Source organism: Sphaerospermopsis sp. FACHB-1194 (assembly GCF_014696235.1).
Classification (GTDB): domain Bacteria; phylum Cyanobacteriota; class Cyanobacteriia; order Cyanobacteriales; family Nostocaceae; genus Sphaerospermopsis; species Sphaerospermopsis kisseleviana.
This window is the reverse complement of record NZ_JACJPU010000036.1, coordinates 1-56,895: the sequence shown is the minus strand read 5'-3', so window position 1 is coordinate 56,895 and position 56,895 is coordinate 1. Positions and strand designations below refer to the sequence as shown.

Annotated in this window: 49 protein-coding genes, 3 tRNA genes and 2 pseudogenes; 29 read left to right on the top strand and 25 right to left on the bottom strand. The window is 38.7% G+C overall.

The features are described from left to right. Positions 1-772: pseudogene (locus tag H6F45_RS18860) on the bottom strand (sodium:calcium exchanger); the annotation flags it as partial. 305 nt (positions 773-1,077) lie between these two features. On the opposite strand from H6F45_RS18860, the pseudogene H6F45_RS18855 reads away from it, so the two are divergent. Further along, a pseudogene (locus H6F45_RS18855) lies at positions 1,078-1,257 on the top strand (type II toxin-antitoxin system HicA family toxin); the annotation flags it as partial. Next, positions 1,244-1,567 carry a type II toxin-antitoxin system HicB family antitoxin gene (locus H6F45_RS18850; protein WP_199301855.1) on the top strand — a complete coding sequence of 108 codons (324 nt, stop codon included), beginning with the start codon at positions 1,244-1,246 and terminating at the stop codon, positions 1,565-1,567. The pseudogene H6F45_RS18855 and the gene H6F45_RS18850, both read left to right, overlap by 14 nt. A gap of 320 nt (positions 1,568-1,887) precedes the next feature. Here the strand turns inward: H6F45_RS18850 and H6F45_RS18845 are convergent, their stop codons facing one another. The 3 genes from H6F45_RS18845 to H6F45_RS18835 form a co-directional block, all read right to left on the bottom strand. Next, complete coding sequence (locus H6F45_RS18845) at positions 1,888-2,328, bottom strand: hypothetical protein (RefSeq protein WP_096572444.1); 441 nt, start codon at positions 2,326-2,328, stop codon at positions 1,888-1,890. Positions 2,329-2,640: 312 nt separating this feature from the next. Continuing rightward, positions 2,641-3,066 carry an anti-sigma regulatory factor gene (locus tag H6F45_RS18840; RefSeq protein WP_096572443.1) on the bottom strand — a complete coding sequence of 142 codons (426 nt, stop codon included), beginning with the start codon at positions 3,064-3,066 and terminating at the stop codon, positions 2,641-2,643. Positions 3,067-3,069: 3 nt separating this feature from the next. Next, positions 3,070-4,743, bottom strand: coding sequence for a SpoIIE family protein phosphatase (locus tag H6F45_RS18835; protein WP_190348069.1), 1,674 nt, complete (start codon positions 4,741-4,743; stop codon positions 3,070-3,072). 397 nt (positions 4,744-5,140) lie between these two features. Between H6F45_RS18835 and H6F45_RS18830 the strand changes: the two genes are divergently transcribed. Then, a complete protein-coding gene (locus tag H6F45_RS18830; RefSeq protein ID WP_190348068.1) occupies positions 5,141-5,905 on the top strand; it encodes a WecB/TagA/CpsF family glycosyltransferase in 765 nt (254 codons plus the stop codon). Positions 5,906-6,210: 305 nt separating this feature from the next. Here H6F45_RS18830 and H6F45_RS18825 read toward each other — a convergent pair whose 3' ends face one another. Then, on the bottom strand, positions 6,211-6,972 hold the full coding sequence (locus H6F45_RS18825) for an armadillo-type fold-containing protein (protein WP_137669248.1): 762 nt from the start codon (positions 6,970-6,972) through the stop codon (positions 6,211-6,213). A 265-nt stretch (positions 6,973-7,237) separates the two neighbouring features. Here H6F45_RS18825 and H6F45_RS18820 point away from each other — a divergent pair, with 265 nt between their 5' ends. Next, the gene (locus H6F45_RS18820) at positions 7,238-8,134 is read left to right on the top strand and encodes an alpha/beta hydrolase (RefSeq protein WP_190348067.1); all 897 of its coding nucleotides are present in this window, start codon (positions 7,238-7,240) and stop codon (positions 8,132-8,134) included. Between the two features lie 150 nt (positions 8,135-8,284). Here the strand turns inward: H6F45_RS18820 and H6F45_RS18815 are convergent, their stop codons facing one another. After that, positions 8,285-8,818 carry a DUF4330 domain-containing protein gene (locus tag H6F45_RS18815; RefSeq protein ID WP_096572438.1) on the bottom strand — a complete coding sequence of 178 codons (534 nt, stop codon included), beginning with the start codon at positions 8,816-8,818 and terminating at the stop codon, positions 8,285-8,287. A 279-nt stretch (positions 8,819-9,097) separates the two neighbouring features. On the opposite strand from H6F45_RS18815, the gene H6F45_RS18810 reads away from it, so the two are divergent. Then, positions 9,098-9,937 (top strand): M48 family metallopeptidase, encoded by an 840-nt coding sequence (locus tag H6F45_RS18810; RefSeq protein ID WP_096572437.1) that lies wholly within the window; start codon positions 9,098-9,100, stop codon positions 9,935-9,937. A 152-nt stretch (positions 9,938-10,089) separates the two neighbouring features. Here H6F45_RS18810 and H6F45_RS18805 read toward each other — a convergent pair whose 3' ends face one another. Continuing rightward, on the bottom strand, positions 10,090-10,854 hold the full coding sequence (locus H6F45_RS18805) for a metallophosphoesterase family protein (RefSeq protein ID WP_096572436.1): 765 nt from the start codon (positions 10,852-10,854) through the stop codon (positions 10,090-10,092). A 319-nt stretch (positions 10,855-11,173) separates the two neighbouring features. On the opposite strand from H6F45_RS18805, the gene H6F45_RS18800 reads away from it, so the two are divergent. From H6F45_RS18800 to H6F45_RS18740, 13 genes are all read left to right on the top strand, one after another. Further along, on the top strand, positions 11,174-11,491 hold the full coding sequence (locus H6F45_RS18800) for a hypothetical protein (RefSeq protein ID WP_096572435.1): 318 nt from the start codon (positions 11,174-11,176) through the stop codon (positions 11,489-11,491). Between the two features lie 117 nt (positions 11,492-11,608). Next, the gene (locus H6F45_RS18795; RefSeq protein WP_190348074.1) at positions 11,609-13,336 is read left to right on the top strand and encodes a succinate dehydrogenase/fumarate reductase flavoprotein subunit; all 1,728 of its coding nucleotides are present in this window, start codon (positions 11,609-11,611) and stop codon (positions 13,334-13,336) included. Positions 13,337-13,831: 495 nt separating this feature from the next. Continuing rightward, complete coding sequence (locus H6F45_RS18790) at positions 13,832-14,053, top strand: DUF1902 domain-containing protein (protein ID WP_137668706.1); 222 nt, start codon at positions 13,832-13,834, stop codon at positions 14,051-14,053. 44 nt (positions 14,054-14,097) lie between these two features. Then, the gene (locus tag H6F45_RS18785; protein WP_190348066.1) at positions 14,098-14,949 is read left to right on the top strand and encodes a hypothetical protein; all 852 of its coding nucleotides are present in this window, start codon (positions 14,098-14,100) and stop codon (positions 14,947-14,949) included. Beyond that, positions 14,940-15,036, top strand: a tRNA-OTHER gene (locus H6F45_RS18780). Before H6F45_RS18785 ends, H6F45_RS18780 begins: the two co-directional genes overlap by 10 nt. Positions 15,037-15,090: 54 nt before the next feature. After that, entirely contained in the window at positions 15,091-15,489 is a 399-nt protein-coding gene (locus H6F45_RS18775) for a XisH family protein (protein WP_190348073.1), read from the top strand. Then, entirely contained in the window at positions 15,477-15,812 is a 336-nt protein-coding gene (locus tag H6F45_RS18770) for a XisI protein (protein ID WP_137668703.1), read from the top strand. Before H6F45_RS18775 ends, H6F45_RS18770 begins: the two co-directional genes overlap by 13 nt. 77 nt (positions 15,813-15,889) lie before the next feature. Further along, positions 15,890-17,371: a glycolate oxidase subunit GlcD gene (gene glcD, locus H6F45_RS18765; RefSeq protein ID WP_137668707.1), complete on the top strand. Its 1,482-nt coding sequence runs from the start codon at positions 15,890-15,892 to the stop codon at positions 17,369-17,371. A gap of 146 nt (positions 17,372-17,517) precedes the next feature. Then, positions 17,518-17,709, top strand: a complete 192-nt coding sequence (locus H6F45_RS18760) for an RNA-binding S4 domain-containing protein (RefSeq protein WP_096572432.1) — start codon at positions 17,518-17,520, stop codon at positions 17,707-17,709. 565 nt (positions 17,710-18,274) lie between these two features. Beyond that, a complete protein-coding gene (locus tag H6F45_RS18755) occupies positions 18,275-18,535 on the top strand; it encodes a hypothetical protein (RefSeq protein ID WP_096572431.1) in 261 nt (86 codons plus the stop codon). Between the two features lie 1,030 nt (positions 18,536-19,565). Further along, entirely contained in the window at positions 19,566-20,822 is a 1,257-nt protein-coding gene (locus H6F45_RS18750; RefSeq protein WP_190348065.1) for a glycoside hydrolase family 10 protein, read from the top strand. A 98-nt stretch (positions 20,823-20,920) separates the two neighbouring features. Further along, entirely contained in the window at positions 20,921-21,505 is a 585-nt protein-coding gene (locus tag H6F45_RS18745) for a hypothetical protein (RefSeq protein ID WP_096572429.1), read from the top strand. Between the two features lie 232 nt (positions 21,506-21,737). Then, positions 21,738-21,809 (top strand) — tRNA-Lys (locus H6F45_RS18740). 54 nt (positions 21,810-21,863) lie between these two features. On the opposite strand, the gene topA is transcribed toward H6F45_RS18740, so the two are convergent. Further along, entirely contained in the window at positions 21,864-24,029 is a 2,166-nt protein-coding gene (gene topA / locus H6F45_RS18735) for a type I DNA topoisomerase (RefSeq protein WP_190348064.1), read from the bottom strand. A 1,443-nt stretch (positions 24,030-25,472) separates the two neighbouring features. On the opposite strand from topA, the gene H6F45_RS18730 reads away from it, so the two are divergent. Continuing rightward, the gene (locus H6F45_RS18730) at positions 25,473-25,703 is read left to right on the top strand and encodes a hypothetical protein (protein ID WP_096572427.1); all 231 of its coding nucleotides are present in this window, start codon (positions 25,473-25,475) and stop codon (positions 25,701-25,703) included. 274 nt (positions 25,704-25,977) lie between these two features. On the opposite strand, the gene nagZ is transcribed toward H6F45_RS18730, so the two are convergent. Next, positions 25,978-27,057, bottom strand: coding sequence for a beta-N-acetylhexosaminidase (nagZ, locus tag H6F45_RS18725; RefSeq protein ID WP_137669409.1), 1,080 nt, complete (start codon positions 27,055-27,057; stop codon positions 25,978-25,980). On the opposite strand from nagZ, the gene H6F45_RS26660 reads away from it, so the two are divergent. The 5 genes from H6F45_RS26660 to H6F45_RS18700 all read left to right on the top strand — a co-directional run bounded on the left by H6F45_RS26660 (position 27,003) and on the right by H6F45_RS18700 (position 31,826). Next, positions 27,003-27,572: a hypothetical protein gene (locus H6F45_RS26660; RefSeq protein WP_242052676.1), complete on the top strand. Its 570-nt coding sequence runs from the start codon at positions 27,003-27,005 to the stop codon at positions 27,570-27,572. The genes nagZ and H6F45_RS26660 overlap by 55 nt on opposite strands. Before the next feature lie 63 nt (positions 27,573-27,635). Further along, positions 27,636-29,075, top strand: a complete 1,440-nt coding sequence (gene pds, locus H6F45_RS18715; protein ID WP_096572426.1) for a 15-cis-phytoene desaturase — start codon at positions 27,636-27,638, stop codon at positions 29,073-29,075. After that, positions 29,059-29,991, top strand: coding sequence for a 15-cis-phytoene synthase CrtB (crtB, locus tag H6F45_RS18710; RefSeq protein ID WP_096572425.1), 933 nt, complete (start codon positions 29,059-29,061; stop codon positions 29,989-29,991). The genes pds and crtB overlap by 17 nt, the downstream gene beginning before the upstream one ends. A 222-nt stretch (positions 29,992-30,213) precedes the next feature. After that, a tRNA-Ser gene (locus tag H6F45_RS18705) sits at positions 30,214-30,305 on the top strand. 195 nt (positions 30,306-30,500) lie between these two features. After that, positions 30,501-31,826, top strand: a complete 1,326-nt coding sequence (locus tag H6F45_RS18700; protein WP_096572424.1) for an ABC transporter substrate-binding protein — start codon at positions 30,501-30,503, stop codon at positions 31,824-31,826. A gap of 452 nt (positions 31,827-32,278) precedes the next feature. Here the strand turns inward: H6F45_RS18700 and H6F45_RS18695 are convergent, their stop codons facing one another. Continuing rightward, the gene (locus H6F45_RS18695; RefSeq protein WP_137667954.1) at positions 32,279-34,522 is read right to left on the bottom strand and encodes a pyridoxal-dependent decarboxylase; all 2,244 of its coding nucleotides are present in this window, start codon (positions 34,520-34,522) and stop codon (positions 32,279-32,281) included. Positions 34,523-34,898: 376 nt separating this feature from the next. Beyond that, positions 34,899-35,666 (bottom strand): hypothetical protein, encoded by a 768-nt coding sequence (locus H6F45_RS18690; protein WP_137667953.1) that lies wholly within the window; start codon positions 35,664-35,666, stop codon positions 34,899-34,901. A gap of 589 nt (positions 35,667-36,255) precedes the next feature. Between H6F45_RS18690 and sbcC the strand changes: the two genes are divergently transcribed. Further along, the gene (gene sbcC, locus H6F45_RS18685; RefSeq protein WP_190348063.1) at positions 36,256-39,279 is read left to right on the top strand and encodes an exonuclease subunit SbcC; all 3,024 of its coding nucleotides are present in this window, start codon (positions 36,256-36,258) and stop codon (positions 39,277-39,279) included. Positions 39,280-39,326: 47 nt separating this feature from the next. Here the strand turns inward: sbcC and H6F45_RS18680 are convergent, their stop codons facing one another. Beyond that, positions 39,327-39,818 (bottom strand): SH3 domain-containing protein, encoded by a 492-nt coding sequence (locus tag H6F45_RS18680; RefSeq protein WP_190348071.1) that lies wholly within the window; start codon positions 39,816-39,818, stop codon positions 39,327-39,329. Positions 39,819-39,979: 161 nt separating this feature from the next. Between H6F45_RS18680 and H6F45_RS18675 the strand changes: the two genes are divergently transcribed. Further along, complete coding sequence (locus H6F45_RS18675) at positions 39,980-40,117, top strand: hypothetical protein (RefSeq protein ID WP_190348062.1); 138 nt, start codon at positions 39,980-39,982, stop codon at positions 40,115-40,117. Here the strand turns inward: H6F45_RS18675 and H6F45_RS18670 are convergent. Continuing rightward, a complete protein-coding gene (locus H6F45_RS18670) occupies positions 40,108-41,619 on the bottom strand; it encodes an AAA family ATPase (RefSeq protein ID WP_190348061.1) in 1,512 nt (503 codons plus the stop codon). The two genes, H6F45_RS18675 and H6F45_RS18670, sit on opposite strands and share 10 nt — an antisense overlap. 7 nt (positions 41,620-41,626) lie before the next feature. On the opposite strand from H6F45_RS18670, the gene H6F45_RS18665 reads away from it, so the two are divergent. Then, on the top strand, positions 41,627-41,770 hold the full coding sequence (locus H6F45_RS18665; protein WP_190348060.1) for a hypothetical protein: 144 nt from the start codon (positions 41,627-41,629) through the stop codon (positions 41,768-41,770). Between the two features lie 75 nt (positions 41,771-41,845). On the opposite strand, the gene H6F45_RS18660 is transcribed toward H6F45_RS18665, so the two are convergent. From H6F45_RS18660 to H6F45_RS18620, 9 genes are all read right to left on the bottom strand, one after another. After that, on the bottom strand, positions 41,846-41,935 hold the full coding sequence (locus H6F45_RS18660; protein ID WP_190348059.1) for a DUF433 domain-containing protein: 90 nt from the start codon (positions 41,933-41,935) through the stop codon (positions 41,846-41,848). A 63-nt stretch (positions 41,936-41,998) separates the two neighbouring features. Further along, positions 41,999-42,181: a DUF433 domain-containing protein gene (locus H6F45_RS18655; protein WP_190348058.1), complete on the bottom strand. Its 183-nt coding sequence runs from the start codon at positions 42,179-42,181 to the stop codon at positions 41,999-42,001. Between the two features lie 165 nt (positions 42,182-42,346). After that, positions 42,347-42,667 carry a nucleotidyltransferase domain-containing protein gene (locus H6F45_RS18650; protein ID WP_190348057.1) on the bottom strand — a complete coding sequence of 107 codons (321 nt, stop codon included), beginning with the start codon at positions 42,665-42,667 and terminating at the stop codon, positions 42,347-42,349. A gap of 5 nt (positions 42,668-42,672) precedes the next feature. Then, positions 42,673-43,050 (bottom strand): clan AA aspartic protease, encoded by a 378-nt coding sequence (locus H6F45_RS18645; protein ID WP_190348056.1) that lies wholly within the window; start codon positions 43,048-43,050, stop codon positions 42,673-42,675. Next, the gene (locus tag H6F45_RS18640) at positions 43,047-43,319 is read right to left on the bottom strand and encodes a hypothetical protein (protein ID WP_190348055.1); all 273 of its coding nucleotides are present in this window, start codon (positions 43,317-43,319) and stop codon (positions 43,047-43,049) included. The genes H6F45_RS18645 and H6F45_RS18640 overlap by 4 nt, the downstream gene beginning before the upstream one ends. Positions 43,320-43,417: 98 nt before the next feature. Continuing rightward, positions 43,418-43,651: a DUF433 domain-containing protein gene (locus H6F45_RS18635; protein WP_190348054.1), complete on the bottom strand. Its 234-nt coding sequence runs from the start codon at positions 43,649-43,651 to the stop codon at positions 43,418-43,420. Positions 43,652-43,716: 65 nt separating this feature from the next. After that, positions 43,717-44,106 (bottom strand): DUF433 domain-containing protein, encoded by a 390-nt coding sequence (locus H6F45_RS18630; RefSeq protein ID WP_137667947.1) that lies wholly within the window; start codon positions 44,104-44,106, stop codon positions 43,717-43,719. A gap of 276 nt (positions 44,107-44,382) precedes the next feature. Then, the gene (locus tag H6F45_RS18625) at positions 44,383-44,973 is read right to left on the bottom strand and encodes a hypothetical protein (RefSeq protein ID WP_190348053.1); all 591 of its coding nucleotides are present in this window, start codon (positions 44,971-44,973) and stop codon (positions 44,383-44,385) included. Positions 44,974-45,068: 95 nt separating this feature from the next. Then, on the bottom strand, positions 45,069-45,398 hold the full coding sequence (locus tag H6F45_RS18620) for an RNA-binding protein (protein WP_242052674.1): 330 nt from the start codon (positions 45,396-45,398) through the stop codon (positions 45,069-45,071). Positions 45,399-45,609: 211 nt separating this feature from the next. Here H6F45_RS18620 and H6F45_RS18615 point away from each other — a divergent pair, with 211 nt between their 5' ends. Then, the gene (locus tag H6F45_RS18615; RefSeq protein ID WP_137668250.1) at positions 45,610-47,187 is read left to right on the top strand and encodes a B12-binding domain-containing radical SAM protein; all 1,578 of its coding nucleotides are present in this window, start codon (positions 45,610-45,612) and stop codon (positions 47,185-47,187) included. Positions 47,188-47,281: 94 nt separating this feature from the next. Here H6F45_RS18615 and H6F45_RS18610 read toward each other — a convergent pair whose 3' ends face one another. The 3 genes from H6F45_RS18610 to glp form a co-directional block, all read right to left on the bottom strand. Beyond that, positions 47,282-47,458, bottom strand: a complete 177-nt coding sequence (locus tag H6F45_RS18610; protein WP_096572413.1) for a type II toxin-antitoxin system HicA family toxin — start codon at positions 47,456-47,458, stop codon at positions 47,282-47,284. Further along, complete coding sequence (locus tag H6F45_RS18605; protein ID WP_190348052.1) at positions 47,455-47,661, bottom strand: type II toxin-antitoxin system HicB family antitoxin; 207 nt, start codon at positions 47,659-47,661, stop codon at positions 47,455-47,457. Before H6F45_RS18605 ends, H6F45_RS18610 begins: the two co-directional genes overlap by 4 nt. 202 nt (positions 47,662-47,863) lie before the next feature. Then, a complete protein-coding gene (gene glp, locus H6F45_RS18600) occupies positions 47,864-49,087 on the bottom strand; it encodes a gephyrin-like molybdotransferase Glp (RefSeq protein WP_190348051.1) in 1,224 nt (407 codons plus the stop codon). A 921-nt stretch (positions 49,088-50,008) separates the two neighbouring features. Here glp and H6F45_RS18595 point away from each other — a divergent pair. Continuing rightward, the coding region (locus tag H6F45_RS18595) for an SBBP repeat-containing protein (RefSeq protein ID WP_190348050.1) at positions 50,009-56,895 on the top strand (6,887 nt) is incomplete at its 3' end.

Genomic DNA, 56,895 nt, shown 5'->3' with positions numbered 1-56,895 from the left:
TATAGTCACTAATACCAATAGTTCTGACATCAATTTGGTCTTCTCCCTTGATAAAATCACTAACTATATCTTGGTCTTGGGCATAATCAGAATATGAGAAATATTCTAAAACAAATTGATCTTTACCTGAGCCTCCTGTTAGGCTATCAGAACCTGATCCTCCGAATAATTGATCATTTCCACCTAACCCAGAAAGTGTATCATTACCTCCTAATCCTTGAATGACATCATCACCCGATGTTCCCGTAATATTGTCATTACCTGACGTTCCTGGAAAATTCTGCTGCTCTACTAAAACACTTTCCCCATTCACCTCAATAATTGCTGTATCATCCTCACCCTTCAAAACCTCTAAGGTTGCAGCATCCAAACTATTACCCAGTACCAACTCCGCAAAAATCGCCCCTTCATCTCCAGCACTATCCGATGTATTAATTTGAGCATCTACAAAATGCCCAATTTCCTCTAATAAAACTCTACTGATATCTGCTGATATGGCATTAGCAACAAAGGTATTTGATAAATAAATCTTATTCGTGCTACTTGCATAAGCGCCGTTAGCAGTTCCCAGAATGCTACTATCAAGAATCTCAATTTGCGGAAGTTGACTAAAATCACCTGCTTGCCACTGTAAACGCAGAATTTCCGCAAAACTACGGTTGTATTGCGTACCAAAAGCCGTTTCTAAAACCTGCCAGAAAATATTTAAACTAGAAAAGACGCTCAGTTGGTTGTATGTCAGCGTCAGGGCATCGTTGAGTAAAGTAATCATGAAATATAGCTTGTAAAAGTTTTACACATTTTAACAAAGTGTAATTTTTCTAAGCTAGTAGTATATTTTCTGAAAATAGTTATATTTTTTATACTTATCTCAGAGTATGGGCTGACAATAGCTGTTAACCTTTCCCACTGCTCACGCAAACTAAAATTCTTGTCAATATGTACACATATTAATTGATAATAGTATCATAGAGTGATACTATATAAATGGAACTAAACAACAAACACCAAAAAACACTCCAAGACATTTTTGAGAACCCAGTCAGAGCAAACATACCTTGAACTGATGCGGAAAGTTTATTTTTAGCACTGGGAGCAGAAATCACAGAGGGTTCTGGTTCAAGAGTAAGAATTGCTCTCAATGGGGTAAGGTCAGTTTTCCATAGGCCACATCCTGAAAAAGAAACAGACAAAGGTGCTGTTAAATCTATACGACGTTTTCTCTTAGAAGCAGGGTTCAATAATGATGAAATATAAAGGTTATGAAGCAGTAGTAGAATTTGATGATCAAGCGGCAATTTTTCACGGTGAAGTTATTAATATTAGAGATGTAATTACATTTCAAGGCAGTAGTGTAGAGGAATTAAAAAAAGCATTTCAAGATTCAGTAGATGATTATTTAGCATTTTGCAAACAACGCGGTGAAGAACCAGATAAGCCATTTTCAGGTAAATTTGTAGTGAGAATTAATCCTCAATTGCACAAAACAATTGCAATAAAAGCTAGACAGGAAGGTAAAAGCCTTAACTCTTGGATAGAACAGCGATTATCTGAATCTATTGCCTAATTTCCTCTAGAATATAACTGGGGTTTTCACCAAAAATTCCTTTTTTTGAGGCTGAGGAGATCAAAGAGTTTGGGAGCATTTAAGAGGTTGTTTCAAAAGTGTTTTATTGTCATCAATGACACTGATTGATCCCCCCAACCCCCCTTAAAAAGCAGGGCTAAATTCTTTAAAGTCCCCCTTTTCAAGGGGGATTTAGGGGGATATGAAAATATTTGATACATCATGAGAGACTTTTAAAAAATCCTCTAACATCAAAATCCTCGATTTCTTGATAATTCGAGGATGTGTGCCTTTTTTGACTTAATATATATGTAAGTGCATTAACTCTTACTAAAACTTGGTTGTGCTAAAGAACGCAACAACAATCTTCTACCTAACTCAATATCTGATGGCGCACATTGCCAGTCTGGATGTGCTGTCATTAACAAACTTTCTAAAGTTTCTTGGTCAAAAAGATGACAAACAGGAGCATTATTGACTTCTGCTTCTACAGCATAGCAATTAGTAGCAATACAGCGAATTAAACAACGGCTAGAAATTCTGGCTAGATTCAAGATTTCGCCTGGTTGTAAAGAACGAAACTTGCGAATCACCTGCTTAAACTCTTCAATCGAAGAAACTATTAACCCTGGCAGAGCTAATGTTACCTTTTTCTCTCCATTCACCGCAATCCAGTAGTGACGACTAGGATCAATACCTTCTAACCAACGAGATTCATCATCAAGACGATAGCGGGGTGATAGGCAAAATAAAGGTTTCATAAGCAAGGTGATGAATTTAGTATCAACTTCAGGCTCTTTGATTACCCAAACCGGGTTCCTAATTTTGCAAAGCAGCCTTGTATCTTAAATTATTTGATAAATATCACTAATAAATCAAATAAATTTAGCAAAAGTTATTAATTTTCTTCATATTTCTTAATAACTTACCAAAGTTGTCAGCCAAAAGCTGATCATTCGATTTTGGATTTACGTTAGCGAAGCGGACGCAGCGCAGCGAGTATTTTCTCGTCCTGAAGGACAGGGGAGCGTACCAAATTTGTTAATCTAAAATCTAAAATCTAAAATTTCCGGTCAGTTAACCTGTTTGGGTATAGTAGTTTCCAGCTTGAGACAATTAGCACCATTAACCTGCAAACGATACTCTACTTTATCCATGAGACGATTCATAATTAACCACCCATAACCACCTTCTTGTTTTTGACTAGGATGGGGAGGAAAGTAAGTAGATATATCAAAACCTTGACCATAGTCCCAAATTTCGAGCGCCAACTTGCAATCATTGAGTTCCAAACGCAGTAAAATTGGCGAGCCAGGCTGGTCTTTGTGAGCATGACGTACAGCATTAGTGTATGCTTCAACCAATGCTAAACGGAGACGACCTGATTGTTCTGACCAATCTACAGAGTCTCCCAGATGGATTTTCAAGCATCCTAGCAACCAAGTTTCGACAATATTGACAAAAATCAAGTCACTTGGCACATGAAGCTCACTTTTCATTAGTTACAAAACCTCCAGGGAAAGTAGAGTTTGGTCATCTTCTTGCACAGGATTATTTGTTTGAATACGAGTGAGTAAATTTTCAAGAGATAAAGGTTGAAACTGCTCTTGTATAAGTTGCCAAATACCTTCTTGCTTGAGCATAGAAAAGTTATTAGGTGTAGTGCTACTATCAGTTTTTATAGAACCTTTTGAATTTATTGATACTTTAGCTTCTGTAATTCCATCACTAGCTAATAGTAGGGTATCTCCAGGAGAGAGAATTAAGCGCCCTGACTGTGCTTGCCATTGGGGTAAAATACCCAGGGGAACGCTACGGACTTTGAGGTAATGCGGTTGAGTGACTAAAGTTGCTGATTTTGACCACAAGAAAGGATAGATATGACCGGCATTAGCATAGACAAGTTCCTGGGTAGTTCTGTTATAAGATGCAATAACAAGAGTAATAAAATAATTGTTACTGATTAAGTCATCAGCTAGAGCATAGTTGAGATTTTGCATAACAATATGCGGCTCCGCTGGTGATTCTTGAGATAATTCCCGACGCAACAGAGAAATAGCACTGGCCATAAATAAAGCCGCTGGTACACCTTTACCGGAAACATCACCCACAGCCAGCCACAAATCACCTTGAGGATGGACAAAGACTTCAAAAAAATCTCCTCCTACTTCCCGTGCTGGGTGACAGCAAGCTTGTATTTTTACACCATCAATTTTTGGTAAGGTTTGACGGAGCAGATTGTTTTGAATTTGGCGGGCTAATTGCAGTTCAACCCGGATTTGCTGTTGTTTTTCTTGCAGACTTTGGTAGAGTTTAGCTTGGGAGAGGGCTAAAGCTGCTTGTTCTGCCACACCTGTAATTAGTTGGATATCTTCATCTTGCCAAGGTTGTTGACTTCCCCATTGATAAAGAGTCATTACAGCTAGTAAGTGCTGCTGGTAGCTAAAAGGTACAACTAGGTAGTGATAAGGATTTTGATCATAAGTATCTTGAGCTAATTGATATTTTTGGGTGTGGAGAACTTCTGTAATTAAAGGGATAGAGTCTAGAGGTGGGGTGATTTCTAAGGAGTGAGGAGCATGATAGGAAAACTGGTTTTGTGTCAGGCGATCGCCCTCTACTATTCTCAATACACAACTGGTAGCAGCAAATGTTTGTCCAATAGTTACCACAATCTTTTGTAAGCTGCTGTCATAGTCCAAAGATTCTCGAATTGCTGTGGTTACAGCATTAAATAAAGATTCTCTTTTCAGAGCATGGCGGAGTTCTCTTGTACGCTTTTTAACTAAAGTATAAGTATCCCGTCCCTGCTCAACTAATGTCTTGAGTTGTTCAGGTTTCCAAGGTTTAGTGATGTACTTGAACACCTGACCAGAGTTAATTGCATCCACCAAATCTTCAACATCCGTAAAACCAGTCAGTAAAATACGAATTGTGTCGGGAAAACGTTCCACTGTCCGACTGAAAAATTCAGTCCCGTTGATATCTGGCATTCTTTGGTCAGAGATAATTATAGCCATCTCCCCCACCCGATCTAAAATTGCCAAAGCTTCATGGGCATTAATGGCTTTATATACTTTAAAGTCTCGCCAAAAAGTGCGGTAGAGCAAGTCCAGATTGTCTGGCTCATCATCTACCACCATGAGTTTAAGCTTTTTTACCTCTTTCTCAGTCATATCTGACCATATTTTTAGATACTTTTATGGCAGGTAACTCTTCACAATGAACAGGAAAAAACTATTGATTTTTAGTAATTAGCTGTACATGATATCACTTATTAGCAGTTAATAGCCCACGATTCCATAACGCAAAGCCTACTACTCTTCATACCATCCTTGTCTGGTAAAGCTGTTACACAGCTAAATTGTATAATCCTAATATTCTGAACTCTTATTTAACAGGCAAGATGCCTGTTCCACTTATACAAATTAAATGCACAACAGCTTAAACCGATGATTTTTAGGTCAAAGAAGAATGGTGCAAAAAGTAAGCTGATATTTACAATCCGTCTGGGAAAAAATTTGATAAACTAAGCTTCTAAATAATTTAGTGTAAATCTCATAAGAATCTACTATGTATAAATTAGATACAAAATTTTCAGTATTAGGTTTACCAGTTCATCTGATGACAAACTATCCCAACTGGTTGCTAGAATGCCTCCAAGAAGGTAGGGGAACTCATGTAGTCACGCTTAATGCAGAAATGACTATGCAAGCAGAGCGTAATCGCTCCCTAGCAGAAGTAATTCAAAATGCTGATCTGGTGATTCCAGATGGAGCAGGGGTAGTCTTGTATTTGCAGTATTTATTCAGGCAAAAAGTAAAACGTTGTCCAGGAATTGAATTAGCAGAAAAATTGTTACAAGAAATCGCTCAACAAAAAACAGACACCAAAATATTTTTCTATGGAGGAGCTACGGGAGTAGCTGCAAATGCCGCAAAGTTGTGGCAGCAGCAAATTCCAGATTTGAATATAGTAGGGACTCACTCTGGATATCATTCCCCAGAAGAAGAACAAATACTACAGCAGACTTTAACTCAATTGCAACCACAAGTAATATTTGTTGGTTTAGGTGTACCACGTCAAGAGTTATGGATCGCTAAAAACCGCCATTTCTGTCCTCAAGCAATTTGGATCGGGGTTGGTGGTAGTTTTGATATCTGGTCTGGGAGAAAAACTCGCGCTCCCCGTTGGTTGGCAAATAACAATTTAGAATGGTTGTATCGTTTGTATCAAGAGCCTTGGCGTTGGCGACGAATGCTGGCTTTGCCTGAGTTTGTACTCAAAGCCTTTGTTTATCGGTTGACTGCCAGGAGTATCCACAGTGCTGGGTTTTGAATGGGTAATTGGTGATAAGGTGGAAGAATAACTTTCTACCTGTTCCCAATTCCTCATTCCCCATTCCCCATTCCCTGAGAACTAACTAGGGGTTGCTGAATAAACCCAAAATACTCGTAAATCAAAGGTTTGAGGCTGATCAGGAGGAAAGAAAGTGCAAGATTTTTGAAGGGTATACCTTAAAAACTGTGCATTTTGGGTCTGATAAATTAGAAAATCTGGGGATAACAGATAGCTAAAACTATTCCCTATTCCCTATTCCCTATTCCCTGCCTCAACGAAGGGACTTTTTCAGCAAACCCTAACTAATAAACTTCTTGCTTAACAGTTGTAGAGATTTTTTGAGTTATGGGTACAAGAGGTTTGGCAGTGCTGGATATTACCATTTGTAAACCGTCCACGGTTTGCAAACTATTCAACGCTGCTTGGCGAACTACCGTTTCCTCTTCCCTACTCAATAAAATTTGCAAACATTCAATAACATCTTGCTTTACTGAAACATCAACTTGTTTACGAGTGATGAATTTAGTTAGTTGGCGCACAGCAAGCAAGCGTTTTAAAGGATCTGTTTCTGTTAAGTTATTTAACACTTGTTCCAGATGCTCTTCCTCTTGATTTCCGTGAAAGCTGAAGATTTGCCACACCAACAAAATTAAAGTTAGTAATGTCCCAAACCCTTGCAAAATAGCACCAACAGCTATCCAGAGACTTGGAGAATCAACCCAAATGGCAGCGGCCATATAAGTCATAAAAGTAGCAATACCACCACTAGCAACTGCTAAAGCTAACCGACTGTTAGCACTGTTTAAATACCTGCGTATTTCTAACCAACTTATTTGCCAGTTCCATTTAGGTATTGCATAAGCGATGAGCATTACTCCAATGCCAACTGCAAGTGCTAACAGCAACTTCCAGTTCCAAAACAGCATAGCAACGATGATTGTTAAGAAACCAAGAATGCTTCCAGGTTCAGATAAATGTTTTAATCTTCGCGGCTTTGGGCTTCCTGTCTTAATCTCTGGAAGCCGGTTGATTAATTGCCGCCAAGAAGACGAAGCCTTTGTCACAGTTTTTACCTATTTAATATCAGATTTTTTGATTCGGGGACAGAATGTCCACCTTTCAAGAATTATATTTGATTCATGGACGTTCCGCCGACAAATCTAACCTGTGCTTAATCTAACGCTTAATCTCACGATGGTCAGAAGTTATCTTGTTCTGAGTTAGTTAATAATAAACGAGAATGGAAAACTTGTACCCAATCAGTGAGCATTTTAGAGCTATTTAAGTGGTACGAGTAAGATTAGTTACAAACTTCAACAAATAAGACTTATGTTACAACCTCTAGGATTTGAGCAATTCTCTATAAATACCTCATTAGGTAGGATGATATATTATACTGCTAGTTGCTCTCCTTGGCAAGACAAAAGCGAACAATCTGACAGGGAAACTTTGTTGTTTCTGCATGGTTTTGGAGGTGGTTCTTCTGCTTATGAGTGGTCGAAAGTATATCCAGCTTTTGCGGCTGAATATCAAGTTATTGCACCAGATTTAATCGGTTGGGGTCGCTCGGAACATCCGCAACGCAGTTACAAAATTGAGGATTATTTGACAAGCATTCAAGAGTTTATTGAGCAGACTTGTACAAAGCCGGTGATTGTAATAGCCTCTTCTCTGACCGCAGCTTTTATAATTAGAGTGGCGATCGCTCGTCCCGATTTATTTAAGTCTTTAATTCTTGTCAGTCCTGCTGGACTTTCTGACTTTGGCCAAGACTACTCTCGCAGTTTTTTTGCCCAGTTGATCAGTGTACCTGTGGTTGACCGTTTGTTATATAGTACAGGTATTGCTACTGATGCAGGTATTCGCAGCTTTTTGGAGCAACGACAATTTGCCCAGTCAAATCGAGTTTATCAAGAAATTGTAGACGCTTATTTACAATCTGCCCAACAACCAAATGCTGAATATGCAGCTTTATCTTTTGTTCGGGGAGACTTATGTTTTGATTTATCTCTTTACATTCAACAGTTGACAACTCCCACTGCTATTATTTGGGGACAAAAATCACAATTTACAGGTCCTGATATTGGTCGTCGTTTTTCAGAAATGAATCCCCAAAGTATTAGATTTTTTCAACCTTTAGAAAATGTGGGATTAACTCCCCAATTAGAATTACCTGCGGTGACAATTGGATTAATTCGTAAGTTTTTAACTTTGCTAAATGGGTGATTGGTGATTGGTGATTGGGGACTGGGGATTGGGGACTGGGGACTGGTGACTGGTGACTGGTGACTGGTGATTGGGTAATCAATTTTATTTTTCCCAATTACCCATTACCAATTACCCATTACCCATTACCCATTACCCATTACCAAAATATTATTTATCTTGTAAACGAATATCAATGACAGAAGCGTTGAAATTATAGTTAAACCCTTCTAATTCAAAAGGCATACCTATTTTAACTTTACTATTACCTAAAACTGGACCACTATCAGTAACTTGAGCTTTGCCTTCTAATGTCAAAAGAAAATCTGTACTAAAATTGTTTGCCCTTGGATCTGCTAATTCTTTAACTGTACCATCTGGTTGGGGCACAGTGACAGTTCTTGCTAGTTGTTGAATAGATTTAATGCCAATTTGTCCGTAGGGTTGATTACGAATAATTACATTTGTTTTACCGCCTTTGATAAATCCTTGTTTAAATAACTGCTCAGGATTGCGGACATTTAAACCACGCACTACTAAGTCTACTTCAATAGGTACTGTCTTTGTGCCGACTTGAGCAACAGAACCGGATGTTCCAGGAAATATAAAGATGCCGATGATCACTAATAAGATTACCAGCGCAGCACCCAAATCTAGTAAGTTGATTTTGCCGAATAAGCGACCTTTGGAATCTAAAATACGCATAACAAGTTTTTTTGAGGTTGGGGTGAATTAAAACAGAGTTTTCAAGGGAAGTAACAATTGTTCCTACTAGATAATCAATTAATACGGTTGAATAGTGCAGTTATGCGACAGTCTATCATGGCTGGTATAGTTAGGATCAGGCTGGCTGATAGAACAGTTGACAATTTCTGATTTTTAATCATAGCGTAGACTTTAGGGATTGAGTTGAGAATGCAACCTAGTAAGCTGTAAATGCGTCCTTATTTTCAGTTCTCACACAACTCTCTTGTCACGCTGATTATGATTAACTGGAATAAATTTTTGGCAAGTTACCGTGTATGGCGGCGGCGCTGGTTATATCCGTTGATTTCAGTAATTGTTGCTATAAGTCTGTGCTTGAGTACACCCTTGCCCAGCAAAGCCATAGACTTATTACCACTTTTATTCAAAGGTGTACAAGTATTTCAATTATCTAATTTATCTACTCGTCAGGAAGTTGAGCTTGGTAGGCAGATGAATAATGAACTGCGCCAAGAGGTCAGAATTTCCCGGAATCGGCAGCTTAATAGCTATATAGAAGAAGTTGGTAGAAGGTTAGCAGCTAATAGCGATCGCTCTAATATTCCTTATACTTTCCAGGTAGTTGAAGATGATGCGGTAAATGCTTTTGCAACTTTAGGCGGTTTCGTTTATATAAATACAGGATTGATACAAGCTGCGGAAAATGAAGCAGAATTAGCGAGTGTTATTGGCCATGAAATGGGGCATATTGAGGGTAAACACTTGGTTAAGCAGATGCGACAAAGAGCGATCGCTAGTGGTATAGCAACAGCTACTGGCTTAAATCGCAGTCAAGCTGTAGCTATAGGTGTTGATTTAGCTCTCAACCGTCCTCGCAGTCGTCAGGATGAATATGATGCTGACACAAGAGGACTAAGAATTTTAACACAGGCTGGTTATGCTCCCTCTGCGATGGTTTCGTTTATGAAAAAGTTACAGGGAAGAAGTGTTATTCCCACCTTTTTGAGTACACACCCTGGAGCAAGCGATCGCATTAAGTCACTTCAACGCCAAATAGACAGTTTGCCAAGTCATAGCAATGATGGCTTAGATAATGCAGCTTATAAGAAAATCGAGTGAGCCAAAACCACGCCCGATCAAGTATCGGAGCGTGGCGGAGATACTTGATCGTACTATGGCTTCGCCACGCAAGCTATCAGGCGGTGGATGTAGGCGAACGGCTTGCCCATGCGTGGAGCAGTCATGATATATTGTTTTTCAACAGGCAAGTGTCAATAGACTCGTTGCTTATGGCGACGACTGACTTGGATCTGATGTGGTGAAATCCTCGTAACTGCTTTTTCCAAAGGCAAAGTACGAACCTTGTTGTTAAACACATTGGCTTGATAAACTAAGTTGTTGGTAATATCCAATCCGGTTAACCAACCACTACGGGGATGATAAGCACCTGTATCAATATCTAACCAGCCTTCTCCTTGTGCTAATTGACCAGGGGCAACCCCTGGTAAAGTGAAGGTGATGGTATGACCAACAATAATTAACTTATTACTAAAGTATGGTAGTTCCATGCTGTGAAATTCATCACGTATCCAGCAAAGTTCCTGGGAGGTTTGTTCAGAGACAGACTTTCTGGGGTCAACACCTGCATGGGTTAACCAAACATCTCCCAAATCAAGATATGTTGGTAGATTTGCCAACCAATCTAGATGGTCTTGGGGAATTTGTGCTGATTGATAACTGGTAATCGTTGCTTGTCCGCCACTATAAAGCCATGCCTGTATTGTTTGATTAGAGTTAAAATCCTTACTCATTACACTTAAAAGCATCAACTCATGATTACCGAGCAAACAAGGATAGTTATTTTTCTTAACAAAATCTACTACCTGTGCGCTTTGTGGTCCACGATCTATTAAATCCCCCAAAAAATAAACTTGATCTTCTGATGTAGGGGCAAATTCCTTCAGAAGTATCATTAGACCTTGATAGTAACCATGTACATCACCAATAATGATTCTGCGTGGCCTGGTTTCACTCATTTGTTCTAGTTGGGAATCAATAAATTGACTGATATAGTTTTACTACAGTTTTATTTGTGGTATTTTCATCTGTAGGGTTGACTGATATCTGATTAATTATACAGAAATTCTTAACAAGAAATTTTAACAAAGCTCGGAACTATGACTAGATAGCCATCACAGACCATTCTACAGGTGTGTAAGTTTTGTATTGCACAAGAGAAAAAACCACTAAATTGTTAAGTGATATTACAAACTTTGGAAAAATATTGAGAAATCGTCCGTCAGCCAAACATGGTTCTAAGGTAGAACCTATAGGATAGACTTGAGGCAAATAATGATGAATAAGAATAATATTCAAAACTATCGCTTTGTCTGCACCTTGACATTTGGCGATATATACGGTCAAATCATTGCTTGGTTAATTACAATTACCATTAGTTTGGCATCAGCTTTAGCATTGATGGGCGCTAGAAGACCAGTCTATGCTTTAGCTACGGTAGGACTTGTGATTGTTCTCACTTTGCCTTTCTTGCTGTTTGCTTTTGTTACCACGTTGTTAAATCATATCGAATTGGCTGCCGTAGAACCAGGAACAAAAACTGAACCTATACCTGGTAATATTTCTCAACAACAGCCTGTTCAAGCTACCAGTTAATATTGGTGACTGGTGACTGGTGACTGGTGATTGGGAATAAACTAAGAATTGATAATGAAGAATAGTATCCCTGTTTATGGACAGGGTATTTTTTTGGAATTAAGGATTGAAAATAAAATGTTAGAACATGATGTAATTATTGTTGGTGGTGGTTTAGCGGGATGTCGAGCGGCGTTAGAAATTGCTAGAACTGATCCCAGTTTAAAAGTTGCCGTCGTTGCTAAAACCCATCCTATTCGTTCCCACTCAGTGGCTGCCCAAGGGGGGATGGCAGCATCTCTAAAAAATGTTGATCCTGAAGATAGTTGGGAAGCACACGCTTTTGATACGGTTAAAGGTTCTGATTATTTGGCGGATCAAGACGCTGTAGCTATTCTAACACAAGAAGCGTCAGATGTGGTGATTGATCTAGAACATTTAGGAGTTTTATTTTCCCGTTTACCGGATGGTAGAATTGCTCAAAGGGCGTTTGGTGGACATTCCCATAACCGCACCTGTTACGCTGCTGATAAAACCGGTCATGCAATTTTACATGAATTAGTCAATAACTTACGCCATCATGGTGTGCAAATTTACCAAGAATGGTATGTAATGCACCTGATATTAGAAGATGGACAGGCTAAGGGTTTGGTGATGTTTCACTTGGTAGATGGACATATTGAAGTAGTGCGGGCTAAAGCCGTGATGTTTGCAACGGGGGGATATGGTCGTGTTTATAACACTACTTCTAATGATTATGCTTCCACTGGTGATGGTTTGGCAATGACAGCTTTGGCTGGTTTACCGTTGGAAGATATGGAATTTGTGCAATTTCACCCAACAGGGTTGTATCCGGTAGGGGTATTAATTTCCGAAGCAGTACGGGGTGAAGGTGCTTATTTAATTAATGCTGAAGGCGATCGCTTTATGGCGAATTATGCCCCAAGTAGAATGGAACTTGCACCCCGTGATATTACATCCAGGGCGATCGCCTACGAAATTCGCGCAGGAAGAGGTATTAATACTGACGGTAGTGCCGACGGTCCCTTTGTTTACTTGGATCTGCGACACATGGGTAAAGAAAAAATCATGAGTCGTGTACCCTTCTGCTGGGAAGAAGCACACCGTTTAGTTGGTGTAGATGCAGTCACCCAACCCATGCCAGTACGTCCTACTATTCATTATTGCATGGGTGGTATACCAGTGAACACAGATGGACAAGTGCGCCGCAGTGCAGATGAGTTGGTAGAAGGTTTTTTTGCGGCTGGGGAAACCGCTTGTGTATCTGTGCATGGCGCGAACCGTTTAGGTAGTAACTCGCTGCTAGAATGTGTAGTTTATGGCAGACGTACTGGGGACAGTATAGCTAGATATGTGCAAAACCGCAAATTACCAGCAATAAATGAACAACATTATATAACAAAAGCAAAACAAGAAATTCAAAGTTTATTAGATCAAAAAGGAAAATATCGCATAAATCAAATTCGCCAAGAATTTCAAGATACAATGACTCAATTTTGTGGAGTATTTAGAACCTCTGAATTAATGAGTGAAGGGTTGGAGAAAATAGGAGCAATACAACAGAAATATACAGATATTTATTTAGATGATAAAGGCAGTTGTTGGAATACGGAATTAGTAGAAGCGTTGGAATTAAAAAGTTTAATGGTAGTAGGAAATACGATTTTACAATCTGCATTTAATCGTCAAGAAAGTAGAGGAGCGCATTTTCGGGAAGATTTTCCAAATCGGGATGATGAGAAGTTTTTGAAGCATACAATGGCATATTATTCACCTGCGGGTATTGATATTCAATATATGCCGGTGGTGGTGAATATGTTTGAGCCAAAAGAGAGGAAGTATTAAGTTTATTTAGAGGAATTTTCTCACGCAAAGACGCAAAGGCGCAAAGGAAGAGAAGAAGGTAAAAATTCTTCTTTCTCTGCGTTCTCTGCGTCTGGAGCGGTTCGTTTAAAAAAAGAGGTTCTTCAGTACCTAGTATGCCAAACTATTAATTAAACATCAAAAATGTGTTTAAAAATAAAGGCAAAAAGCCATATCCCATGACAAATACCTAAAATGTTAATAAATAATGCCCGTATTTATTATATCATAAGGGTTTTATGGTTTTTGTGAACGCAATCTAGCATAATATGTAATGAAGACCCAAAAAAGATAGGATTGAACCACGAAGGAGCGAAGGACAAGAAGGAAGAGAGGAGGAAGGAAGAAGGAAGAGAGGAAAAAGCAAGAAAAAAGTAATGTTATTTTGTTAATAACATAGAAAATGAAGTATAATATATATTCTATCTTGATTGATAATTCATTCTTTTTTATGTTCAGTCTAGAGATTGTGGAATTATGACACAAATCACTTATCAAGTAGAAGCATTCTGGGATGCAGAAACAGAAGTTTGGGTTGCAACTAGCGAAGATGTACCAGGTTTGGTTACAGAAGCTTCGACAATTGAAGTTTTAACAGAAAAATTGCGAGTTATGATTCCAGAATTATTGGTGTTGAATAATATTGTACCTGCTGATTATTTAGGTTATATTTCATTTATTGAACTTGTTGGAACATAATAAACAGAATCGGTTTCATCTAAATTATAGGATAGATATTTAAAATGCGTAGTAAAGAACTTGTGGTATTACATCAAAAAATTTCAGAACTAAATACACATTATTCACATTTTATTTTTATTTCTGAACAATTCATTATTGATAACAAGTCGAAAATAGAATATAATCCAGATAAATATACAAGTGATTTATTTCTAACAAACAAGTTTGCCGATCAGTTTAATTCACGGATGACAGAAATTATAGATGAGAGTGAAAAAACTAGAAATTTTATTCTACGCAGTTTATTTGTTTTAAGTTATTCTCAGTTTGAAATTTATTTGAGAGATGTTTATTCTTTTGCAAAAACTTATATTACAAGTCTACCTGAATTATTTCCTAATAAAATATTAGACCAAGTCGAGAAAAATATTAAAATAATAGATACCGATGGATTGTTAGAAATAGAGTTTAAGACATTAGAATATATATCTTTGAGACGTAATAGCATTGTTCACAGAGATGAAAAACGTGCATATCAAAAAGAGATTGCAGACTGTATAAAAGAAAATGGCAAAGACTTAAACAAATTTTGGTTAGGAGAAAATAATCTTCAAGTCAAGGTACTAGACTTTACAAAAAAACAAGTTTATCACTTTGAATCTATGGAATTAATTGATATTTTAAATATTATTCGCAGGTTATCAGAAAAAATTGATCATCTGATAATTACCAAGATTGGTGTAGATAACCTCTATAAATATCTGATTAAGGAATTTGAAGATCAGTATAAGCCTATTCAATCATGGGAAAATAAAGACAGAGAAAAACTTATAAAAAAGTTTCAACACTTTGCAAGAATTACATTCGGTGCTATACTGAGTTATGATGAAGTAAATAACTTATTGGGGAAGTAGCTCAATGGTAGAGCCCCCTCTTGAAAAGGGTTCTTACGAGAACCTTTTCCAAGGGGACGGTTGTGGGTTCAACTCCCATCTTCCCCATAAAATGTAGGTAGCTAGTTTATATTTGGTGTTACCCGTGTCTGCAAAAGATATATTCACGAAGCAGTAAAAACCGCTTTACAAAAAGAGCAGTGGTTAATTACAGATGATCCACTAAAATTCAAATTTGGCAGCGTCAAATTTAAAATTGACTTAGGTGCTGAAAAATTAATTGCTGCTGAAAGAGAAAATGAGAAAATCGCAGTAGAAACCAAAAGTTTTATCAATCCTTCCGCTATTACCGATTTTTATGCTGCTTTGGGTCAGTTTCTCAGTTATCGTCTGGCTTTAGAAGCTATTGAAGCAGATTGTATACTATATATGGCAGTTCCATTTGAAGTTTATCAGACATTTTTTCAACTTGAGTTTACACAAATAGCTCTCAAAAGGTATCAAGTTTTATTAGTGGTATATGAACCAGAGAATGAGGTGATTGTAAAATGGATAAAATAACCAAATATCGAGAATACATTAAAACCCTACTCACAAATTACGCCAAAGACGATATTTCCACTAACGAAGTAGATGTACAACTGATCTTTGACACAGAAAACGACCATTATCAATGGATGAACGTGGGATGGGAAAATTTAAACCGCGTGTATATAACTATCATCCACCTAGATATTAAAAACGGCAAAATTTGGCTACAACAAAATTTAACAGAAGAAAATCCCGCCGCAGACTTAGTAAAAATGGGCGTTCCCAAAGAAGATATTGTACTAGGTTTACATCCTCCTTATAAACGTCCCTATACAGATTATGGAGTAGCCTAAAAATCTCTCTTCCTCTCTGCGACTCTGCGCCTTTGCGTGAGAAAATAAAAACATCTACCACCCATAAAAAAACCATGATGCAAACCCAAGAAAAATCCCAAAATCAACAACAAATCAACTGGAAACCCATCATCAAAAAATTCATTGCTGTACTGGGAGAAAAAGGAGTAGTGCAACGCAAAGAAGAACTATTAACCTACGAATGTGATGGTTTAACCAGCTATCGTCAACGTCCCGCAGTAGCAGTTTTACCCCGCACTACTGAACAAGTAGCAGAAATTGTCAAAATATGCAATCAATATTCTGTTCCTTTCATCGCTAGAGGTTCGGGAACAGGTTTATCAGGTGGTGCTTTACCCGTTGAAGATTCGGTTTTAATTGTCACTTCTTTAATGCGGCAAATTCTCAAAATTGATTTAGAAAATCAGCGTGTAGTTGTGCAACCAGGAATTATTAATAGTTGGGTGACACAAGCTGTTAGTGGTGCTGGTTTTTATTTTGCACCAGACCCTTCTAGTCAAATTATCTGCTCAATTGGTGGTAATATTGCGGAAAATTCGGGGGGTGTACATTGTTTAAAGTATGGTGTCACAACTAATCATGTTTTAGGTTTAAAAATCGTCCTTCCTGATGGTTCAATTGTTGATGTCGGTGGACAAATTCCTGAAATGCCAGGTTATGATTTAACAGGTGTTTTTGTAGGTTCAGAAGGAACTTTAGGAATTGCCACAGAAATAACTTTAAAAATCCTCAAAAGTGCCGAATCAATTTGTGTTTTATTAGCAGATTTTACCAGTGTGGAAGCTGCGGCTGCAAGTGTTTCTGATATTATCAGTGCGGGGATTATTCCTGGTGGTATGGAAATGATGGATAATATTAGTATTAACGCTGTGGAAGATGTTGTTGCTACTAATTGTTATCCCCGTGATGCGACAGCAATTTTATTAGTAGAAATTGATGGTTTAGAAGTAGAAGTTGCTGAGAATAAAAAAAGAGTGGCTGATATTTGTTTACAAAATGGAGCGAGAAATATCACTTCTGCATCTGACCCAGAAACGAGGTTAAAATTGTGGAAAGGCAGAAAAGCAGCTTTTGCAGCAGCAGGTCATATTAGCCCAGATTATTATGTACAGGATGGGGTAATTCCTCGGACACAATTACCTTATGTTTTGAATGAAATTGAGGCTTTAAGTAAAAAACATGGTTATAGAATTGCCAATGTTTTTCATGCGGGTGATGGTAATTTACATCCTTTGATTTTGTTTGATAATTCTATTCCTGGGGAATTGGAAAAAGTGGAAGAAGTGGGGGGAGAAATTCTCAAATTATGTGTTAAAGTTGGTGGTAGTATTTCTGGTGAACATGGCATTGGTGCTGATAAAAAATGTTATATGCCAGATATGTTTAGTGATACAGATTTAGAAACTATGCAATGGGTAAGGCAAGTTTTTAATCCTCAAGGTTTGGCTAATCCTGGTAAAATGTTTCCTACACCCCGCACCTGTGGAGAAGCTGCAAAAGCATCACCTCAAAAGTTTGCTAATGTAGAAAGGTTTTAATTTGATGATACATTAGTCATTAGACCTGTCCGACAATCAATGTAGAGACTATAGAACGTCTCTACAAGGGTTTCAGGTTATGCACATTTCATTACCGGAGATGTCTATTAGTAATATTTATCCTGATTCCTGACTCCTTAAATACAATGATTAAACTCGATCAGTTTTTAAAGTTTGTAGGTATAGCCTCTACTGGAGGTCAAGCTAAAATCATGATTGTTAATGGTGAGGTGAAAGTTAATGGTGAGGTGGAAACTCGACGGGGGCGTAAATTATTAGAAGATGACACCGTAACAGTCACAGGGAAAACATTTACAGTAGGGGATATCATTTCCTAATGAGAAACATAACACAATAGCACTCGCTTGTATTTGTCAAGCAGCTTATTATAGCAACATGAATACAATAGACTTCTCCGAAAAAGATGTAGGGACAATTCATGAATTGTCCCTACGAATGGGTTTCAGGTTATGCTTATGTAATTTTCGGAGATATCTAAAATATTAGGACTTACGCACTGTACAAATTCACCATGATGTGCATGAACGAAAATCCGTCGTTTCAGGCTTTTGTCGATTAACTTCCGATCAATAGCGATCACTCAAAAATCATTAAAAAATCACGTTAAAAAGCCTGAAATCCGTACCTCATATTTGGTTGATCCTGTCAATGCGTAAGTCCTAAATATATAAGAAATTTTTTTAGCAAAATACACCTATTGATCATTAATTTGTTGTATCATAGTTTTCCCAAGGTAATTTTCTGCAATTCAACTTCATCAAAGCTTGTTGCGGATCTTTCAAAACTTTATTGAAAGACTATCCTAGTCTGTCTGAAAATCAATGATAGGATTCTCAAACTGCTGTATGAAGTTTTCAAAACTTTCATTTCAATGGATCAAATATGAAACTAATTAAAAAATCTGAAAAGTTACTTCTCGATAAAATCAAGAGTATGGAGTTAGAAGAGGAAAATATTCTAACTGAGATTACTAATGAACCAGAACCGTTAGTTGAGGAGAGAAGAGTAATAGATATAGAAAATCAAGTTCCTGATTATATTCCTGTGCGGGATAATCCCATAGTTCATTCTGTTGGTAACACAGGGTGGCAGGTTTCTGAGATTTGGAAGGAGATTAGATTGGATAATTTTTGCAATACTTAGTCAAGTAGGGTTTGCTGAAAAAGTTGAAAAAACCTTGAGGAGAATTGAGTGGGGAGTCAGGCAGCAATAAAGATAAGATTTTATTGTCTAAACTTCACTAAATAATCAATTTCACTAATCAACCCACAAGTGTTGAATCCTGCAATAAAACTTTACAATCTTTGCATTTTACCCAGGTAAAATCCATTGTCTATTGAGAATAGAGTCATTAATTGCTCAAATTTGGTATCACCAATACCAATGCACAATTTAGACAATATCCTCAAAATCTTAACATTCAACACTTCTGCATAGATCCCAAATGAGTTCTAAGCTGTTGTGCATTTAATTTGTATAAGTGGAACAGGCAAGAGGCTTGTTCCACAAGAGTTCAGAATATTAGGATTATACAATTTAGCGGTGTAACAGCTTATTGAGAAGCAAAGGGTTTTTTATACCAATTCTATGTGAGGTTGCGCTATAAATTGTAGGGGCAATTCATGAATTGCCCCTACAATTTATAATTTGACAAAAGTCTGATTATTGCATCTTCATACAGAAATGGTATTGAGTTTATTAGGATTGAAAGAATAACAAGTCTGAGATAAAACCAGCCTCATGCGACATTTTATCCTGGTCTTTTGTGCTGATAAGCTGTTATGCCTTTAACTTGAATAATTAATACAAGCAAGATGCTTGTGCTACTGTAACTTCAGGTTTTTTAATTATACAGTTTAGCTGCATATCAGCTTACTTTTATTCTTTGGTATGGAAGATGGATTTAAAAAATACGAAAATCCAGAGAAAACAGAAGCTGAACCAAAATATTATCATATCATTACATAATCCTGAGCAATATCATTTGATTTTGTAGTTATATATAGTTATATACAGCAGATTGCAAATCAATCAGGCTTCGCCGTGAGCGTCAGCCGATAGCGTGGCGTTAGCCATACGGTACAGAATATAAGTTAAAACCTATACACAAAACCAGTTTTACTCCTGACTCCTGACTCCTGCTGTATATGAGTAACCTAAGTTTATTTAGCAGATGAATAGGGTAATATATCGTTGTTTTTCCTTCTTAATTTGTTTGGGTTTTATATTCAGTTTAACCATATTTCCGATTTCCTCAACTTCGATTGTTTCTCAAAAAACAAGTTTTTTAACTACAGAAGTTCGCGGTGTTTGGTTGACTAATGTTGCTAGTGGTGTGCTTTTTGTACCTTGGGGTGTTGAAAGGGCAATAAACCAATTAGCAGCACTGAATTTTAATACTATTTATCCAGTGGTTTGGAATAGAGGTTACACTTTCTATAAAAGTAAGGTTGCTGAAAGTATAATTGGTGAAAAAACCGAACCTTTGTTGAATTTCATCAATAGTGGAAATGATGTTTTAGAGAAGTTAGTCAGGTTGGCAAAAAATAAAAATTTAAGCGTGATTCCTTGGTTTGAATATGGGTTTATGACTCCCCCTAATTCTGCTTTAGCAAAAGCACATCCAGAATGGTTAACCAGTGGGCAAAAAGGCATAAATTCTGTTCACGAAAATCTCCCAGAAGAAATTAACCAGAATGGTGTTTTTAATCGGCAGGTATGGTTAAATCCTCTCCATCCCCAAGTGCAAGAATTTATATTGGGTTTAATTTTAGAAGTTGTGAAAAATTACGATGTTGATGGTATTCAAGTTGATGATCACTTTGGAATGCCTGTAGAATTTGGTTATGATTCATTTACAGTTAAACTTTACCAAAAAGAACATTTAGGAAAGACTCCACCAACTGATCCTTATGATGCAAAATGGATGCAGTGGCGAGCAGATAAAATTACTAATTTTATGGGCAGAATCAATCAAGCAGTCAAAAAAATTAAGCCCCAAGCGAAAATATCCCTTTCTCCTAATTCTCAGTATTTTGCCTATAAATATTATTTACAAGATTGGGAAAATTGGGTAAATAAAGGTTGGGTAGATGAATTGATTTTGCAGGTATATCGAGATGATAAAAAATCTTTTATTGCCGAAATTGAAAAACCTGCGGTAAAATTAGCAATGAAGAAGATTCCTGTGAGCATTGGCATTTCTACAGGAACTTTACCTAGTCCTGTAGATATTGAAAGTATTAAAGAACAGGTACAAATTGTGCGAGATCATAAATTTTTTGGCTTTTCTTTCTTCTATTGGGAAAGTTTGTGGGGTTACATCTCTCCTGAATCACCCCAAAAACGACGTAAGGCTTTTTTAGAGATGTTTGCCAATAAGGCTGTTAAACCTTTAAATTTAAATAGAACTTACGTAAGATTAGACTAAAAACCCCATTCTTGCTTAGGGGTAATCATGAATTACCCCTACTTTTATTCTGTTTTGCGTCAGTTGTGTTAAATAAAGTATAATTTCCCAAAAATAAAATGGAATTAGCCGCTATCAAAAATAAATTCAGTAAATTGTATACTTTTACTTTGGTGTGGAGTTTGACTACTTTAGGTAGTTTTATCTTCAGTTTATTTTTGATTGAAATTGGTGAAAAGTCTGATGTCAGAGTGTTAGATGTTGCTATTGGTGGATTTGCGATCGCCCTTCCCCAATCTTATCTCCTCAGACAAAAAATTTTACCTTTAAGCTGGATGATCTCCACAGTCTTAGGTTGGGTACTCATCACTACTATCGGTGTTGGTGCTGTGGGTTGGTTTGTACTGTCAACAGAGTTGTTTTATTTCCGCATCTTCTTTGGAATTATTTCCGGGGGTATTGGTGGTATGGTAATTGGACTGGCACAATGGTGGTTAGCTATTCCCTCATCACTCCCTTGGGGATGGTGTTGGATGTTCCTCAATTGTGCAAGTTGGGCAGTAGCTCTCAGTATTGGTTCGGTTATAGGTATATTTTTACGTCATTGGACACAGTTATTTTTAGGTGAAGTTGTCGGTTTAGCTATCACCTGGTTGGTAGTCGGTATCCTTACAGGAATCAGTGCTTACAGGTTGTTTAGGTGATTGGTGATTGGGTAGAATTAACTCATGACTAATAACTAATGACTAATGTAAGGGCGAAGCATTCGGAGAATAGCCTTTGGAAAAAACTGATCATTTATGGTTAAGCGGTATTATTAATGTTGAAAATGCAGATCAGCAAATCACCTTCACCGTTAAATTTCCCCTGCATCCAGTTTTTCAACTGCCCCACTAGCACCAGCCTCAAAAGTCTGCTATTATAGTTTTTATTGATGGGTGATTAGCTCAACGGCAGAGCATCGGACTCTTAATCCGCTGGTTCTGAGTTCGAATCTCAGATCACCCACTGCTTTCATGCCAAATCAGTATTTTAAAACATATATATGTGATAAATTTATTTTTATATTATCAAATTCCCAAACTTAGGACTCCACCACCCTTTTGCAGTATGAAAATAAGCCGCATCCTTATGTTTTTTATCCTTCCAAGAATCTTGACCAGAACACCGTAACATAGTTTTATTCTCCCCATCTTTAATATAACTATACTCCTCCAACGGTTTCTTACATACCGGACAAGGATAAGATGTGAGTTTAGTTTCCGATTTATTAGTCTTTTCATCTGCTGATGTTTTAGTTTTCGGTGCTTCCCAACGTTTATGAAAATCACTCCAAAACAAAACAATATTTTCACACCCACTCACACATTTAAGAAAGTATTTCTTCTTCACCTTACTACTAGGAATTTTCGCTAAAAAGTTACTACATTCAGGACATTTGGTTTTTGAACTTTCATATTTACGCTCAACTTTACCATGATTATTATCAGTATTTCCTGAATTAATAACCACAGTTTTAGCTTTAGACAGCGCAGGGACAAAATAACTTTCATTCCAAGTAGTTAAATAAGATTGCCAGGAATTTTTACCTTCAGCAATTTTATCTAATTCGGCTTCCATCTTGGCGGTAAATTCTGCTTCTAATAAATCCGGTAATGCCTTTTGTAAAAACTCATCAACTTCTAACCCTAAACTTGTAGGATGAAGATGATCTTTTATTAATTCAATATAATTACGTTTCTTTAATGTAGCCACTGTAGGCGCGTAGGTACTAGGACGACCAATACCTTTTCTTTCCATTAATTGTACCAGTTTTGGTTCACTATATCTTGGTGGTGGTTGGGTTTGTTTCTTTTCATATCCGGCATTTTCTAAAGTTAATTTTTGCCCCTGTTGTACAATTGGTAAAACGGCATCTTTACCCAAATTAGGCCAATATTTCGCATAACCATAAAATTCTACAACTTGTCCCCTAGCTTGCCATAAAATATTACCTGATTGAGTAATTATTAGAGTTTTTCTCACCTGTGCAGGACGACATTGGGAGGCAACTGCTCTTTTCCAAATCATCACATACAAGTTAAACTCATCTTCAGGTAATTCTGCTCGTAACTGTACCGACGGACGAAATACATCTGTAGGACGAATTGCTTCGTGTGCTTCTTGTGCTGTTTTGCTACTACGATGTTTTGTTACTTGTTGTGGTACGTTTTGCGGATCATGATCTTCTAACCATTTACGCGCACTGGCACAAAATTCAGGACTTAACATCACTGAATCTGTTCGCATATAGGTAATTAAACCCGCCTCATATAGCTTCTGTGCCACCTGCATAGTTTTTTCCGGGGCAAATTTCAGTTTAGATCCGGCTGCTTGTTGTAGGGTGGAAGTAGTAAAAGGTGGAGGGGGTTGACGATAGGTGAGTTTACCTTCAACTTGGATGACTTGATGGGGATGTTGTTTGGCTTCTGCAACTAATCTATCTGCTTCTGCTTCTGATAAAACCCGCTTAGATTCTGGTTTGTCTGGGTTATTACTAGCTGCATCATCGTGGGTTTCCGTTTCCGTTTTTGGTGTTTCTGTGGGATTGTTAGCTGTACCTTTGTAAAAAACGCGAAATCCTTCTTGATAATCTACCCACACACTCCAATAATCTTGGGGGACAAATACTTGTATTTCTCTTTCGCGCTGACAAATGAGGTGTAATGTCGCGCTTTGTACTCTACCGACGCTTTTTGCACCATTATTTAATGCCCAAACTAGAGGACTACCTTTGTATCCTACTAGCTTATCGAGACAATCTCGACATAATCCCGCACCGATTAAGTTAGAATCAAGTTTTCTAGGATGAGCGATCGCACTTTTAACCGCCGATGGTGTAATCTCAGTATAAACTACTCGCTTGGGTTCTCTTAATCCCAGGGTTTCTTTGAGATGCCAAGCAATGGTTTCTCCTTCTCTATCTGGGTCCGTTGCTAAAATGACTTCATCAACTTGTTTAACAGCAGTTTTAAGTTGTTGAATGGTTTCTTTAGCCCGTTGGTCACGGGGGATATAATGGCAGCGGACACTGTTACCTTCTATTGTAAATCCTAGCGAATCTTCACCCTCGTTACTGAGTTCGCGGATATGTCCACAACTAGCACGAACTATCCAATCTGTACCGAGAATTTGACTCAGTTTTTTGACTTTACCGGGTGATTCAACCACTAAGAGGCGTTTGGGCATAGCGTACAAAACCTTAACCGAAAAGTATAGAATTAATTATGATCATGGGTTAAAGTAAAAACCATAGATTTTTTTACCATCTTCAAATCTATATTCACAAGAAAATCGCCGAAAGGCACGGAAGCCACTTGGCTATCTTACAGTGGAGGAAGTGCCAACGGCGAATTTATTCGCCGCGAATATGATATGATTGGACTGCGAGTAGGAACAACCATCTACACGAAGAAGTATTTTGATCAGGAGAAACCCCTGATTTATCTCGTCTCGGCATTTGACCGCAGCCTGGGTAAACAAGCAAAGGCAAATATGGAGTGTAATACCGCCAAAATTTGATGGACTCGGAAAGCAAAGAAACATAAAAGTAAACGCAATTGCAATACCTGTCGTACTGGTAGTTGTTTTGAGCGCGTAGGGGGATAATTGACTATCCCTTTTGAGCAAGTCTTAAAGAATCTGCGTGTCTTTAGACCGCAGAGTGTCAAGATTGTACATATCATCGGGATCATAACCCACATCACCGACAAAACAGAATAGACATCTCCAGAAAGGAAATTATGGAACCTATTTATGGGGGCAGGGCGAAGCTTATGGGATATCTAGATGTCTGATTTTTCCGTTAAATTATCGCCCATAAGCTTCGCCCCTACAAATTATGACAAATTAATAGATATCTCCGAAAATTACATAAGCATAACCTGAAACCCATTCGTAGGGACAATTCATGAATTGTCGCTACATCTTTTTCGGAGAAGTCTAATACATTCTATTGTGGAAATGTCTAATGATATAGCTAAATTTAAGGTTCTTTTTTCAAACACAAATTTATCCTTTGGTAGCATTACCAGTAGTGTTACCAGTTAGTCGTGTGTGGGTGATACTGGTCTTACTATGTATGCTGCTTGGTTGTAAATACTTTTATATGTTTGTTTACAAATCAGGTTTTGATCCTCCCAACCCCCTTGAAAAGGGGATCTAAAAATATGTGATACACCATGAGGACTTTTAAAATATCTTCTTATATTAATAAATGTTGCATTTTCTCATCTAAAGCTTAATCCATAACCAGCTTGCATCCAAATATTACTGAGATAGAAAAATTGATATTACTAAGTGCAAATATTGGAAGCATTACCACACAATAGTTACAGCATTTAACAGCTAATATTTTTAACTGATTTCTCAATAACTCGCTTATTGACAAATCAGCCAAAACTCATTTGCTGAAAACGTAAACTTTACGTTATATATGTCAGAGAATTTTTATATTAATCTCAATAACTCGCAGCAGTTGGACAATATTAAAATTAGTACCTAAATTAAATTATCTAATTCGGAGGTAATTAAAAATTATGAAACTTACTATAGAAATCAAGCGATTAGTTGAATAACAAAAATCATTTTTCAACTAACGTTATTTCCCAGGTGAATTTTGGAGAAAAACTGATGTTAAACATCAAAAATGAATTATTTGCTGAACTCACTCCTGAACTTGCTGCTAATATTAACGGTGGTCAAGGTGAACAAGGTGAACAAGGTGGTAAAGAGGATAAAAGTAAGTTCAATTACAGCAGATATCTCAAAGCATTGGGTATTGCTTACTTGAGTCCCCCAGAAGTTGGTAGCATCACAGATAAGGAAGCGTTGTTAGCCCAATACCAAGGCTGGGAAGACTAGCAAAATTGATTTATTTATAGGCTTCTTCCACTAAGATTCAACTACTAAAAATAAATCCCGCTTTTAATCCAATTCATGAATAACCAGATACCCGACTTCTTTGAGAAGTTGTAGAGACGTTCCATGGAACGTCTCTACTTTATAGCATTTACCAAGTTAGTGAGGTACAGAGTTTTTTATCTTAGGGAATTGGGAATTGGGAATTGGGAATTGGGAACAGTAAATAAATTAGGGTGTACCTCATGAGACTGGGAAACGCTATATAACCAGATGTTTACTCAAAACAGCAAGTAATAGCTAACTCTGCATGATTGAATAAAACCTCTTTCTCCAGTTGATAAACTGGATATTGAGGTGTAATTTCTAATAAATTTTCGACTCTTGCCCTAGCAGCTTCTACTATTTCTTCATTTAAACTACCATTACTCAAACAATGAGTAAAATCTTCGGCTATTTTATAGGTTCTTTCTAGAGAGGAAGAATTGATATTTCGTGATACTATAAATAAATCACATCCAGCATTAAAAGCCCGTGCTACTGTTCCCGGACGCATGAACATATCCGCAACAGCTTTCATATCTAAATCATCAGAAACAATCACGCCCTTAAAATTTAATTCTTGGCGTAAAATGTGATTTAAAATAGTTTTAGATAATGTCGCTGGAACTTCTGGATCAATTTGCGGGAACAAAATATGTGCTGTCATAATTAGCGGTATTTGTTCCTGAATTAATGCTTGAAAAGGGATTAACTCTCTGTTTCGTAAATCTTCTAAACTTAAATTTAATATTGGTAACTCTAAATGAGAATCTGTGCTAGTGTCTCCGTGTCCAGGAAAGTGTTTAGCACAACCAAGTATACCCTCTTCCCTGAGTCCTTGATAATATTCCCGCGCACTCTGACTAGCAGTTTTGGGAGTGATACCAAAAGCGCGAGAACCAATAATGGGGTTTTGGGGGTTGGAAAAAATATCAGCGACAGGGGAAAAAGAAAGATTAATTCCCAGTGATTTTAATTCTATAGATGTAGCTTTGGCTACTTGATAAGCTTGGGACTTCACCAAATAAGCACAAGGAAAACGAGTAATAGGAAATGGAGTTCTGACAACCCTTCCACCCTCATGATCGAGGCTGGTAAATAGAGTTTTCCGTTCAGTATATTCTTTAATTTGTTTAAGTAAATCTTTAAACTTCTCTAACCAAACTGGATAAGGAACACCATCAAGAAAGTTTTTAGCGAAAAAAATCACCCCCACGGGTTTTAACTCACTCAATGCCCGCTTATCATCATCACTAAGAGTTGTACCAGAAACACCAAGAATTAAATGATTACCAAATTTTTGTAAATCTTTCATATTCAGGAGGCAGGAGGCAGGAGGCAGGAGGCAGAAGGCAGAAGGCAGAAGGCACGAGGCAGAAGGCAGGAGGCAGGAGGCAGGAGGCAGGAGGCAGAAGGCAGAAGGCAGAAGGCACGAGGCAGAAGGCAGAAGGCAGGAGGCAGAAGGCAGAAGGCAGGAGGCAGAAGGCAGGAGGCAGGAGGCAGAAGGCAGAAGGCAGAAGGCACGAGGCAGGAGGCAGAAGGCAGGAGGCAGGAGGCAGAAGGCAGAAGGCAGAAGGCAGGAGGCAGGAGGCAGAAGGCAGAAGGCAGAAGGCAGGAGAAAGTAAATATTTCCTGTTTCCCCAGTCACCAGTCACCAGTCACCAGTCACCAGTCACCAATCACCAGTCACCAGTCACCAGTCACCAGTCACCAGTCACCAATCACCAGTCACCAATCACCAGTCACCAGTCACCAGTCACCAGTCACCAGTCACCAGTCACCAGTCACCAGTCACCAGTCACCAATTTCCCAAAGCCATGCCAAATGTAACAGAATGCAAAGTATAATGAAAACGACAAAACTATTAAGAAATATTGAAAACAGTAGGTTTAAATGCGAGTAGCTATTGCCGGCGCTGGTTTAGCAGGACTTTCCTGCGCTAAATATCTAGTAGATGAGGGTTACACTCCCATTGTTTTAGAACGGAGGGATGTACTCGGTGGTTTAGTAGCAGCGTGGAAAGACTCTGATGGTGACTGGTACGAAACCGGTTTACACGCCTTCTTTGGGGCATATCCCAATATGTTACAACTACTCAAAGAGTTAGGTATTGAAGACCGACTCCAGTGGAAACAGCATACCCTGATTTTTAACCAACCAGATAAACCAGGAACTCTCTCCCGTTTTGATGTTCCTGACATTCCCTCACCATTTAACATCATTGCTTCCATTATGCGGAACAATGATATGTTGACCTGGGAACAAAAGATCCGTTTTGCCATTGGTTTGTTTCCTGCCATCGTGCGGGGTCAACAGTATGTAGAGGACATGGACAAATACAGCTTCGCTGAATGGTTAAAAAGACAAGGTATAGGTGAAAGAGTCGCTAGTGATGTATTTATTGCTGCTTCCAAAGCCTTAACTTTTATCAACCCTGAAGAAGTTTCCTCTACAATTTTATTAACCGCCCTCAATCGGTTTTTACAAGAACGGTACGGATCAAAAATTGCCTTTTTGGATGGTTCACCCACAGAAAGACTTTGCCAACCCATCGTAGATTACATTACCAAACGGGGTGGAGAAGTCAGACTCAATGCGCCCCTAAAAGAGATTTTGCTGAACTCCGATGGTACAGTTAAAGGTTTCTTGCTGCGGGGTTTAGATGGAAAACCAGATGAAATAGTAACAGCAGACTTTTACGTTTCAGCCATGTCGGTTGACCCATTAAAAGTGATGTTGCCAGAACCTTGGAAAAAAATGGAATTTTTCCAGAAATTAGACGGTTTAGAAGGTGTACCAGTAATTAACCTGCATTTGTGGTTTGATCGGAAATTAACAGATATTGATCATCTATTATTTTCGCGATCGCCCCTCCTCAGCGTTTATGCTGATATGAGTAACACCTGTCGGGAATATGCTAACCCGGATCGGTCAATGCTGGAATTAGTTCTCGCACCTGCCAAAGACTGGATTAGCAAATCTGACGAGGAAATCATCTCCGCTACTATGGCCGAGTTGGAAAAACTCTTCCCTGACCACTTTACAGGAGACAACCCAGCAAAACTGCTGAAGTCTCATGTCGTCAAAACGCCCCGTTCAGTTTACACAGCTACCCCTGGTCGTCAACAGTACCGCCCAGACCAAAAAACCCCTATAGCCAACTTCTTTTTAAGCGGAAGTTATACCATGCAACGCTATTTAGGCAGTATGGAAGGTGCAGTGCTTTCTGGTAAGCTAACAGCACAGGCGATCTCTCAAGCGCCATCGGTAGCCAATACTTCCAACCTGCAAACGCTAACTCGACCGCCCGCAACGAATGCTGCAACTGCCTGATTCACCCCCGCGCATGAAAACGCTGGTCTCTGTAGACGAGTCCTACAAACTTTGCCAAGAACTCACAGCCAAGTACGCCAAAACCTTTTACCTGGGTACATTGCTGATGAGTCCGGCAAAGCGTCAATCTGTTTGGGCAATATACGCTTGGTGTCGCCGTACAGATGAATTAGTCGATGGTCCTGCTGCTGCTAGAACCACCCCAGAAACTTTAGAACTATGGGAAAAGCAGCTGGACTCAATTTTTGCTGGACACCCATTAGATAATTACGATGTCGCTTTAGTAGATACCCTGCAACATTTCCCTTTGGATATTCAACCCTTTCGGGATATGATTGCGGGTCAGCGCATGGATTTATACCGCAGTCGCTATGAAACCTTTGAGGATTTGTATCTCTATTGCTACCGCGTTGCTGGCACTGTGGGCTTGATGTCAACCACGATTATGGGTGTAGATACCAGCATCTATACCGCCCCTTGGCATCGAAATCAAAAACCCTATTTACCCATAGATGAAGCGATCGCCCTGGGTATCGCCAACCAACTAACTAACATTCTTCGTGATGTGGGCGAAGATGCACGTCGGGGTAGAATTTATCTTCCCCTAGAAGACTTGGCTAAATTCAACTATAGCGAAGAAGAACTTTTCCAAGGTGTATTAGATGAACGTTGGCGTTCCCTAATGCGGTTTCAAATTGAACGAGCTAGGGAATTTTATACTAAAGCCGATAAGGGAATTACTTATCTTGACCCGGATGCCCGTTGGCCAGTGTGGGCAGCATCTATGCTCTATGGACAGATTTTAGATGTAATTGAGCGCAATGATTATGAAGTTTTCAGTCAACGTGCTTATGTTCCCCAGTGGCAAAAATTACGCACCTTACCAGTTGCTTGGATGCGATCGCAAGTGCTATAGAAGGAGGCAGGGGGCAGGAGGCAGAAGGCAGGAGTTTTTTATTTTGGATTTTGGATTTTGGATTGTTTTTGTGATCTCCAATCTAAAATCTAAAATCTAAAATCTAAAATTTTCTTCCCCAGTCCCCAGTCACCAGTCACCAGTCCCCTGTTCCCTGACAAATCACAAAATATCTCTTGACGAACCAAAAAACCACTGCTAATATAGTATAGTGTTACCTCTGGAGAGGTGGCTGAGTGGTCGAAAGCGGCAGATTGCTAATCTGTTGATGGAATCGTAAGGTCCATCCGAGGGTTCGAATCCCTCCCTCTCCGTTTACAAATTATAAAAACTCTAGTTGCGGAAAAGAATTCAAGGCAATTCCTTGATAATAAATACTCATTCCTAGATTTCCAAAACTTAATGTTAATATTTAGCTTGTGGAGTTTGAGCCATTAACCAGCTAAACTAATCAGTTAGTTTAATAATTGATTTTCAAGCTCCTCAACATAGAGGAGTGAAAGGAAGATATGCCAAAATTGAGTGTTTCCCTAGCCTTGAGTTTAGTAACTATAGCCAGTAGTTTGTTCATGGCTGCTTGTGAAAATACCACTACAACAAATAATACAGGCACAAACGGAACTACAACTACCCCAGAAGCCAGCACTACCACAACAACCAGCAGTGCTAAAGGTTTGAAAATTGGTAGTTTATTACCAACAACAGGTGACTTAGCTTCCATCGGTCAACAAATGGTTGGTTCAGTTCCCCTACTGGTAGAAACCGTCAACGCTTGTGGAGGAGTCAACGGAGAACCAGTCACATTAATAGAAGTAGACGATCAAACAGATCCTAAAGCTGGTGCAGCAGGTATGACCAAACTAGCAACAGTAGATAAAGTTGCTGGTGTCGTGGGTTCATTTGCTAGTAGTGTTTCTACCGCTGCCATTTCCGTTGCTACCCCTAACAAAGTCATGTTAATTTCCCCTGGTAGCACCAGTCCCGTATTTACCGAAAAAGCGCAAAAAGGCGATTTTCAAGGATTTTGGGCGCGGACTGCTCCCCCAGATACTTACCAAGCATTAGCTTTAGCCCAACTTGCTAAGAAAAAAGGTTTTCAACGAGTTTCTACCGTCGTCATCAACAACGACTATGGTGTAGGTTTTGAAAAAGCATTTGTAGAAACTTTTGAAAAATTAGGTGGAACAATAGTTAATAAAGATAAACCAGTTCGTTACGATCCCAAAGCCCAAACCTTTGATACTGAAGCTGCTGCTGCTTTTGCAGGTAAACCAGATGCGGTATTAGCAGTCATGTATGCCGAAACAGGTAGTTTATTCCTCAAAGCTGCTTACCAGCAAGGTGTAGCTAAGGGAGTACAGATCATGCTGACTGACGGAGTAAAATCAGATGCTTTCCCGGAACAAGTAGGTAAAGGTCCTGATGGCAAATATCTGTTAACTGGGGCTATTGGTACTGTTCCTGGTTCTGATGGTAAAGCATTAGCAGCCTTTAAGAAATTGTGGCAAGAGAAAAAAGGCGGAACACCAGGAGAATATGCACCTCAAGCTTGGGATGCAGCAGCTTTGTTGGTATTATCAGCCCAAGCTGCTAAAGAAAATACAGGTGTCGGTATTGCTGGTAAACTTCGAGAAGTTGCTGCTGGTGAAGGAACAGAAGTTAGTGATGTCTGTGAAGGACTGAAACTACTGAAAGAAGGGCAAAAAATCAACTACCAAGGTGCAAGCGGTAATGTAGATGTTGATGCTAACGGTGATGTAGTTGGTGTTTATGATGTTTGGACAGTAGGAGATGAGGGTAAAATAAAGGTGATAGACAAAGTTAGTCCTCAGTAAACATTTTTCCTGGTAAGCTGTTGTGCATTGAATTTGTATAAGTGGAACAGGCAAGAGGCTTGTTCTACAAGAGTTCAGAATATTAGGATTATACAATTTAGCTGTGTAACAGCTTACTACTACCAAAAACAATTTATTTGCCAAAATTAAATTACAGCAAATTTCTTCCTAATGATGTACCTCATCTACCTAGAAACTGCTGTATTTATTTTATAAAATCCTGTATTGATTTTCAATTAACCCACATTCCGCAGATAAAATCCAATTCTGAATAATTATCACGAAAGATTCAGGATTGTACAAACTTTACTCCAAAAATATTCTCAATAAATGAGATAAATTCCTAATAAACATTTTATAGTTCTTTTGAACTAAAATCCTGAAAACCCTTACCAAACAATGTTTTTGGAGATAATTATTTTTTTACTCTCCGCTTATGCGGAATGTGAGAATTAACGAAAATTTTGTTCAATAATTTCAGTTACATTTTGGCGAATCAGTTCAATAATTTCATCAAAAAATGATCCCCCATTGGGTAAATCACTTAAATAAGGATCCATCACTGCTGATCGCAAAATTGACATTTCCTCTGGAGTGGTTGCTAGTCCCAAACGTTGAGCATAATTATTAATAAATGTCTCACCATAATCTGCCAATCTAAAAATAGTTCTAGTTAGCATGAATTGGTATTTGTGAATATTTTCAGCTTCACCACTTTGGTAGTAATGAATGTGAAAACGATCATAAATTTGATTATTCAACTCATTAAATAAATCAGCGTTATCATTCAGACGATGATCGCAATGTTTGAAATTAAAGGCGTAACTGAGAATATTTTGATCCGGTCCAACTTCCCGCAATAATGCCATAGCTTCCGGATCTGCAAGTATTTGACTTTGATTTTTTCCCTGGAGATGTTGACGCAAATGGGCTATATAATGCTCATGTTCACCATTAATATAATCACTAATATCACTGCGATCAATAGGTAAACGTGGTAATGGAACAACAATAAAATTATCTGTTTCTGCGGACATAAAAAGTAACCGCAAATAAAACAACTTACTATTAAAAATCGCTTGATTAATAATCTTACCGTAGCCACTTACAGAAGGACGAATTAGTTGATGAGAAAGAAAAACAGAAGCTGCTGCTGCTCCTGGTTTTGAACCTTCTAAACCGTAAATTCCTACCGATGGTTCTAGAGGACGAATAGATTTAGAACCGCCAATATAAGTCCCGGTAAAAGTTGTCAAATGTTTTAATAAACTATGACGATAAAGTGAACCACCAGCCGGATATTGAATATACCCAGATTTGTGAGGATCTATAGTAACAGAATCACAATCTCGAAGGTGTTTAAACTGCCTGATAGTGTGTTCATTAAACATTACTTGACTATAATCATCAATAAATAAAGGTGATTTTTGTTCCTCAAAACTATAATCACGGCGAATAGTAGAAATTTGATAACCACCCCAAGCAGCATCAACGTGAATATTAAACTCTAAACCCTTTTTCCTGTAGGTTTCTCTTAATTCTAAAATCTCATCTATGGGATCAACTGCACTTTCTTCTGTACTGCCTAAAACTGCTAAAGTTAACAATATTGGATGGCGATTTTCTAAACATTGATTTAAAGTTTGATTTAACCTTCCTAAATCTAATCTGGCATCAGCATCAACAAAAATATCAATTAAATTATCTGTGCCAATACCATTAACTGCTGCTGCTTTTGGCCAAGCATAATGTTTAGAGGATGGGGCAATCATTTTTATTTCCCCCACATCCTCAAAACAAGAACGAGTCATTTCCAACCAGCCCCGAACATTAAGATTATAAGGAATAATTAAATCCCAAACATCATAAACATCTTTGATATTTTCACTTTCACCGCATAATTCCCAAATTCGCTGTGGTAAAGCCAAAATATCATCCATGCAAATATTAAATAATTGCCAAGAAGTAGCTTCTAATAATTTTGGTTGACTACCATCAGCAATTTTAATTTCTAATGCTTTAGCTTTAGCTAATACTGGTTGTTTTTGTAAAGCTTTTTTCGCAGCAAAAGGAAAAAATTTTAATTCTCTTGTTGCCCAAGTCGCCTCATTAATAGCAATAGAACCATCAGCAGTAATATGACACCAAGGTTCAATTTTATCGGTTTCAGGAAAACCAATCATTGCACATAAATCACGCCCTACCTGTAATTCTAATAAAGTGGTAGCAGTAGAAGCTTGAATGGTGGCATTATTGGAATTATGCAGCATTGCGGCAAAATAACCAAGCATTCCTGGTATGGTGGTATCCCAAAGAATATGACCTTGATAACGCATACTAAAAAATGGCGTACCATATTCTCGCAAATGCTGTAACAATTGATTGTAGGCATCCCTTAAAGCTTGCATTCCTGCTTGATATTCCAGAGAAGCTTTAACATCCTGAGTAATTGTTTCTGGATCACCTGGTAAATAACTTTGCCGATAATCTATAATATGATCTACAGCTTGGGCAATAAGTTGTTTAAATTCTGTTCCATTTTCCGCCCGTGTACCTAAAAACCAATTAGCAATATTGCCAGGTGGTTGTGGTGGGTTAATATCAGGAACATTAGTAAATTGACCAATAGATAATGCACCGTCGTCTGTTTTTTTGATTTCCTTAAAGCTGAAGTTTTTAACTATACGTCCAACCATAATTATTCCTATTTAATCAAGTATCTCATGTTGTGGGGTAGGCATCCTGTCTGCCCTGTATAACCTGTATAATTAGCGGGCAGGATGCCCGCACCACAAGAAATGAAATATTTATATCTTTTTGTATTTGGAAGTAACTTATTTTTGTAAAATTCCTGATTCTTTAACGGTAAACTCTGTTTTTTTGCATTAACTCTATCTCTAGAAATAAGTATTAATTTACTTTTTATAGATAATAATGTTTATATTTTTATAATACGCGTTCAAAAATTGATGTTTTTATTGCTGCCTTGCAAGAAATAAAACGTTAATATACTGGATACTGGATAGATCCCCGACTTTTTAAAGAAGTTGAGGATCTGGGTAGTTAACCTACTTAGAATCCACCAAAGTTGTACCCAACACCAACTAATAAACCGACATCAGTTTGATTAAAAAATCCTGCATTGATAGCGGCTGTGGCAGTGAATCTATTATTTAGAGGTATATCAACTCCACCTGTCACCATGACAGCAGTTTCTGAGTTGTTACCAGTTTTAATAGCTGCACCAACTCCCACATAAGGAGCTATAGGTAAAGGTTCACTAAATGGATCTCCTATGGGCTGGAAGGAAAAATCATAAGTTAGGGGAACGAGAAATACAGTATCATCTCCTAAAATTGCCGATGGTCTAACTGATAGAGTCCTGGTGAAACCAACTTTGCTGATGACTGTAAAATTACCATCGCCCAAGGTTGAAGATCCGCCACTTAACCCAATATTGCCAGCAACGCCAACATAGCTACTACCACCACGGGTAGGTCTTCCTAAATCAATATCTGCTTGTGCTATTTCTTTCGGCTGTGCTACTTGAGCCGCAGATGGTTGGGAAGTAGGCTTTGTATCTTCAGAAGTCAAGATTGTTGATGAGGTCGCTACTGTCCCTGGAATGGGTATAATTGTCCGATTAGCCGTTTTTAGAGTAGCGGCGTTGGGAAATTGCTGTATTTTAGACACAGTGGTGTTAAGTTCTGTGCTTTCCTGGTGATTAGAGATGACAGCGGCCTCTGGATGGGTTGTCTGAGCAGTTGCACAAACGCTGCTACCTAAAACTGTCAGGGTGGCTAGACTTGGTACACAAATAAGATGTTTACGTAGAAACATAGTATTTACATTCACTCCTACATGAATTATGACGACAACAGATATTTTGTTGCTGTGGGTTTAATGTAACAAATTTGAGCAATATTCAACATTTAAAACCAAAAAAACATTTTTTACATCTTTAATTTGACATAAGCAATTAGAATCTCAGGATAAGATTATGAATATGGTGAATCCTGAATCTGATAGATGATTTATAGCACTGATGTACAAGTTACAAAAGTTATCAAGAGCGGTGGCTTTTCCCCGTTCCCTATTCCCTATTCCCTAGTTAGTTATAAATTTTTGTAATCAGATGTTTTCCAGACTAGAAAGCTAATATCTATATGGTGACAGCAGTTTTCATGTCTTTAGACCACAGTAAAGGCGAAGCATTCGGACAATTAATTATCGGTTTTTACCTAAGACTATCATCCGAATGCTGATGCTTCCAGCACGCTTCGCGAACGCCCCTACATTGTTGACGCGAAACCTAAATCAGAAACCTAAATCAAAATGTGGTTTATTTACCTGAAAATTGCTGTAAACTCACACAAGGTGCATCTGTACTGTTAATAATAGAAATTGTAGATATGGCACTATAGCCTCAATGATTCCAGTTCAACTGATCCTAAAAAACTTCCTGAGTTACCGTGATGCAACTTTAGATTTTGGCGGGTTGCATACGGCTTGTATTTGTGGTTCTAATGGTGCGGGTAAATCTTCTCTTCTGGAAGCTATTACTTGGGCTATTTGGGGTGAAAGTCGTGCTACTGTTGAAGATGATGTGATTTATTCTGGCGCAAAAGAAGTCAGAGTAGATTTTACTTTCTACAATAATTTACAAAAATATCGGGTGATTCGTACTCGTGTCCGGGGTGCAACTAGCGTTTTGGAATTTCAAATTGAAACTCCCGCTGGTTTTCGTCCTCTGACTGGTAAGGGGATGCGAGCAACCCAAGATGTGATCTTACAACATATCAAGCTTGATTATGAGACTTTTATTAATTCTGCTTACCTGCGTCAAGGTCGGGCGGATGAGTTCATGCTCAAGCGTCCCACGGAACGGAAGGAAATTCTAGCGGAATTATTAAAACTTAATCAATATGATCTTTTGGCAGAAAAGGCTAAGGATAATTCTAAACAGTATAAAGGACGGGCGGAAGAGTTAGAACGTTCTTTGGATAATATTAAATCTCAACTTCAACAACGAGAAGCAACTACAGCAGAAAAAGCAGAGTTAGAAGTTCAACTCAATCATCTGCAACAACAGCAAGCTGCTGATAATATTCAATTACAAAGTTTGAAAGTTATTCAAAGTCAACGCCAAAATTTAGAGGAAAAACTGAGTTTTGTCAGACAGCAATATCAAAATCTTAGTGAAGATTGCGATCGCCTAGATCAAGACAAGTTAGCTGTCAAATCCCAATTGGCTGCTTTAGAATCTATTTTACATCAATCCGACCAAATTCAAGCTGGATACTCTCAATTTCAAATTTTACAATCTCAAGAAGAAGTTTTTGCTATTAAGTTTGAACAACATACCCGCGCTATTACTTTAAAACAACAACAACAACAACAACTGGATAAACAAATTCAATCTATTGAACGCAAAATACAAGCAGCAGAGGCTGAATTAAATAATTTAGAAAAAGAACAACAAGAAATCAAACCAATTTTGAAAAAGTCTGGAGAAATTGAAACAGCTTTATCTCAATTATCTGCTGCACGTGAGCATCTTAACTCTTTAGAAAATTTGCAAATACAAGTCAAACCTTTATTAGAACAAAGAGCAAATTTACAAACTGAATTAGAACGTATCCATAGTAGATTATTAGCAAGTTTAGAACAGTTACAAGTTACAGAAAATCAAATTGAATCTAAAATTCGCAAACAATCTCAGTTACAACAAGATGTGATAGAAGTAGATTTACAAATTGAAGAATTGGAGAAGAAGCGAGTTTATTTGCAAAGGGTACAGGACAAAGGCCATGAACGTCGCCATTTTATAGAACGTTTACAAGCTCATCAAAAAGACTACGAAAAATTACTAAGAGACTTAGAACAAAAAATACAACTTCTTCAAAATCCTAATGCTTTGTGTCCCTTGTGTGAACATCCTTTAGATGAAAATCACTGGCATCGAGTAATACAAAAAACCCAAATAGAATATGAAGATACTCAAGGGCAATTTTGGGTACTGCGGGAACAGATGGCAGTTTCTGACCGAGAAATTCAAGTATTAAGGCAGGAATATCGAGAAATATCGCAGCAAGTAGCAAATTATGACGCTTTAAGGGAAAAAAAGGGGAAATTAGCAGCCCAGTTACAAGCGTCGGCTGAACTGCAAACGCAACTAAAACAGGTTTTAACAGAAAAAGAAAAGTTACATAGGGTTTTAGAAGGTGATTATGCACCTGATAAACAGGCAGAAATTCAAGAGTTAGATGAATATATCAAACAACTAAATTACAATGAACAAGATCATGCTTTAGCTAGAAGTGTAGTAGAAAACTTACGATGGGCAGAAATTAAACAAGTCCAGATTAAAGATGCCAAGAAAAAACAAGCTCAAATAGCAGCGAGAAAACCAGAGCTACAAGCTATGATTGAGGAATTGAAGGCGCAAATAGCATCAGAACAAACAAATTCAGAGATAGCAAGAGGAATATTAGCACTAGAAACCCAAATTACAGAAATTGCTTACAGTTCTGAGCAACATAGTAATATTCGTAAAGGTGTTAAAGAGTTTCAATCTTGGCAGTTACCCTATCAGCAGTTTTTATCTGCTCAACAAGAATATCCCCAACTACAGAAAAGATTGGAGGATTTAACAAATGCTTATAATAGCAGAACCGCAGATAAACAAAAACTTGCCATTGAAATGGATAGTATTGTAGAGCAATTAAAAGCTAGTGAGAATCCTGTTGAGCAAATTCATGATTTAGAACAGAAAATAGCCATGTTTCGCCGAGAAATGGATGAAAAAATCGCTTATTTGGGGCGTTTAGAACAACAAGTACATCAGTTAGAACTGTTGCAAAATCAATATGAGCAAGAACAAGAGCAATTACAAGATTGTAAACAGCAACAACGGGTATATCAAGAATTAGCGCAAGCATTTGGTAAAAATGGTATCCAAGCTTTGATGATTGAAAATCTGTTACCCCAACTAGAAGCTGAGACAAATCTACTCCTGGCGCGGTTGAGTGCCAATCAACTGCACGTACAATTTGTTACTCAGAAAGCGGGAAGAAGTGGTAAGTCAACGCGGAAAAATGCCAAGTTGATAGATACCTTAGATATTTTAATTGCTGATGCGCGGGGTACACGAGCTTATGAAACTTATTCGGGTGGAGAAGCATTTAGAATTAATTTTGCGATTCGTTTAGCATTAGCAAAATTATTAGCCCAGCGTGCGGGTGCGGCGTTGCAGTTGTTGATTATAGATGAAGGATTTGGTACACAGGATACAGAAGGGTGCGATCGCCTGATTGCGGCCATAAATGCGATCGCTGCTGATTTTGCTTGTATTCTCACTGTCACACACATTCCTCACCTCAAAGAAGCATTTCAAGCCCGGATTGAAGTAAATAAAAATCAGCAAGGTTCACATTTATCATTGTCAATTTAATCATGATCAAATTGAAAGTGAACTCCCTGTTCCCTAAAGATCAAGAATTATTCTTCAACTTGTTTAGTATTACCAGCTTTCACCCAACCTTCTTGATCAGTACCTGCAATGCGAATTTTTTGCCAATTTTTATCCGCGCTTTCTTCTAAGATGATGACTTTTTGATTACCACCAACACCACCAATACTTTGTGCATCTGAGGCTGGTTTATCTCGCATACTCAAACCTTGCGGCCAAGTTACAATAGCTTGATAAGCTCCTGGTGGTAAGGTATCAGGTGATTCAGTGGGAGTAGGAGTAGGACTAGGACTAGGTTTAGGTGTGGTAGTAGGACTAGGTTTAGGTGTGGTAGTGGCTTTTACTGGTGTGACTTTTGGTTTGTTCGCTTTGGGTTTGGGACTATCATTAGCAAACATGGGTTTTTCGGGAGGAATGGCGGTACGATTAACAAAATAGAGAGCTATTGTCAGTCCGCTACCTAATAAAACTGCGATCGCTAATACAAAACCAAGTATAAGTTTAAAAAATCCAGAAATTATTTTCATATTTTTTAGTCAGGAGTCAGGAGATCAAGGAGTCAGGAGTCGTAGGGGCGAAGCATTCGGGTAACCAATTATCAATTTTATAAAAAGGCTATTTTCCTGTAAGGGCGAAGCATTCGGGCGACAAATTATCATTTTATCAAAAGGCTATTTTCCGAATGCTTCGCCCCTACTTCGCCCCTACTTCGCCCGTACAGGAGTCAGGAGATCAAGGAATCAGAAATCATAGAAAGTTCTTCTTCACTGTCACCTGTCACCTTCTTCCCCAGTCCCCAGCCAAATATTATTACATTTGACGTTGAATGCGATCGCTTAAAGCATTATGCTTAGAAGCCAAACGCGCTCTCCCTGCTGCTGCCCATTCTTGCAGTTTTTGGATCTGTTCTACCGCAGTTCGCGCCAAAGGTATGATTTGACTAGCCGATTCTAAAATATCATCGGTCGTGAAATCACGATTTTGGCTAAAACCAATGTGCATCGCTTCAATTAACGTTTGTTCAATTTCTGCACCGGAAAAATCGGGAGTTTCGTAAGCTAACCGATCAATGTCATAGCTTTTGAGGTTATGGGGACGCAAGCGGGATAAGTGTACAGTAAAAATGGCTTTTCTTTCTTCTTGGGTGGGTAAACCGACAAAGAAAATTTCATCAAATCGCCCTTTCCGCAGCATTTCTGGGGGTAAAGCTTGAATATCGTTAGCGGTGGAAACGACAAACACCGGGGAAGTTTTTTCTGCTAACCAAGTGATAAATGTCCCAAATACCCGGCTAGTTGTTCCTGCATCACCTTTACTACCTAAACCAGAAAAGGCTTTGTCAATTTCATCAATCCACAATACACAGGGTGCAAGGGCTTCCGCAACTTGAATCATTTGCCGGGTGCGAGATTCTGATTCACCGACTAAACCACCAAATAAGCGCCCCACATCCAAGCGTAATAAAGGTAAATGCCAATGATGGGCGATCGCCTTAGCTGTTAAAGATTTACCAGTTCCTTGAATCCCCACCAACATTAAACCACGGGGATGCGGTAATCCGTACTGTCGCGCTCGTTCTGTGAATGAACCACCCCGACGAATTAACCAATCTTTGAGATTATCCAGTCCCCCAATATCAGATATTTGCTCAGTGGCGGGGTAAAAGTCCAGGATTTGGGTTTGGCGGATAGTTTGGCGTTTTTCCTCCAAAACTAAATCAACGTCTTCTGGTTGTAGTTCTCCGTGGGATGCGATCGCCCTGGCTAAAACTCGGCGTATCCGTTCCATTGATAACCCTTGACAGGAACGCACCAAGTCATCAATAAATTTACCGGAAAGTGCGTTACCAGTGGCTTGTAATAGGCGTTCTACCTCGGTTTTTATTTCTGGTGCTGCGGGTAAGGGAAATTCCACCACGGTTAAAACTTCGGTTAAATCGTCGGGAATAGCAATGCGTGGGGATAATAAAACAATATTTTTCGGTTGAGATTTCAGGATTCGGGCTAAGTTGCGAAGTTTGCGAGCGATCGCCACATCTTCTAAAAAGCGGTGATAATCCCGGAGAATTAGCACTGCTGGGGCGGAAGGGGGTAATTTTTCAATAAATTCTAATGCTTGCAGGGGGTTGCGTTTGCCAAAGCCAGTATCGTTGGGGTTGCCTTGATAACCATCCACAAAATCCCAGGTATAAACGGGGCGGTTTCCTTGGTTTGTCGCTTCTTCACGGATAGCAGTTTCTACCCGTTCTTCTTCGTGGGTGGGGATGTAAATGAGGGGGTAGCGGGCGCGGAGGAGGAGTTTAAATTCTTCGCGGAAGTTCATGATATAGATGTTTGGTGATTTTTGTTCTTTTCCTATTTTTAAGGTAATGAACCACGAAGGTAAGAAGGAAGCAAAGGAAGAAGAGAAGAGTTTTGTTTCGCGCAAAGGCGCTAAGGAAGAGGAGTGGATGTGGGCGATAGTCGATGCTTAAAAATTAAGACTTGTTTTTATTCAGGTATAATTTCAATTCTGAAGCTAACCTATAGAACTGCTAATGCTAATAATGCTAAGAAAGAGGAGAGCGATTTCCTCTAATTGTTGGTTGTCCTAAACAAACGTGAGGATTAATAGTAATGCGATCTAATTGATTCAGCATTATTAACTCCTAATATCAAGCAGGATCATAAATTTATATCGCGTTTTTTAAGGAAGCACTAGCTTATGCAAGACAGGCTTGAATATCTTTAATAGTAATACCTGGATAATTACGCAAAATTTCTTCATTACTCCAGCCTTGGGCAAGAAGATCAATAATAAATTCTACTGCTAGTCGTGTTCCTTTGATGATAGGTTTACCGACTAAGATGTTTGGATCTATAGTAATTCTAGTTTGCCAATCCATAATTATTCAGGGTTCAAATATATGAAAGTGTTTATTAGTCCATTCCATCAATTTTATATTGTACCCATCATCTGAATTGCCTGGGACAAAAATTGTTCTGCGCGGTCAATCTGTTCTGTCGCTTGATCGCTTTAGCTTTGAGTAGAAGTTCCCGTTGTTCATCGGTCATAGGAAAACGCCTTCTTTACGGATATTCCTGAGTAATGAACCGTTGCGGGTTTGATAGTGGGTTTCGTCCATGAAAAGACAGCTAATGACAACATCATAGTCTAGGGAAAGATCAGCGATCGCCTTTCCTGTGCGTTTAATTTCTTCACCTGGGTTAACGGGAGGTTTCAGCACTACCAACACATCTATATCTGATCCGGGTTCTGCATCACCACGCGCTTGAGAACCATAGAGGGTGAGGTTTTGTAGGCGATCGCCATACAGATCAGTGAGTTCTGTTTTTAGGCGAGTGAGAATAGGTTTTAGGTTAATATTCATAGACTTTAGACTGTATTTATTTTCCGTAATTCTACACTACCGCCTTCAAAAACTTGAATTATCAGTTGATATCCTTGCATCAATGACATTCCCACCAGAGGTTCTGAATCTGCTTCATCAATGGGAATTTTGATATGAACTCCATCCCAAATTATAACTGCTTCGTAAACATTAAAAACGCATTCACTACCATCACCGAGAATTGCGCGTCCTCGCCTTTTCCATCTTAAATTTAACTGATTAATTAAATCCTGTGGTAATGAAAGCCAACCATTAAAACCTGTATCTATAACTGCATTTTGTCTAGAGATTTTACTATCTGAACCAAAAATTATCAGTGGTATAATTGCATCTAAATCGTCGTTTACAATTCCTGTAATCATATAGATATTTTATTCCGTCCACCAAAGCGACGCACATAACGAGAACCAATGCGAACTATCCAAATTTGTGCATCAGGGTGACGAGATTCTAGGCGATCGCAAGCTGCTATTTCACTCGCATCAATTTCAAAATCTCCCGTTTCAATATCAATAGCTACAATTTTTCCTTGATTACCTGCTTCTATTTTTGGGCGTATTTGCATTTCGTAGATTTGCTCACCGATTTGGGCAAATTCTTCTTTACTATAGCGGGGTTGGTGAATGGTCATATTTTGAGCTTCTTTTCGATATTAAATATTTTATCACATGGGATGCGATGCTACTGTAAGAGGGGAAATATGAACATCAGCAATAAAACGTAGGTTATTCATGCTGAAGGAATGCTGGTAATTTTATCTGAAACTGTCCAAGCTGCATAGTTGAGAGTTTGTCTAATATCTTCTTCCTCTAATTCTGGATAAGCTGCTAAAATTTCCTCAATTGAAAGTTTGCTGGCTAGTAATTTGAGAATAAAAGCTACAGTAATACGCATTCCTCTAATTGTTGGTTGTCCTAAACAAATGTGAGGATTAATAGTAATGCGATCTAATTGATTCAGCATTATTAACTCCTAATATCAAACACGATAATAGATTTATATTGCTCTCCTTGGTATCCAGAGCAATTTTACCACTCATTTGCATTTACCCGCCGACATTGAGCAATTGACTGTTTTATCTCTGCTGCTTCTGCATCGCTTAAAATTCCTGTAAATTTAGCAAGAGGATGATCTTTTCGTGTAGCTTTCACAGCAGGATGTACTAATTCATTAGGTACTTGATTTCGTTCAATATAATCATTAATTTCTGCTTGATGATCTAGATAAAAACTCAAGGCATCAAATACTTGTGCTAGTGTTAAATGTGGTAAATGATTAGGGATTTCTTCTGGCATAATTCCCAATCGCCATAAACCAACAATAGCACGAATGGATGTACGAGTACCTGTAATAATTGGCTCTCCACCTAAAATTTCAGGATTGCGTGTTACATATCTTGAGGATGTTTCAGCAAACATAATAAAAGTTACTCAAGTAGTATGATTTTTCTTCTAGTTTATCTTATGTGAATTACTTTCTTTGTCTCAGGTATTGTTTGACTTTGGAAATTAGTAAAAATGGCAGAGGTTAAGAAGGAATGAACCACGAAGACACGAAGGACACGAAGAGAAGAGAGTTTTAAAGGGATTTTTTGTTAGTTTTGGTAACTTGATTTTGGAAAAAGGGTGATCGCTCTCCGAGACTATCATAATATAAGATTGATGAAAAAGTCTTTTCATGTAGTCATTGATGGTTTATATCATTTTCCTTAATTTCACTAGCACTTCTTTTTCTAAACCTGTAGACCAACGGTATTTATAGCTTTCATGTTCGTAGCGACTAACCTTTTCTTTGAGGGTTTCTATAGATGTAATCAGTTTTTTCACATCTTGTTGAGTTTGAATATTCTTAATAACAGCCGCAATTTTTAAGTAATAGTTTGCTATCACATCTGCTTCTTCTTTTGAGGCATTATGATCTTGATGATACCGTCTTATCTTCCCAGTCATTTCTTCAAAATAAGACGCTATACTTCTGACTAGAGCTAAATCTAACTCATCCAGTTTTTTATTTTCAGAATTAATTTCTCCCTGATTTGATATATTAGAAATATCTGATTCATCAATAAACGCAGATGTTTGAATTGGTTCTGAATTTTGAACTTCAGCTTTACCAACGATATATTCTAGGGTTTTGACACAATCTAGAAAAGATAATATATTACGGGCTATCACCTGTTTTGTATGAATATTGATAATTCCGTAGCTAGAACCTTCATTGACTACAGCATATTGTCCCTGTACTGTAACATAAGCCGTTGTGTCTATTCTGTTTATATCACTCATAGTATTTGGCAGGGTAAAAAGATTAATATTCCAAGTTTACAACAACAGTATTATTCTTTGTAGGCATTACATAAGCATATCATTATATTCAAGTTTTAACTAGCTAAAGTAGGAACTTTCAAAGGCACAAGGGCTTTATGCAGTACACTGGGTTTAGCACTTAAATACACTTCCCGACAATTACTCTCATTGTATCCAACTACAACCGCGCCGATAGTTGTACCAATTTCTGGATACATTTCTGGACTCATCCCCCCTTCATCTAAAAAGTCTGGGATTTTGATCAACCCCTTAACTAAAGACTCATCAATATTGACAAAAACGCCAAAGGGTGTATGAAATTCAACTTTTCCCAGAACAAACTGACCTAGCTGATACTTAGATTTAATATTCTCCCAACTTGTACTATCCATAATACTATCCATAAAAAATTATCTTAACCCAAGTTGCTAGTTATCAAGTTAATGCTGGTAGTAGGTTAAAATTCCGTCTTAATCCTGTAAATCCTTACATCCTGGATATCCTGATTCTGACAGTTCCTCTATTCTCACACATAGCAGGGCAACATATAAAAAAGTCAATCAGTCCTAAATTTAGTTACAGTTAGATAACAAATCAATCGTGAGGGGTGATACTATGCGTGTCTTGCTAGTTTATCCAATATTTCCCAAAACCTTCTGGTCCTATGAAAAAATCCTACAACTCGTAGATAGAAAGGTTCTATTACCACCATTGGGTTTAGTCACAGTGGCAGCTATCCTACCCCAAGAATGGGAGTTTAAGCTAGTAGATCGTAACATTCGCCCAGCAACAGAAGAAGAATGGGCTTGGGCAGATATAGTTATTTTCTCGGCTATGATTGTCCAAAAACAAGATTTATTAGATCAAGTCCGGGAAGCAAAACGTCGGGGTAAGTTGGTAGCTTTAGGTGGTCCCTATCCCACATCCACACCCCATGAAGTGGAAGCAGCAGGGGCAGATTACCTGATTTTAGATGAAGGGGAAATCACTTTACCGATGTTTGTGGAAGCGGTGCAAAAAGGTGAAAAATCTGGGGTTTTCCGCGCCACTGAAAAACCAGATGTGACAACTACACCCATTCCCCGCTTTGATTTATTAGAATTTAATGCCTATGATATGATGTCTGTGCAATTTTCGCGGGGTTGTCCTTTCCAATGTGAATTTTGCGACATCATTGTTTTATATGGACGTAAACCGAGAACCAAAACACCAGCACAACTTTTAGCAGAATTAGATTATCTTTATGAGTTGGGTTGGCGGCGTGGTGTGTTCATGGTGGATGATAACTTTATTGGCAATAAACGCAATGTGAAATTGTTGCTAAAAGAGTTAAAAGTTTGGATGGCTGAACATCAATATCCATTCAATTTTGACACAGAAGCTTCCATTGATTTGGCACAAGATCAAGAAATGATGGAGTTGATGGTTGACTGTGGTTTTAAAGCCGTATTTTTAGGCATTGAAACCCCAGATGAGGATAGTTTGCAGTTAACTAAGAAGTTTCAAAATACGCGCAGTTCTTTAACAGACGCAGTACAAACTATTATTAAAGCTGGACTGCGACCAATGGCAGGGTTTATTATTGGCTTTGATGGTGAAAAAGCCGGTGCGGGCGATCGCATTGTCAGATTTGCTGAACAAGCTGCTATTCCTTCCACCACTTTTGCTATGTTACAAGCATTGCCAAATACCGCTTTATGGCATCGTTTGAAAAAAGAAGGTAGACTGCGGGAGAATAAAGACGGAAATATCAATCAAACCACATTAATGAACTTTATTCCTACCCGTCCTTTAGAAGAATTGGCTAGGGAATATGTGGAAGCTTTTTGTGCTTTATATGATCCTGTAGCCTATTTAGATCGCACCTATCGCTGTTTTTTGATGTTGGGTTATCCCCAATGGACAGCACCAGCTAAAACGCCAGAATGGGTAGTTATCAAAGCACTGCTAATTGTGATTTGGAGACAAGGTTTTAAAAGAGAAACTCGCTGGAAATTCTGGCATCACTTCTTTAGCATTCTCAAGCATAATCCCAAGGTGATAGAACAGTACGTTTCTACCTGCGCTCACATTGAACATTTTGTGGAATATCGGCAAATTGTCCGTGATGAAATTGAAAGTCAGTTAGCTGCTTATTTAGCCCAAGGTGCAGAAAAACCTTATGTTCCAGAAAAGGAAAAAGTAGTAGCTTAGGGACTGGGGACTGGGGACTGGGGACTGGGGACTGGGGACTTCTGATCTCCTGACTCCTAGCCCTCAAAAAAAGACTTTCAAAACCATCCTCTATTTAAATTCCTAACTGTTTTTTGATTAAACGACAGAGACTTTCTTTGATTTCTGGATGACGTGGTACAGGCGATTGTTTTCCATTAATAGGGTTAATATATATATCATGTTTCTTACCATGACGTTTTAAATAGCACCCTGCATCAACTAATTCTCTAACAAAATTTCCTCGTTTCACGTCACATCAACCCAAATTTCTTTAGTTTGCACTTGGGGATGATTTTCTAAGCTTTCTTCTAACATTAGCTGGTAGGCATCTTTAATATTTTCTTCTAACTCTTCTAATGATTCCCCCTGACTAAATACTCCCGGAATTTCCTTTAATTTTCCTACATACCAGCTATCATCTAACCAGTATTCGAGAGTAAAATTTTTTTGCATATACTTGACCCCTTAAACTCGGTTACTATTCAATTATATCATTTCAGTTTTCATTTACAGTAGGGTTTAGCATTACCACGACTTACGCAAAACAGAACGAAAGTAGAGGTAATTCATGAATTACCCCTACGCAAGAATCAGGTTGTCAGTCCGATATTGTGTAAGTCCTAATTACTAAACCCTTGTTGACTGCTGACTCCTATTATATTTGCACAACCAAAACTTCTTCCCCTGGATAAACAAAAGTTTTACCTACAGGTAACACAGCTAAAGCATTAGTTTGAGCTAAATTAATTAAATTACCAGAACTATCATTACCTTCAGATTTCTGAAATTGATAAACACCGTTTACCAGATTTAACTTACCCCAAATATAAGTTTCCATCTTGCCATTAGATTGTAATTCTGATTGCGATCGCACTTTGATAAATTTACTTTCCCAACCTTTAGCCAGTCCTGACATTTTTTTAATTGCAGGTTTTACAAACCGCCAACAAGTCACCAACGCTGAAACAGGATTTCCCGGTAAACCAAAATATAATTTATTGCCAAAAGTTGCAAAAGTTAAAGGTTTCCCCGGACGCATTTGTACAGAACGAAAATGAATTTTTGCTGCCAATGATGCTAAAGTTTTATATATGTAGTCATAATCACCTACGGATACACCACCAGTAGAAATGACTATATCAGCATTGGCGATCGCATAATCTATAATTTCTTGTAAAGTTGTCGGCTCATCCTGAATAATTCCTAACAGTAACACTTCTGCCCCCAATTCCCGCATCAAAGTAGCTAAAGCATACTGATTAGAATCTACTATTTGTCCTGGTTTCAGCAATTGTTCCGGCATCACCAACTCATCGCCAACTGATAAAATAGCCACACGGGGACGACGGAAAACACTCACTTGTTCACGTCCAGCAGCAGCTAAAACCGCAATTTCAGACGCAGTTAAAGGAATACCAGCCGGTAAAATTTCGTTTCCAGCTTGATAAAAGTCCCCCTTGCGTCTCACAAACTCCTGGGGTTGAGGCGCAATAAACACAAAAACCCGGTTTTCCTGTCGGTGGGTTTTTTCCTGCATAACTACAGTATCCGCACCAGGAGGCATCATTGCACCTGTGAAAATTCTTGCAGCTTGTCCTGGTTTAATTGTTACCTGTGGTTCATATCCAGCAGGAATTTCTTCCACCACTTGCAAAACAATGGGTTTATCAGCCCTTGCTTGCTGCACATCTGCATAACGCACAGCATAACCATCCATTGCCGAGTTATCCCAGTGGGGAAAATCCAGGGAACTGATCACAGGAGTTGCTAAAATGCGATTATTTGCCATTAATAAATCAACAAATTCCACATCTAGCTGGTTATCTAACGGTTTCACAGCATTTAAAATAGTAGCTTCTGCATCTCTGACTGACAGCATAGTTATAGTTAATGATGATAGTTTTGGTTATTTTAATCTAGTGTTGTGTAAGTTTTAAATACAGAATAATTTAATGTTACTAATATTACTATTAAACTTCTATACAGCAACAGTTACAGCAGATTTCGTTGCTATGAGGTACAAATCATAATAATAAAACTCTTGTGGGGTGGGCATACTTCGACATAGTTCGACTCCGCACTTCGACTTCGCCCTTCGACACCGCTCAGGACAGGCTCAGTACAAGCTCACTAACCGCTCAGTACAAGTCTTGCCCGCCTATACTGTACCTCATTACACCGGAAAGTGCTGTATGATCGGGAGAAAAAGTCAACACGGTAGACATTTGGTAAAAATGAATATAGGGACAATTCATGAATTGTCTCTACAAGGGTTTCAAACAACGCTTATGTAATGACCGGACAGGTCTATCAACTATTTGCTCTTGTGTACTTTGCGTACTTTGCAAGTATTAAAAAAATTAATTGCCACTTCATAGACAACTAGTATGTATATAAACTTGTATAAAAACCATTTATTAAAACCGTCCATAAGATAGCTGATCAGAATAGCTAAAATTTTTATTCTTAAAGTATTAATTTATCCCAACTTGTGCTATAATGATTATTACTACATAATAATGTAATCTAATTACAAATATCCTGCCTTAAATATCCTGGTTTATATCTCGATTAGATTCCCCTTACCCGCTTATAAAAGCGGTCAATTCATCAAAATCCCCTTTTTTAGGGGTATTTAAGGGGTTGAAAAAAGCTTACGGTTCAACTAGCAAGTTGGGTTAGTAATATTTTACCTGATTACTCAAATCCTTCAATACTGTAAAAATACTTAGCACTCATCCTGACTTTAACAGTAAAAACACCCAAAATACTTTGTTAAACATTTAGGAGAATTTACTTAATGGCTACTATTTCATGGAAAAACCCTACTAATGGTAACTGGAACGTTGCTGCAAACTGGAATCCAGGCACTATACCAGGTTCGGCAGATATAGCTCAAATCACCATCGCTGGAACTTACAATGTTCTCTTAGATATCGACAGAACACTGACTGGTTTAACTCTCGGTACAAATACGGGCATCCAAACCCTCGATCTCACCAATGGTAATACCTTAACATTGAATGGCGCGAGTACCGTTAGCAATAATGGTGTTTTAAATCTGACTTCTGGCACTCTTACTGGCACGGGTGCTTTAACCATTTCTAACAAACTCAACTGGAGTGGAGGCACATTAAGCGGTACGGGTAAAAAGACCGTCAGTGGTACATTAAACCTGAGTGGTGATCAATATTTTCTCGATGGAACAACCCTAGAAACCACAGGAACAACAGTTTGGACTGGTAATGGAGCATTATATGCTGCCAACGCTGCAATGTGGAACAATACCAGCACTGGCACTATTGACCTCCAAGGTGATGCTGATTTTTATCAATGGACTGGTAATCAAACCACCTTCAATAATACTGGTACTCTGATCAAATCCAACGGTACAACTACAGGTGAATCATACATTAGTGGACTCTTCAACAACACAGGTACAGTCCAAGTTAAGGCAGGAACATTAAATCTGAATGGTGGAGGAACTAATACTGGTAGTTTCAGTATTGATGCAGGATCGACATTAAAAATCACTGCTGATTACAACTTCAATGCAGGTAATAGTATTACTGGTGCAGGTAACTTTAACCTTGAAAGTGGAACAGTTACAGTTAATGCCGCTTCTACTTGGTCTGCTCCTGTCAATTTAACCAGTGGAACAATCACAGGAACAGGTGCTTTAACAATTTCTAACAAACTCAACTGGAGTGGAGGAGGCACATTAAGCGGTACAGGGAAAAAGACCGTCAGTGGTACATTAAACCTGAGCGGCGGTCACCTACTAGGTGGAACAACCCTAGAAACCACAGGAACAACAATTTGGACTGGTAATGGAACATTATACACTGGCGACGGAGCAATTTGGAACAATACCAGCACTGGCACTATTGACCTACAAGATGATGCTGATTTTTATCAATGGTATGGAAATCTATCCACCTTCAATAATGCCGGAACACTAATTAAATCCAACGGTACAACTACAGGTGACTCTTCCATTAGTGGACTTTTCAACAATACAGGTACAGTCCAAGTTAAGGCTGGGACATTAACTCTGTATTCAGGAGGAACTAATACTGGTAGTTTTAGTATTGATGCAGGATCGACATTAAACATCACTGGTAATGCTGATTACAACTTCAATACAGGCACTAACATTACTGGAGTTGGCAATTTTGTTGTTAGTTATGTTACAGTCAAAATTGTTCCCGCTTTTAACTACTCAGGAGCAGTTTTCGTCAATAATTCGGGAAATCTGGATATTGGCGCTGCCTCTACTTTGTCTGCTCCTGTGAATTTAACAGCAGGAGGAAACCTCACAGGAACAGGTGCTTTAACCATTTCCAACCAACTCAACTGGAGTGAAAGCACATTAAGCGGTACAGGGAAAAAGACCGTCAGTGGTACATTAAACCTGAGCGGTTATCAAACCCTAGATGGAACAACCTTAGAAACATCGGGTGCAACCGTCTGGACAGGTACTGGCTATTTGAACGGTACTAACAACGCAATTTGGAACAATACCAGCACGGGAACTATTGACTTACAGAGTGACGCAGATTTTTATTATTACTCTACTGCCACCTTCAACAACGCTGGTACTCTCACCAAATCCAACGGTACAACTACAGATGAATCCTATGTAGGCTTCATTTTCAACAACACAGGTACAGTCCAAGTTAAGAAAGGAACATTAAATCTTTCAGGTGGGGGAAGTAATAGCGGTGCATTCAGTATTGATAGTGGAGCGACATTAAAAATTACTAATAACACCTACAACTTTGATGCAGGTAATAGTATTACTGGTGCAGGTAACTTCAACATTGAAAGTGGAACAGTTACAGGAATTTTCAATGTTACTAACAAACTCAACTGGAGTGGAGGCACACTAAGCGGTACAGGGAAAAAGACAGTCAGTGGTACATTAAACCTGAGCGGTTATCAAACCCTAGATGGAACAACCCTAGAAACATCAGGGACAACAATCTGGACAGGTACTGGCTATTTGAACGGTACTAACAACGCAATTTGGAACAATACCAGCACTGGCACTATTGACCTCCAAAGTGATGCTGATTTTTACTACAACTACAATGGAAATCCAGCTACCTTCAATAATGCAGGAACTTTAACCAAATCCAACGGTACAACTACAGATGCATCCTCTGTAGGCTTCGGTTTCAACAACACAGGTACAGTTAATGTTAAGAAAGGAACTTTAAACCTTGAGGGTGGGGGAAGTAATAGCGGTGCATTCAGTATTGATAGTGGAGCGACATTAAAAATTAGTGGTTATTACAACACCTACAACTTTGATACAGGCAATAGTATTACTGGTGCGGGTAACTTCAACATTGAAAGTGGAACAGTTACAGTTAATGCTCCTTCTACCTGGTCTTCCCCTGTCAACTTAACAGGAGGAAACCTCACAGGAACAGGTGCTTTAACGATTTCTAACAAACTCAACTGGAGTGGAGGAGGCACACTAAGCGGTACAGGGAAAAAGACCGTCAGTGGTACATTAAACCTGAGTGGTTATCAAACCCTAGATGGAACAACCCTAGAAACATCAGGGACAACAATCTGGACAGGTACTGGCTATTTGAACGGTATTAACAACGCAATTTGGAACAATACCAGCACAGGAACCATTGACTTACAGAGTGACGCAGATTTTTATTATTACTCTACTGCCACCTTCAATAATGCAGGAACTTTAACCAAATCCAACGGTATAACCACAGATGAATCCTATGTAGGCTTCATTTTCAACAACACAGGTACAGTTAATGTTAAGAAAGGAACTTTAAACCTTACAGGTGTGGGAAGCAACACTGGTACTTTCAATATTGATGCCGGAGCAACATTAAGAATCACCTCTGACTACAACTTTGATACAGGCAATAGTATTACTGGTGCGGGTAACTTCAACATTGAAAGTGGAACAGTTACAGTTAATGCTCCTTCTACCTGGTCTTCCCCTGTCAACTTAACAGGAGGAAACCTCACAGGAACAGGTGCTTTAACGATTTCTAACAAACTCAACTGGAGTGGAGGAGGCACACTAAGCGGTACAGGGAAAAAGACCGTCAGTGGTACATTAAACCTGAGTGGTTATCAAACCCTAGATGGAACAACCCTAGAAACATCAGGGACAACAATCTGGACAGGTACTGGCTATTTGAACGGTATTAACAACGCAATTTGGAACAATACCAGCACAGGAACCATTGACTTACAGAGTGACGCAGATTTTTATTATTACTCTACTGCCACCTTCAACAACGCTGGTACTCTCACCAAATCCAACGGTACAACTACAGATGCATCCTCTGTAGGCTTCGGTTTCAACAACACAGGTACAGTTGATGTTAAGAAAGGAAAGTTAACATTCACAGGTGGTTATACTCAAACTGCGGGAATAACTCGCCTCAGTGGTGGTAGTCTCACCTTCGATGGTTCTAATTTTCTGAACTTACAAGGTGGAAACCTCACAGGAATCGGAACTATCACAGGTAATGTTAACAATACTGGTGGTCAAGTCAATCCTGGTAATACCATAGGTACATTAAATATCACTGGTGACTACAGCCAAAGCGGTACAGGAACACTCAACTTAGAATTAAGCAGTGCCACCACCTTTGATAAATTCAACATTAGCGGTGCAGCAGATATAGGTGGTATCCTCAAACTGAATTTAACAGGTGGCTTTACACCCACCATTGGTACTAAATTTGCAGTTTTAACTTATGGTTCTGCCACAACCAAGAGCTTTAACAGCATTGAAGGCATAGATATTAGCAGCAGTTTAGCCTTTGCGCCTACTTCCACAGGTAAGAACTTAATTTTAGAAGTAGTAGACCAAGTTCAGAACTTAGGAGCGATTATACCCTACGTTTCTCAAACAGTTACAGACTCTGTAGGTGATACAGACAAATTTGATTTTTATCGCTTCAATATCACCACAGCCAGCAATGTGCAACTGAAACTTTCTAACCTGACAGCTAATGCCAATATTTGGTTAGTTGATGGATTAGGTCGTACTATTGTCCAAGGTATTAAAACTGGAATCGCTGATGAACTGATTAGCTCCTTCCTAGATGCAGGAACTTATTACGTCAGAATTTTCCAAGGTGCGACTGGCAATAACACTAACTACTCCCTACAACTTGCTGCCTCAACTAATCGCTGGACAGTGCAGTTAGGTGGAGTCTATGACGATTTTGCTAACGCTGTCAGCAACGATAGTACAGGTAATGTCTACTCCACAGGCTACGGATACGATTACGATCACGGTAACATTGATGCAGGTATTGTTAAATATAGTCCTGATGGCACTCAAACCTGGTTTCAACAATTTACCTCCAGTAGCAATGATTACGCCTATGGTATAGGTAACGATAGTTTTGGTAATGTCTACACCACAGGTTATACAGAAGGTAGTTTTGCAGGTAGTACCCTTCAGGGATCTTCTGATGCCTTTATTACCAAATACAACACCAATGGTACACAAGCTTGGGTCAAACAATTTGGTACAGATGCTCAAGATTACGCCTATAGTATCAGTGTTGATAGCAATGGCAATAGTTATATTGCAGGCCAGACATGGGGGACTTTTGCAGGTAATACTACTCAGGGTGCTTTTGATGCTTTTATAGCCAAATATGACACCAATGGTACACAAACTTGGGTCAAACAATTTGGTACAAGTGCTGACGAAGAAGCAACCAGCATTATTCTTGATAGCAGCACTAATAGTCTGTTAGTTACAGGCCACACCTATGGTAGTTTTGCCGGTAGTACCAACTTGGGAGGTTTAGATGTATTTGTCAGTAAATATGACACCAATGGTACACAAACCTGGGTGAAACAGCTTGGTACAAGTAGCAACGAATATTCTACTGGTGTTGCCAGCGATAGCACAGGTAATATTTATGTAACTGGATACACCACAGGGGCGTTTACTGGTAACACTAATAGAGGTGCTGAAGATGGCTTCTTAGCAAAATATAGTTCTAGTGGCACTCAACTCTGGGTGAGACAATTTGGTACAACAGGCCAAGATTTTCTCCAAGAAGTCAAAACCGACAGCGCAGGTAATATTTATGTAGTAGGTGTCACCAGTGGTACGTTCACTGGTAATACCAGTGTAGGCGGTTGGGATAGCTATATTGCTAAATACAATACAAGTGGTACTCAACTCTGGGTGAGACAATTTGGTACAACTTCCACTGATGAAGCGGTAGGTCTAAATCTTGATAATCAAGGCAATATATACGTTAGTGGTCGTACCTATGGCAGTTTCCCCACTTACACCAATCAGGGCGGCAGTGATGGATACATAGCCGTATTTGATACTAATGGTAATCAGTTATCAGTGCCGGCAACTCCAGCGACAACTGGGGTAGTGGTTGTTGTTAACGCCACTGATGCCTATGCAGCTGAAACCGCGACAGGAGTTACAGCCAATCCTGGTGTTTTCACTCTCACCAGAACTGGAACTCCCACCAATGCCCTAACAGTTAACTACACCCTCAGCGGAACTGCTACCAATGGTACAGACTACAGCAGCTTAACTGGTTCTGTCACCTTTGCAGCCGGAAGCAGCACCGCTACCGTCACCATAAACCCCATTTATGACAGCCTCATTGAAGGTACAGAAACAGCCATCCTAACTGTTGTTACAGGTACAGACTACACCCCTGGTATAGCTTCCAGCGCCACTGTTAATATTGCTCCCCCTTCAACTTATTACCTGACCACTGCTGCTAGTTGGACTGATGCCCAAGCTCAAGCTCAGGCAATGGGTGGTAATCTGGTGACAATCAATAATGCGATTGAAAACCAGTATTTAGTCAATACTTTTGGAGGTTCAGAACAGTTCTGGATTGGATATAACGATGCAGCCCAAGAAGGTCAATTTGTTTGGGTGAGTGGGGAAACTTCTCAATACACTAATTGGATTAGTGGTGAGCCCAATAACGCGGGCGATGTTGAAGATTATGCGGGAATAAATTGGGGAGGAGCAGGTCTTTGGGCTGATTTCTCCAATAATTATTCCCACCGAGGCATTGTTGAAATTAGTGAGAATGACTTACCCAAAATCTCCCTAGCTGTATCACCTAGCAGCGTCAACGAAGATGGAACAACTAACCTAGTTTACACCTTCACCAGAACTGGAATTACCACCAATCCTCTGACTGTTAACTATGCGGTAGGTGGAACAGCAGACAGTACAGACTATACAGGTGCAACACCAGGAACAGGAAAAACCATTACATTTGCAGCAGGTTCAAGTACAGCGACACTAATAATAGATCCCACAGCAGATACCACAGTTGAAACTGATGAAACTGTTCTTTTGAACTTAACTGCTGGTGACGGTTACACCATTGGTACAACCACAGCAGTCACCGGAACTATTACCAATGATGATTTCCCCACCATTACCCTAGCTGTATCTCCTGCCAGTGTAACAGAAGATGGAACAGCCAATCTGGTTTACACCTTCACCCGCACTGGTGTCACCAGCAACGCATTAACAGTCAACTACAACATCACTGGAACAGCAGCTAGTACAGACTATACAGGTGCAACACCAGGAACAGGAAAAACCATTACATTTGCAGCAGGTTCAAGTACAGCGACACTAATAATAGATCCCACAGCAGATACCACAGTTGAAAG

Excerpts from the sequence above, each read along its gene's own strand:
- H6F45_RS18850 (WP_199301855.1), top strand. The coding sequence starts at position 1,244 with ATGATGAAATATAAAGGTTATGAAGCAGTAGTAGAATTTGATGATCAA.
- H6F45_RS18845 (WP_096572444.1), bottom strand. The coding sequence starts at position 2,328 with ATGAAACCTTTATTTTGCCTATCACCCCGCTATCGTCTTGATGATGAA.
- H6F45_RS18840 (WP_096572443.1), bottom strand. The coding sequence starts at position 3,066 with ATGAAAAGTGAGCTTCATGTGCCAAGTGACTTGATTTTTGTCAATATT.
- H6F45_RS18835 (WP_190348069.1), bottom strand. The coding sequence starts at position 4,743 with ATGACTGAGAAAGAGGTAAAAAAGCTTAAACTCATGGTGGTAGATGAT.
- H6F45_RS18830 (WP_190348068.1), top strand. The coding sequence starts at position 5,141 with ATGTATAAATTAGATACAAAATTTTCAGTATTAGGTTTACCAGTTCAT.
- H6F45_RS18820 (WP_190348067.1), top strand. The coding sequence starts at position 7,238 with ATGTTACAACCTCTAGGATTTGAGCAATTCTCTATAAATACCTCATTA.
- H6F45_RS18815 (WP_096572438.1), bottom strand. The coding sequence starts at position 8,818 with ATGCGTATTTTAGATTCCAAAGGTCGCTTATTCGGCAAAATCAACTTA.
- H6F45_RS18810 (WP_096572437.1), top strand. The coding sequence starts at position 9,098 with ATGATTAACTGGAATAAATTTTTGGCAAGTTACCGTGTATGGCGGCGG.
- H6F45_RS18805 (WP_096572436.1), bottom strand. The coding sequence starts at position 10,854 with ATGAGTGAAACCAGGCCACGCAGAATCATTATTGGTGATGTACATGGT.
- H6F45_RS18800 (WP_096572435.1), top strand. The coding sequence starts at position 11,174 with ATGAATAAGAATAATATTCAAAACTATCGCTTTGTCTGCACCTTGACA.
- H6F45_RS18795 (WP_190348074.1), top strand. The coding sequence starts at position 11,609 with ATGTTAGAACATGATGTAATTATTGTTGGTGGTGGTTTAGCGGGATGT.
- H6F45_RS18790 (WP_137668706.1), top strand. The coding sequence starts at position 13,832 with ATGACACAAATCACTTATCAAGTAGAAGCATTCTGGGATGCAGAAACA.
- H6F45_RS18785 (WP_190348066.1), top strand. The coding sequence starts at position 14,098 with ATGCGTAGTAAAGAACTTGTGGTATTACATCAAAAAATTTCAGAACTA.
- H6F45_RS18770 (WP_137668703.1), top strand. The coding sequence starts at position 15,477 with ATGGATAAAATAACCAAATATCGAGAATACATTAAAACCCTACTCACA.
- glcD (WP_137668707.1), top strand. The coding sequence starts at position 15,890 with ATGCAAACCCAAGAAAAATCCCAAAATCAACAACAAATCAACTGGAAA.
- H6F45_RS18760 (WP_096572432.1), top strand. The coding sequence starts at position 17,518 with ATGATTAAACTCGATCAGTTTTTAAAGTTTGTAGGTATAGCCTCTACT.
- H6F45_RS18755 (WP_096572431.1), top strand. The coding sequence starts at position 18,275 with ATGAAACTAATTAAAAAATCTGAAAAGTTACTTCTCGATAAAATCAAG.
- H6F45_RS18750 (WP_190348065.1), top strand. The coding sequence starts at position 19,566 with ATGAATAGGGTAATATATCGTTGTTTTTCCTTCTTAATTTGTTTGGGT.
- H6F45_RS18745 (WP_096572429.1), top strand. The coding sequence starts at position 20,921 with ATGGAATTAGCCGCTATCAAAAATAAATTCAGTAAATTGTATACTTTT.
- topA (WP_190348064.1), bottom strand. The coding sequence starts at position 24,029 with ATGCCCAAACGCCTCTTAGTGGTTGAATCACCCGGTAAAGTCAAAAAA.
- H6F45_RS18730 (WP_096572427.1), top strand. The coding sequence starts at position 25,473 with ATGTTAAACATCAAAAATGAATTATTTGCTGAACTCACTCCTGAACTT.
- nagZ (WP_137669409.1), bottom strand. The coding sequence starts at position 27,057 with ATGAAAGATTTACAAAAATTTGGTAATCATTTAATTCTTGGTGTTTCT.
- pds (WP_096572426.1), top strand. The coding sequence starts at position 27,636 with ATGCGAGTAGCTATTGCCGGCGCTGGTTTAGCAGGACTTTCCTGCGCT.
- crtB (WP_096572425.1), top strand. The coding sequence starts at position 29,059 with ATGCTGCAACTGCCTGATTCACCCCCGCGCATGAAAACGCTGGTCTCT.
- H6F45_RS18700 (WP_096572424.1), top strand. The coding sequence starts at position 30,501 with ATGCCAAAATTGAGTGTTTCCCTAGCCTTGAGTTTAGTAACTATAGCC.
- H6F45_RS18695 (WP_137667954.1), bottom strand. The coding sequence starts at position 34,522 with ATGGTTGGACGTATAGTTAAAAACTTCAGCTTTAAGGAAATCAAAAAA.
- H6F45_RS18690 (WP_137667953.1), bottom strand. The coding sequence starts at position 35,666 with ATGTTTCTACGTAAACATCTTATTTGTGTACCAAGTCTAGCCACCCTG.
- sbcC (WP_190348063.1), top strand. The coding sequence starts at position 36,256 with ATGATTCCAGTTCAACTGATCCTAAAAAACTTCCTGAGTTACCGTGAT.
- H6F45_RS18675 (WP_190348062.1), top strand. The coding sequence starts at position 39,980 with ATGCTTCGCCCCTACTTCGCCCCTACTTCGCCCGTACAGGAGTCAGGA.
- H6F45_RS18670 (WP_190348061.1), bottom strand. The coding sequence starts at position 41,619 with ATGAACTTCCGCGAAGAATTTAAACTCCTCCTCCGCGCCCGCTACCCC.
- H6F45_RS18665 (WP_190348060.1), top strand. The coding sequence starts at position 41,627 with ATGTTTGGTGATTTTTGTTCTTTTCCTATTTTTAAGGTAATGAACCAC.
- H6F45_RS18660 (WP_190348059.1), bottom strand. The coding sequence starts at position 41,935 with ATGCTGAATCAATTAGATCGCATTACTATTAATCCTCACGTTTGTTTA.
- H6F45_RS18655 (WP_190348058.1), bottom strand. The coding sequence starts at position 42,181 with ATGGATTGGCAAACTAGAATTACTATAGATCCAAACATCTTAGTCGGT.
- H6F45_RS18650 (WP_190348057.1), bottom strand. The coding sequence starts at position 42,667 with ATGAATATTAACCTAAAACCTATTCTCACTCGCCTAAAAACAGAACTC.
- H6F45_RS18645 (WP_190348056.1), bottom strand. The coding sequence starts at position 43,050 with ATGATTACAGGAATTGTAAACGACGATTTAGATGCAATTATACCACTG.
- H6F45_RS18640 (WP_190348055.1), bottom strand. The coding sequence starts at position 43,319 with ATGACCATTCACCAACCCCGCTATAGTAAAGAAGAATTTGCCCAAATC.
- H6F45_RS18635 (WP_190348054.1), bottom strand. The coding sequence starts at position 43,651 with ATGCTGAATCAATTAGATCGCATTACTATTAATCCTCACATTTGTTTA.
- H6F45_RS18630 (WP_137667947.1), bottom strand. The coding sequence starts at position 44,106 with ATGTTTGCTGAAACATCCTCAAGATATGTAACACGCAATCCTGAAATT.
- H6F45_RS18625 (WP_190348053.1), bottom strand. The coding sequence starts at position 44,973 with ATGAGTGATATAAACAGAATAGACACAACGGCTTATGTTACAGTACAG.
- H6F45_RS18620 (WP_242052674.1), bottom strand. The coding sequence starts at position 45,398 with ATGGATAGTATTATGGATAGTACAAGTTGGGAGAATATTAAATCTAAG.
- H6F45_RS18615 (WP_137668250.1), top strand. The coding sequence starts at position 45,610 with ATGCGTGTCTTGCTAGTTTATCCAATATTTCCCAAAACCTTCTGGTCC.
- H6F45_RS18605 (WP_190348052.1), bottom strand. The coding sequence starts at position 47,661 with ATGCAAAAAAATTTTACTCTCGAATACTGGTTAGATGATAGCTGGTAT.
- glp (WP_190348051.1), bottom strand. The coding sequence starts at position 49,087 with ATGCTGTCAGTCAGAGATGCAGAAGCTACTATTTTAAATGCTGTGAAA.